Origin of the sequence: Kordia periserrulae, from assembly GCF_003054265.1 — a bacterium.
GTDB lineage: Bacteria > Bacteroidota > Bacteroidia > Flavobacteriales > Flavobacteriaceae > Kordia > Kordia periserrulae.
Window position 1 is genome coordinate 1 of record NZ_QBKT01000011.1, and the last position, 57671, is coordinate 57671.

Annotated in this window: 54 protein-coding genes (1 of these 54 running past the window's edge); 25 read left to right on the forward strand and 29 right to left on the reverse strand. The window is 36.2% G+C overall.

Going from position 1 to position 57671, the window contains the following annotated elements:
• The 9 genes from C8N46_RS17815 to C8N46_RS17855 form a co-directional block, all read left to right on the forward strand.
• A partial coding sequence (locus C8N46_RS17815; protein WP_146169872.1) for a T9SS type B sorting domain-containing protein occupies nt 1-2685 on the forward strand: 2685 nt, incomplete at its 5' end.
• 104 nt (nt 2686-2789) lie between these two features.
• The gene (locus C8N46_RS20655; RefSeq protein WP_158269197.1) at nt 2790-4886 is read left to right on the forward strand and encodes a T9SS type B sorting domain-containing protein; all 2097 of its coding nucleotides are present in this window, start codon (nt 2790-2792) and stop codon (nt 4884-4886) included.
• A 205-nt stretch (nt 4887-5091) separates the two neighbouring features.
• Entirely contained in the window at nt 5092-9921 is a 4830-nt protein-coding gene (locus tag C8N46_RS17825) for a T9SS type B sorting domain-containing protein (RefSeq protein WP_108116470.1), read from the forward strand.
• Between the two features lie 108 nt (nt 9922-10029).
• Nucleotides 10030-10548 carry a hypothetical protein gene (locus C8N46_RS17830; RefSeq protein ID WP_170110101.1) on the forward strand — a complete coding sequence of 173 codons (519 nt, stop codon included), beginning with the start codon at nt 10030-10032 and terminating at the stop codon, nt 10546-10548.
• 209 nt (nt 10549-10757) lie between these two features.
• Nucleotides 10758-12746 (forward strand): excinuclease ABC subunit UvrB, encoded by a 1989-nt coding sequence (gene uvrB, locus C8N46_RS17835; protein WP_108116471.1) that lies wholly within the window; start codon nt 10758-10760, stop codon nt 12744-12746.
• A 296-nt stretch (nt 12747-13042) separates the two neighbouring features.
• The gene (locus tag C8N46_RS17840) at nt 13043-13234 is read left to right on the forward strand and encodes a cold-shock protein (RefSeq protein WP_108116472.1); all 192 of its coding nucleotides are present in this window, start codon (nt 13043-13045) and stop codon (nt 13232-13234) included.
• 165 nt (nt 13235-13399) lie between these two features.
• On the forward strand, nt 13400-13690 hold the full coding sequence (locus C8N46_RS17845; protein ID WP_108116473.1) for a DUF1456 family protein: 291 nt from the start codon (nt 13400-13402) through the stop codon (nt 13688-13690).
• A 105-nt stretch (nt 13691-13795) separates the two neighbouring features.
• Nucleotides 13796-14662, forward strand: a complete 867-nt coding sequence (locus C8N46_RS17850) for a Wzt carbohydrate-binding domain-containing protein (protein WP_108116474.1) — start codon at nt 13796-13798, stop codon at nt 14660-14662.
• Nucleotides 14663-14728: 66 nt separating this feature from the next.
• Entirely contained in the window at nt 14729-15307 is a 579-nt protein-coding gene (locus tag C8N46_RS17855; RefSeq protein WP_108116475.1) for a PhnA domain-containing protein, read from the forward strand.
• 87 nt (nt 15308-15394) lie between these two features.
• Here the strand turns inward: C8N46_RS17855 and C8N46_RS17860 are convergent, their stop codons facing one another.
• On the reverse strand, nt 15395-15643 hold the full coding sequence (locus tag C8N46_RS17860; protein ID WP_146169873.1) for a hypothetical protein: 249 nt from the start codon (nt 15641-15643) through the stop codon (nt 15395-15397).
• Between the two features lie 320 nt (nt 15644-15963).
• Nucleotides 15964-16398, reverse strand: coding sequence for an Hsp20/alpha crystallin family protein (locus tag C8N46_RS17865; protein WP_108116477.1), 435 nt, complete (start codon nt 16396-16398; stop codon nt 15964-15966).
• A gap of 274 nt (nt 16399-16672) precedes the next feature.
• Here C8N46_RS17865 and C8N46_RS17870 point away from each other — a divergent pair, with 274 nt between their 5' ends.
• Nucleotides 16673-17455: a glycoside hydrolase family 25 protein gene (locus C8N46_RS17870; RefSeq protein WP_108116478.1), complete on the forward strand. Its 783-nt coding sequence runs from the start codon at nt 16673-16675 to the stop codon at nt 17453-17455.
• A gap of 190 nt (nt 17456-17645) precedes the next feature.
• On the opposite strand, the gene sucC is transcribed toward C8N46_RS17870, so the two are convergent.
• From sucC to C8N46_RS20210, 3 genes are all read right to left on the reverse strand, one after another.
• Nucleotides 17646-18839: an ADP-forming succinate--CoA ligase subunit beta gene (sucC, locus tag C8N46_RS17875; protein WP_108116570.1), complete on the reverse strand. Its 1194-nt coding sequence runs from the start codon at nt 18837-18839 to the stop codon at nt 17646-17648.
• Nucleotides 18840-19056: 217 nt separating this feature from the next.
• Nucleotides 19057-19281, reverse strand: a complete 225-nt coding sequence (locus C8N46_RS17880) for a hypothetical protein (protein WP_108116479.1) — start codon at nt 19279-19281, stop codon at nt 19057-19059.
• A 176-nt stretch (nt 19282-19457) separates the two neighbouring features.
• Nucleotides 19458-19655, reverse strand: a complete 198-nt coding sequence (locus tag C8N46_RS20210) for a hypothetical protein (RefSeq protein WP_146169874.1) — start codon at nt 19653-19655, stop codon at nt 19458-19460.
• Nucleotides 19656-19941: 286 nt separating this feature from the next.
• Between C8N46_RS20210 and lysA the strand changes: the two genes are divergently transcribed.
• Entirely contained in the window at nt 19942-21186 is a 1245-nt protein-coding gene (gene lysA / locus C8N46_RS17890; RefSeq protein WP_108116481.1) for a diaminopimelate decarboxylase, read from the forward strand.
• A gap of 54 nt (nt 21187-21240) precedes the next feature.
• Here lysA and C8N46_RS17895 read toward each other — a convergent pair whose 3' ends face one another.
• The gene (locus C8N46_RS17895) at nt 21241-21579 is read right to left on the reverse strand and encodes a hypothetical protein (RefSeq protein WP_108116482.1); all 339 of its coding nucleotides are present in this window, start codon (nt 21577-21579) and stop codon (nt 21241-21243) included.
• 141 nt (nt 21580-21720) lie between these two features.
• On the opposite strand from C8N46_RS17895, the gene C8N46_RS17900 reads away from it, so the two are divergent.
• Both C8N46_RS17900 and C8N46_RS17905 read left to right on the forward strand, forming a co-directional pair.
• A complete protein-coding gene (locus C8N46_RS17900; RefSeq protein ID WP_108116483.1) occupies nt 21721-22836 on the forward strand; it encodes a serine hydrolase in 1116 nt (371 codons plus the stop codon).
• Entirely contained in the window at nt 22833-23663 is an 831-nt protein-coding gene (locus tag C8N46_RS17905) for a M23 family metallopeptidase (protein ID WP_108116484.1), read from the forward strand. Before C8N46_RS17900 ends, C8N46_RS17905 begins: the two co-directional genes overlap by 4 nt.
• 127 nt (nt 23664-23790) lie before the next feature.
• Here the strand turns inward: C8N46_RS17905 and C8N46_RS17910 are convergent, their stop codons facing one another.
• Entirely contained in the window at nt 23791-24171 is a 381-nt protein-coding gene (locus C8N46_RS17910; protein WP_108116485.1) for a VOC family protein, read from the reverse strand.
• Between the two features lie 443 nt (nt 24172-24614).
• On the opposite strand from C8N46_RS17910, the gene C8N46_RS17920 reads away from it, so the two are divergent.
• The 3 genes from C8N46_RS17920 to C8N46_RS17930 all read left to right on the forward strand — a co-directional run bounded on the left by C8N46_RS17920 (nt 24615) and on the right by C8N46_RS17930 (nt 26073).
• Complete coding sequence (locus tag C8N46_RS17920; protein WP_108116487.1) at nt 24615-24917, forward strand: hypothetical protein; 303 nt, start codon at nt 24615-24617, stop codon at nt 24915-24917.
• Nucleotides 24918-24967: 50 nt separating this feature from the next.
• Nucleotides 24968-25378: a hypothetical protein gene (locus tag C8N46_RS17925; protein ID WP_108116488.1), complete on the forward strand. Its 411-nt coding sequence runs from the start codon at nt 24968-24970 to the stop codon at nt 25376-25378.
• 149 nt (nt 25379-25527) lie between these two features.
• Nucleotides 25528-26073, forward strand: coding sequence for a hypothetical protein (locus C8N46_RS17930; protein WP_108116489.1), 546 nt, complete (start codon nt 25528-25530; stop codon nt 26071-26073).
• Between the two features lie 105 nt (nt 26074-26178).
• Here the strand turns inward: C8N46_RS17930 and C8N46_RS17935 are convergent, their stop codons facing one another.
• The 4 genes from C8N46_RS17935 to C8N46_RS17950 all read right to left on the reverse strand — a co-directional run bounded on the left by C8N46_RS17935 (nt 26179) and on the right by C8N46_RS17950 (nt 31391).
• Complete coding sequence (locus tag C8N46_RS17935; protein ID WP_108116490.1) at nt 26179-27141, reverse strand: NAD(P)H-dependent flavin oxidoreductase; 963 nt, start codon at nt 27139-27141, stop codon at nt 26179-26181.
• 4 nt (nt 27142-27145) lie between these two features.
• Nucleotides 27146-28768, reverse strand: a complete 1623-nt coding sequence (locus C8N46_RS17940; RefSeq protein ID WP_108116491.1) for a S8 family serine peptidase — start codon at nt 28766-28768, stop codon at nt 27146-27148.
• A 108-nt stretch (nt 28769-28876) separates the two neighbouring features.
• Entirely contained in the window at nt 28877-30064 is a 1188-nt protein-coding gene (mnmA, locus tag C8N46_RS17945; RefSeq protein ID WP_108116492.1) for a tRNA 2-thiouridine(34) synthase MnmA, read from the reverse strand.
• 169 nt (nt 30065-30233) lie between these two features.
• On the reverse strand, nt 30234-31391 hold the full coding sequence (locus C8N46_RS17950; RefSeq protein ID WP_108116493.1) for a carboxypeptidase-like regulatory domain-containing protein: 1158 nt from the start codon (nt 31389-31391) through the stop codon (nt 30234-30236).
• Nucleotides 31392-31684: 293 nt separating this feature from the next.
• On the opposite strand from C8N46_RS17950, the gene C8N46_RS17955 reads away from it, so the two are divergent.
• Genes C8N46_RS17955 through C8N46_RS17985 form a run of 7 tightly spaced genes read left to right on the forward strand, consistent with a single transcriptional unit; the run spans nt 31685 to nt 37308 of the window.
• Entirely contained in the window at nt 31685-32026 is a 342-nt protein-coding gene (locus C8N46_RS17955) for a hypothetical protein (protein ID WP_108116494.1), read from the forward strand.
• Entirely contained in the window at nt 32023-33123 is a 1101-nt protein-coding gene (locus tag C8N46_RS17960; protein WP_108116495.1) for a glycoside hydrolase family 3 protein, read from the forward strand. The genes C8N46_RS17955 and C8N46_RS17960 overlap by 4 nt, the downstream gene beginning before the upstream one ends.
• Before the next feature lie 7 nt (nt 33124-33130).
• Nucleotides 33131-34081, forward strand: coding sequence for an SDR family NAD(P)-dependent oxidoreductase (locus tag C8N46_RS17965; protein ID WP_108116496.1), 951 nt, complete (start codon nt 33131-33133; stop codon nt 34079-34081).
• Nucleotides 34078-34767, forward strand: a complete 690-nt coding sequence (locus C8N46_RS17970; RefSeq protein WP_245896951.1) for a nucleotidyltransferase family protein — start codon at nt 34078-34080, stop codon at nt 34765-34767. Before C8N46_RS17965 ends, C8N46_RS17970 begins: the two co-directional genes overlap by 4 nt.
• A gap of 35 nt (nt 34768-34802) precedes the next feature.
• Nucleotides 34803-35045 (forward strand): acyl carrier protein, encoded by a 243-nt coding sequence (locus C8N46_RS17975; RefSeq protein ID WP_108116498.1) that lies wholly within the window; start codon nt 34803-34805, stop codon nt 35043-35045.
• Nucleotides 35046-36149, forward strand: a complete 1104-nt coding sequence (locus C8N46_RS17980) for a hypothetical protein (protein ID WP_108116499.1) — start codon at nt 35046-35048, stop codon at nt 36147-36149.
• Nucleotides 36133-37308 carry a radical SAM/SPASM domain-containing protein gene (locus C8N46_RS17985; RefSeq protein ID WP_108116500.1) on the forward strand — a complete coding sequence of 392 codons (1176 nt, stop codon included), beginning with the start codon at nt 36133-36135 and terminating at the stop codon, nt 37306-37308. The genes C8N46_RS17980 and C8N46_RS17985 overlap by 17 nt, the downstream gene beginning before the upstream one ends.
• A gap of 294 nt (nt 37309-37602) precedes the next feature.
• Here C8N46_RS17985 and C8N46_RS17990 read toward each other — a convergent pair whose 3' ends face one another.
• The 10 genes from C8N46_RS17990 to C8N46_RS18035 all read right to left on the reverse strand — a co-directional run bounded on the left by C8N46_RS17990 (nt 37603) and on the right by C8N46_RS18035 (nt 48079).
• Nucleotides 37603-39048: a T9SS type A sorting domain-containing protein gene (locus C8N46_RS17990; RefSeq protein ID WP_108116501.1), complete on the reverse strand. Its 1446-nt coding sequence runs from the start codon at nt 39046-39048 to the stop codon at nt 37603-37605.
• 102 nt (nt 39049-39150) lie between these two features.
• A complete protein-coding gene (locus C8N46_RS17995; RefSeq protein WP_108116502.1) occupies nt 39151-40758 on the reverse strand; it encodes a tetratricopeptide repeat protein in 1608 nt (535 codons plus the stop codon).
• A gap of 518 nt (nt 40759-41276) precedes the next feature.
• Nucleotides 41277-42308, reverse strand: a complete 1032-nt coding sequence (locus C8N46_RS18000) for a ligand-binding sensor domain-containing protein (protein ID WP_108116503.1) — start codon at nt 42306-42308, stop codon at nt 41277-41279.
• A gap of 420 nt (nt 42309-42728) precedes the next feature.
• Nucleotides 42729-43814, reverse strand: a complete 1086-nt coding sequence (locus C8N46_RS18005) for a hypothetical protein (protein ID WP_108116504.1) — start codon at nt 43812-43814, stop codon at nt 42729-42731.
• Between the two features lie 212 nt (nt 43815-44026).
• Nucleotides 44027-44293 (reverse strand): hypothetical protein, encoded by a 267-nt coding sequence (locus C8N46_RS18010; protein ID WP_245896953.1) that lies wholly within the window; start codon nt 44291-44293, stop codon nt 44027-44029.
• 51 nt (nt 44294-44344) lie between these two features.
• The gene (locus C8N46_RS18015) at nt 44345-44755 is read right to left on the reverse strand and encodes a hypothetical protein (RefSeq protein WP_108116505.1); all 411 of its coding nucleotides are present in this window, start codon (nt 44753-44755) and stop codon (nt 44345-44347) included.
• 186 nt (nt 44756-44941) lie between these two features.
• Nucleotides 44942-45292 carry a hypothetical protein gene (locus C8N46_RS18020; RefSeq protein WP_108116506.1) on the reverse strand — a complete coding sequence of 117 codons (351 nt, stop codon included), beginning with the start codon at nt 45290-45292 and terminating at the stop codon, nt 44942-44944.
• 139 nt (nt 45293-45431) lie between these two features.
• On the reverse strand, nt 45432-45806 hold the full coding sequence (locus C8N46_RS18025; RefSeq protein WP_146169875.1) for a hypothetical protein: 375 nt from the start codon (nt 45804-45806) through the stop codon (nt 45432-45434).
• Between the two features lie 145 nt (nt 45807-45951).
• Nucleotides 45952-46590, reverse strand: a complete 639-nt coding sequence (locus C8N46_RS18030) for a hypothetical protein (RefSeq protein WP_108116508.1) — start codon at nt 46588-46590, stop codon at nt 45952-45954.
• Between the two features lie 34 nt (nt 46591-46624).
• A complete protein-coding gene (locus tag C8N46_RS18035) occupies nt 46625-48079 on the reverse strand; it encodes an ATP-binding protein (RefSeq protein ID WP_108116509.1) in 1455 nt (484 codons plus the stop codon).
• 262 nt (nt 48080-48341) lie between these two features.
• Between C8N46_RS18035 and C8N46_RS18040 the strand changes: the two genes are divergently transcribed.
• Nucleotides 48342-49646: an AMP-binding protein gene (locus C8N46_RS18040; RefSeq protein ID WP_108116510.1), complete on the forward strand. Its 1305-nt coding sequence runs from the start codon at nt 48342-48344 to the stop codon at nt 49644-49646.
• Nucleotide 49647: 1 nt separating this feature from the next.
• The gene (locus C8N46_RS18045) at nt 49648-50646 is read left to right on the forward strand and encodes an LLM class flavin-dependent oxidoreductase (RefSeq protein ID WP_108116511.1); all 999 of its coding nucleotides are present in this window, start codon (nt 49648-49650) and stop codon (nt 50644-50646) included.
• A 131-nt stretch (nt 50647-50777) separates the two neighbouring features.
• Here C8N46_RS18045 and C8N46_RS20660 read toward each other — a convergent pair whose 3' ends face one another.
• The 8 genes from C8N46_RS20660 to C8N46_RS18080 form a co-directional block, all read right to left on the reverse strand.
• Entirely contained in the window at nt 50778-50942 is a 165-nt protein-coding gene (locus C8N46_RS20660; RefSeq protein ID WP_158269198.1) for a hypothetical protein, read from the reverse strand.
• A 611-nt stretch (nt 50943-51553) separates the two neighbouring features.
• On the reverse strand, nt 51554-53485 hold the full coding sequence (gene yidC / locus C8N46_RS18050; RefSeq protein ID WP_108116512.1) for a membrane protein insertase YidC: 1932 nt from the start codon (nt 53483-53485) through the stop codon (nt 51554-51556).
• A 102-nt stretch (nt 53486-53587) separates the two neighbouring features.
• A complete protein-coding gene (locus C8N46_RS18055; RefSeq protein WP_108116513.1) occupies nt 53588-55222 on the reverse strand; it encodes a CTP synthase in 1635 nt (544 codons plus the stop codon).
• Nucleotides 55223-55589: 367 nt separating this feature from the next.
• Nucleotides 55590-55946 carry a hypothetical protein gene (locus C8N46_RS18060; RefSeq protein ID WP_108116514.1) on the reverse strand — a complete coding sequence of 119 codons (357 nt, stop codon included), beginning with the start codon at nt 55944-55946 and terminating at the stop codon, nt 55590-55592.
• Between the two features lie 19 nt (nt 55947-55965).
• Entirely contained in the window at nt 55966-56430 is a 465-nt protein-coding gene (locus C8N46_RS18065) for a hypothetical protein (protein ID WP_108116515.1), read from the reverse strand.
• 19 nt (nt 56431-56449) lie between these two features.
• Nucleotides 56450-57046 carry an N-acetylmuramoyl-L-alanine amidase gene (locus C8N46_RS18070; protein WP_108116516.1) on the reverse strand — a complete coding sequence of 199 codons (597 nt, stop codon included), beginning with the start codon at nt 57044-57046 and terminating at the stop codon, nt 56450-56452.
• 156 nt (nt 57047-57202) lie between these two features.
• Nucleotides 57203-57448: a DUF3820 family protein gene (locus C8N46_RS18075; protein WP_108116517.1), complete on the reverse strand. Its 246-nt coding sequence runs from the start codon at nt 57446-57448 to the stop codon at nt 57203-57205.
• Nucleotides 57441-57671, reverse strand: partial view of a DUF922 domain-containing protein gene (locus C8N46_RS18080; protein ID WP_158269199.1) — the final stretch only. It continues 315 nt past the right edge of the window; the window shows 231 of its 546 coding nt (coding positions 316-546); the start codon falls outside the window, past its right edge — the gene reads right to left on this strand; the stop codon is at nt 57441-57443. Before C8N46_RS18080 ends, C8N46_RS18075 begins: the two co-directional genes overlap by 8 nt.

The window sequence follows — 57671 nt, forward strand, 5'->3', positions numbered from 1 at the left end:
CCAGCGGCGTATGCCAATGAAGAATTAGGGGTACAAACCATCTTTGTACTGGCTACCAACGATACCACAGGCTGTCAAAACACCATTACCTTTGACATCAGAGTCAATCCACTACCAAGTCCAACACTCAATGTTAATGAAATGCTTTCAGCCGATACCTGTGATGATGACAATGACGGTTTTGTAGCGACCGACTTAGACATGCTAGTGAATGACATAGTCAACAACGAGCCAGATGTAGTCTACAGCTTCCACGAGAGCGCAGAAGATGCCAACAATAACTTAAATGCACTGAGCAGTCCTTACACCAATATTGTCATGGACAGTCAAACCATCTATGTACTGGCAACCAATACAGTCACTGGCTGTTTTACAGTAACGCCATTACAAATCAATGTGATTCCAATTCCTGTGATGCCAATCAACATCGATGATGTAGAAGTCTGTGACGATGCCGCAAGTTTAGACGGCTTTGCTATGTTTGATTTAACAGTAACGCAAATGCAAATCTATGGCGGCCAAACACCAGGAAACTTTACACTAACCTATCATGAGAGTGAGCAAGATGCCATCGATGATGTATCACCAATTGTCACTCCAAGTGATTATATCAACACCACAGCCAATCAGCAAACCATCTGGGTACGTTTAGAAGACAACACTACCGACTGTTTTGCCATTGGAAGCTTTGAGATTATTGTAGTACCACCACCAGTACTAGTACAACCAACAGCTTTCTCACTTTGTGATGATTTAGAAAGTGGTGATGAGAGTGATGAAATCAGTAGTTTTGACTTAACAGATAAGTACACCGAAATCACTGGCGGTGATACCAGTTTAACTCTGACCTATTACGCCTCACTTGCAGACTTAAATGCAGATACGCCAATTACAGACCCAACAGGGTATCAAAACATCAGCAATCCGCAGACGCTTTACATAAGAGCCACAAACAGTGCAGGTTGTACGACTGATATCACCATGACACTAAGAGTACTTCCAATTCCAACACCGAACACCATGCCAACCCTTTTAGAAGCATGTGATGATGATAGTGATGGAGATGCAACCAACGGTATTTTAGTGTTTGATTTGACGCAAGCTGAGGCAGAAATTGTCAACAATGAAAGCAATGTTACAGTAAGCTATCACACCACATTAGAAGATGCAGAGATGGACAACAATCCGATTGTAGACCCAACCATGCATGCGGTAGATATGGCAACTGCCAACGAAAACGGACAAGTAATCATCTATGTGAGAGTGGAGAGTGACATTCAGATAGACAGCAATATGGAACCATGTTACAAGGTAGTAGAACTGCCTGTAATCGTTCATTCGCTACCAGAACTAACCAGTACAGCATTCACCTATGTCTTCTGCGAGTATGACAATGATAATGTAGGACAGTTTAACTGGGATGAAGTAACGGCTTCGTTAGATTTGCTTACACCTCCACAAGATATAAACAACTTTACAGTGACCTATCATCCAACGGTAGCAGAAGCTTTGGCAGGCACAGGAGCGTTAGTAAACGGTTTTGAAAATATGACCGACCCACAAACAGTGTTTATCCGCGTGGAAAACACCGCTACAGGCTGTGTGAACACCAATAACATTGCAAGTTTAGAGCTCAGTGTAGAACCGATACCAACGGCAACTGCGCCAGCAACCTATGAGGTATGTGCCACAGATGAAACAGACCCAAATACAGCGGTATTTGACCTTACCAGTTTGGATGCAGAAATCATCGCAGGACAGTTAAATATGGCAGTCTCGTATTATGAAACCGCCATGGATGCGGATAGTGATATCAATGCGATAGCCAATGCAACTAGCTATGTAAATACGTCCAATCCACAGACGCTTTATGCGAGGGTAAGACAAACCATTACAGGCTGTTTATCCGACCCAGTGCTAGTGACATTACAAGTCAACGCACTTCCGGTATTTACCCTACCAGCAGACGATATTTTGTGTGTGGATGCCGATACAGGAACCACTACTGACGGACCAATGATTGGCGTAGACTTAGGTGCAGGCTACAGTTATAGCTGGACCACACCAAACGGAACAGCCAACTCGCCAACGGTGGCAGTAACCACTGCAGGAACTTATAGTTTAACCATTACAGACAACAACTTTACCACCAGTTGTACCTATAGTGATAGTGTGACGTATCAGGCGTCTTCAGCACCATCGGTATTAGACATACAAATCACTACACCAGCTTTTGCAAGCAGTCACAATGTGATAGCGACAGCCTCAGGCGGTTCGGGCGTGTATGAATACCAACTAGATGATGGAGATTGGCAAGCAACAGGAGAGTTTTTAGACCTAGCACCAGGCGAACATACCATTACTGTGAGAGATACCAACGGATGTGGAGAGCTTATCAGAGGCTTTGAACTGATAGATTACATGAAATTCTTCACACCAAACGGCGATGAGTACCATCCGACGTGGAACATCATTGGACTGCGGAATCAGCCAGGCGCGAAGATTTACATCTTTGACCGATATGGAAAACTGCTCAAACAAATCAGTCCAGCAGGACCAGGCTGGGATGGAACTTACAACGGTTCGCCAATGCCATCACAGGATTACTGGTTTAGAGTAGAATACGTAGATCCATTCGATGGAACACCAAAAGAATTTATCAATCATTTTACTTTGAAGAGATAATTTATACCAAAAAAACATACACCATACACCAAAAACCGAAGAATCAATCTTCGGTTTTTTTATTAGACACTATTTTAGTACTTTCAAGCATAAATCAACCGAGTGTGAATAAACAAACTTACATACGTATTTTTCTGTTTTTAGCTTGTTTATTTTATGCACTTCAAGCGACTGCCCAAGATATTTCACTTTTTCAACAATTTAACGGTCGCTTTGATTATACCGCTTTAGGAAATACGCTAAATGTAGTAGAAAATGGCCCTACGGGAGCTTGTACAATCAACACGAGTTCGAGTGCTAGTTTGAATCTTGCTTCTGACCAAACGATGGTGGCGGCGTATTTGTATTGGGCTGGTTCTGATGATGGTGATTTTGAGATTGAATTGAATGGAATTCCCGTCACCGCAGAACGCACCTTTAGTGATGCCTTGACAGGAAATCGCACCTTTTTTGCGGCTTTTGCAGACGTAACGGATATTGTGCAAGCAGAAGGCAATGGATTGTACACTGTGAGTGAGTTTGACTTGACTTCTGTCATTGATCCGTATTGTCCGACAGGAACAAATTTTGGCGGTTGGGCAATTACGGTAATTTATGAAAATCTAGCGCTTCCATTGAATCAACTGAATGTGTACGACGGTTTGGAAAGTGTACCTGACGAGTTGGAAATTACGCTCGACAACCTCAACGTTTTTGACAATATGGGCGCTAAAATCGGTTTTATTGCTTGGGAAGGTGATCAAGCATTGAGCGTAAACGAATCGTTGCGTGTGAATGGTACTATTATTTCAAACTTTCCGCTGAATCCGCCTGACAATGCTTTTAACGGAACCAATAGTTTTACAGGCGCGACTGATTTATATAACATGGATATTGATTTTTATAATATTCAGAATAATATCAATATTGGCGATACAGAAGCGACGATTTCCTTGACTTCTGGACAGGATTTTGTGATGATTAACAACATAATTACTGTCTTAAACAGTCAACTTCCAGATGCTACGGTTGTAATTGACAATATTGAAGATGAATGTGATGTGCGTGATATTGACATTACATATACCGTTTTTAATACCAATAGTACCGCCGCATTACCACAAAATACACCTATTGCTTTCTATGCAGATGGAATTTTAATCGCGACAACTACTACGCAAGTGGCACTTCCTATTGGCGGAAGCACACAGCAAACGATTACTGTTAGCATTCCCGCGAATATTCCTGATACTTTTGAATTATTGATTGTTGTTGACGATGACGGAACTGGCGCAGGAACTGTTGATGAAACTAACGAAGATAACAATACGTTTGTTCAAAATGTCACCTTGCCTACTTCACCTGAAATTCCGCTGTTGCCTAATTTAGAATTGTGTGATACGGAGGCTTTTTTTGAATTTGATTTGACAACACAAGAAGCGCTATTCAACAGTGCCATTTTTACTTTTGAATATTACGAAACGCTGCAAGATGCTTCAAACAGTACGAATAGCATTACCAATGTTACTGCGTATAGTAATGCAAATTATCCCGCAGAAATTTTTATAAAAGTCATTCACAATACGTCACTTTGTAGCTCCATTGGCAATTTTGAATTGGTTATTTTAGAAAGTCCCGAAGTCACGCAGCCAGAAGATTTAGAAGCTTGCCGATTGGATGAAACTGAAAGTGTTCCTTTCGATTTGACATTTAATGAAGAAACTATAAGTCCGGCTTCAAACCTAACGTTTTCCTATTACGAAACGGCAAATGCTGACGGAACGTTTCAAGATGAAATTACAAATCCTACAGCGTATCTTAATAGTTCCAATCCACAAACCATTTTTGTGACTGTTGAAAATACTTTTGGATGCATTGTTGCCACAAGTTTTGAGTTGATTGTTGAAGATTGTGAAATTTACATTCCCAACGGTTTTTCCCCCAATGACGACGGAAAAAATGATGTTTTTAATATTCTCAATCTGGAAGCACATCCAAATCACATCCTTCACATTTATAACAGGTACGGCACACTTATTTATAAAGGCGACAGAAATACGCCGCGCTGGAATGGTTTTGCCAACAGAGGCACGCCAAAAAATAAAAAACTTCCTACAGGAACGTACTTTTATGTGCTGTATTTAAATGACGAAAATACGCTGGCAAGTCCTTTATTACTGGAACAAACCTACACAGGTTGGGTTTATTTACAGAATAATTAAGCAATCATAAAACGAATATCCTTGATTTTCTGTATTTTAGTAGAGATGAATTGCTAATTTTAAAATAAGTCGTACGTACTAAAAATAATTTTTAAGGCTTTAAATTATACATATATTTGTTGTGTATTAAAAATAGCCAAAAATACAAACAATAAAAACTGCCCATTTTTGTTGTTATATATGACGACTTAACCCCATACCACTCATGAAAAAAGTATTCCTAACGCTTTTTGCTATTTGTGCCTACCAAATAGTTTCTGCACAACAGGTAACTACCAACGAATCGTTTACGCTCCAACAACTCGTAGAACAGTTGGTGCAAGGTTGTGTTGAAATTTCTAACGTTAGCTCAACTATTAATGGAAATATTGATGGCTTTAACAGTTATGCTGCTTTTAGTCAAAGTGGTTCCAATTTTCCTTTTGCCAATGGTTTGGTGTTGACTACCGGACGCGCATCTGAAGCAGGAAATGGCTTAGATCCGATTCCTCTAAACAGCGGAACAACCAATTGGGGAACCGATCCTGATATGGAAGCAGTTTTAGGCGTAAATAATACGCTGAATGCAACGTCTATTGAATTTGACTTTATTGCTGTGACCAATCAAATTAGCTTTAATTATTTATTGGCTTCCGAAGAATATGCAGAAGATTTTCCGTGTCGATTTTCAGATAGTTTTGCTTTTTTAATCAGACCTACAGGAAGTACCGCTCCATATACCAATATTGCCGTAGTTCCAGGTACCAATATTCCTGTGAGTACGAGTGTGATTCATGATGAAATTGTAGGGTTCTGTCCAGCAGAAAATGAAGAATATTTCGAAGGTTACAACTTAGGCGACACCAATTACAACGGTCGTACAACAGTTTTAACCGCAACCGCAACTTTAATTCCGAATCAGCAATATCATATCAAATTAGTCTTGGCAGATGGTACCGATCAAAATGCGGATTCTGCGATTTTTATTGAAGGAAATAGTTTTAACGCTACGGTTGATTTAGGACTCGATATTACCACTTGCGCCAATTCGTATTTGTTAAATGCAGACATTGGGAATCCACTGGCAACTTATCAATGGTTTCGAAATGGTGTACCAATTCCTGGAAGCATCAACACAACACATGATGCTGTATTAACAGGATCGTATCGTGTAGAAATTACCATTCCTGTGGGGACGGAAACGTGTGTGATAGAAGATACGGTACAAGTAACGCTCAACACGCCACAAACTATTGAACCACTTACCGATTATGAGCTTTGTGATAACACGGGCAATGATGGTGTGGAAAGTTTCGATTTAACCATCAAAGAACCCGAAATCTTAGCCGAAGTTCCACCTGGAAATTATACCATAAGCTATTATCCAAGTCAGAACGATGCCGAAAACGAGACCAATCCGTTTGCAACAACAATTTCAAACACAACATCACCACAAGAAGTTTTTGTGAGAGTTTGGGACAACGATAATGGTTGTTTATCATTTACAAGTTTTAATTTGGTTGTGAATGAACTCCCACAAATAAACACACCTACACCAATTGATATTTGTGACGACAACAGCGATGGTATTTCGCAAATAAACTTAACGATTCGCAATGATGAAATTACAGGCATGAATCCTGTGTATGGTGTTACGTATCACAACTCTCAAAGTGATGCAGATAATAATATCAACCCAATTATAGGCGATTACACCAATAGCGCAGCAAACAACACCGTTTTTGTACGTGTGGTCAATACCGAAACTGGCTGTGTAAACCAAACCACGTTAGAGGTTAATGTCGGTGTAGCACCAATGCTTACGTTTCCTGATAGAAACTTAGTAGATGCTTGTGACCCTGAACATGATGGATTTGCATCGTTTGATTTGACCGAAATCATCAACAATACTACGGTTGGATTAACAGGAGTGACCATTACTGTACATACTTCTTTGGACGATGCTACCACAGGAGCAAATCCGATTCCAGATGTGACCGCTTTCAACAACACAAATCCCGAAGAACAATCGTTGTATATTCGTGTCGTAGATGATGCTACAGGCTGTTTTGCGATTTCTCCATTTACAGTACACACCAACGCACTCTTAACTGCAACAAACATCTTAGATATCAATCGTTGTGATGATGCAAGTAACGATGGCATATTCAATTTTGACTTTCAAACAATTACAGCCTCTATTCAAAACAGTTTATCTTTTGTTCAAATCGAATACTTTCTATCTGAAGATGACCGCGACAATAATGTAAACGCTATTGATATAACGGTTCCATTTGCAAATACTGAAAATCCGCAGGAAATATTTATTCGACTTACCGATGTAGATACGGGTTGTGAAGATATTGCTTCTTTTAATTTGGTTGTAAATCCTTTTACGCCAGCACCAAATATTGGCACATTAACGACGTGTGATACAAATTCTGATGAAATTGTCAATATAGATTTGCAAACTTTTACACCTGATATTGTAGGTACAAATACTGATTTTGATGTTATTTATTTTTTATCTGCTAGTGATGCTAATTTTGCTGTAAATGCGGTTACTGATCCAATTATAAACACTAGTAATCCACAAGAAATATTCTTCCGATTTAGAAATAGTAATACGGGTTGTTTTGATATTGGTTCTTTTATGATGGAAGTATTGCCTGCGCCAGATGTAAACACACCAAATACGATTCTTATCTGTGATGATACTGATGGAATTGCGGATGTTGATTTAACGCAAAGTCTCCCAGAAATCATTACAGATTTGACAAATATTGACATCTCATATCATTCCACATTAAGTGGCGTATTTAACGATTCTGATATCATTACGAATCCGACGGCATATAGCACAGGAACTACCTCAGCGTATGTTAGAGTAGAAAATGCTACAACAGGCTGTTTTGCTAGAGTGGAATTACCAATTATCGTAAACACCGTTCCTGTAGTGACCGCCACCGACATTTATCAATTGTGTGAAACAGATACGGATGAAACAGAGAATTTCATCATGGAAACTCGTGATGATGAAATTTTAAATGGGCAAACTGACATGACGGTTTTCTACTATCCAACCGCACAAGATGCGCTCGATAAAACCAACGAAATTGACAAAACGGCTCCGTATGCCAATCAAACGAATCCGCAAACCATTCACGTACGTATTGAAAATGATACGGATCCAGATTGTTTTGCCGTTTCTGAATTTGTCATTCAGGTAAGTCCTGCTCCTATTTACAACGATCCAACAGATGTTTTTGTGTGTGACGACATCAGCAATGACGGCGAAAGTACGTTTGATTTGTCCATAACACGCAATGAAATCGCTGCAGGAATTTCACAAAACCTCACCATTAGCTTTTATACAACCTTAGCTGATGCTGAGAATAACACGAATCCTATTCCTGATACGTTTACAAACACCGTAAATCCACAAGCCATTTATGCACGAATCTCCAACGATTCTGAATGTATCACGGTAGCAGATTTCGCTTTGAATGTTATTCAAGTCCCAGAAGCCAATCCTGCGCCAGATGTAACGGTTTGTGATGTAGATTATGACGGGCAAGTAGTGTTTGACTTGACGGAAGCTGAATTTTCTATCTTAAACATTCGACAAGACAATGTAGTCATCACCTATCACGAAACTCAAGATGATGCTGATAATGGTGCTAATGCGATTGCAAATCCGACAAATTATACCAACAGTAACAATCCGCAACCAATTTTTGTACGTTTATTCAATACCATTTCGGGTTGTTATGTCATTGTTCCGTTTACACTCAATGTAAATTTACCACCGTTAATGAACAATGTTCCAACCGCAACTTTTTGTGATGCGGAAGTACCTGGAACTGTTGATTTGAATCAAATTGAAGAAATTATTATTGACGATAGCACAGGAATTACGATATCGTATTACAATTCGGCAGCAGAAGCGGATAGCGACACCAATGCGCTTCCAGATATTTATACCTATATGTCAAATCCGGAAACTATTTTTGTGCGAGCGGAAGACGATGTTACAGGTTGCTATTTTGTACAAAGTATTGACATTACGATGATTCCGAATCCTATTGCAAATCCTGTAAGCGACATGGAAGCGTGTATTGATGACAATGCAAACACCACACAAACCTTTGACTTTTCTACGCAAACTGCAACGATTCTTGGCGCGCAAAATCCAGGATTATTTACAGTAAGTTATCACGTAAGTATTGAAGATGCGCAAAACGATGTGAATCCGTTGCCACCTTTATACAATGCATTTAACGAACAAAACATTTATGTACGTGTTGAAAACAACCAAACAGGATGCTTTGCTACAACTTCTTTTATGACCATTGTACATCCGTTGCCTGTAATTAACTTGCCAGAAGACATCACATTGTGTTTGAACGACCTTCCGTTAACAGTTTCCGCAGGAAATACAATTGGAAATAGTTATTTGTGGTCTACAGGAGAAATAACACCATCAATTGATATTATCACGACTGGAACCTATTCGGTAACGGTAACAAGTCCGTTTGGCTGTGTGGCAACCGATAGTTTTGATGTGAACGAATCCGAGTTGGCAACCATTGTGGAAGTAGATGTTGTGAATTTTTCTGAAAACAATGTCATCACGGTAACGGCAAGCGGAAATGGTGACTATGTCTATTCTTTAGATGGTGGAACACCGCAAACTTCCAACGTTTTTGAATATGTTGGTCCTGGATATCATGTGGTAACGGTTGCTGACATCAATGGTTGTGGGGAAGTCAGTGAAGAAGTCGTAGTGATTGATTATATCAAATTCGTCACACCGAACAACGATGGTTATAACGACACATGGCACATTATCGGTATAGAAACCTTGCCGAATTCTGTCGTGTATATTTTTGACCGTTATGGAAAATTGTTAAAAACGCTTCGTGCCACCGATCCAGGTTGGGATGGAACGTACAGAGGCCGCAGAATGCCATCGAGTGATTATTGGTTTTTAGCCGAAATCAAAGATGGGCCTGACTCTTTTGATGTGAAAGGACATTTTACGTTGAAGCGATAATGTATTTTATGCGAAGCTTTCTGTTAAATCTATCTCAAAAATAGCATATGAAGAACTAGGAACCCTGACTTTTAGTATTTTAGAGCAATTCACTTTAAAATTACTTCAATGAAGCAGTTAATAATTATCCTTTTTTTAGGTTTCTCAATTAATAGCTTTGCGCAAAACCAAAAAATACCACATGCAGAAGCCGTAAAAACCATTGATGGAGTTTTAACACGAATGCTACAATTACTTTCTGTTGAAAAAGGCGAAACGATTGACACGGAATCACTAAGAAAACTATTTCTAACAAACGCTACTTTTAGTGTTCGCGCACCCGACAAAAGTTATCCAAATCCATTTGAAACGGTAAGTTTAGACGATTTTATAGCATCTTTGAAAGACAGCTATTATGAACAAGGTTTTGAAGAAAAAGAAATTGGCAAAGTGGTAAACGAGTTCAATGGAATTGCCAATGTATTTCAAAGTTTCAAAGGCTCCGATTCTGAAGAAAACACACAGAAAGGCATCAATAGTTATCAATTGGTTTATCTTGAAAATCGTTGGTGGATTGCCAACATGATTTGGACGTTTGAAACAGATACGGTGAAGATTCCGAAGAAATACTTGCAAAAAGGGAAGTAATATTTTTTAAATGTTCAAAGTTGAAAAAGCATAGACTACAAAACCGTATAAGATACGATTACCTCACTCCTTTTCCGTATTTTTGTATGATATGCGTTAGCGATAGCAGCAAGTTACCATGTAACGCGAATAGCGCGACCGTAACTGTACATTGAGGCAATCGAAATGAACAGTTGTGGGAACGCCCAAAACAAAGCACACAACATTCTATGAAATTTAAAATTGTATCTGATTTTGCACCTACAGGCGACCAACCACAAGCCATTGAACAACTTACTTCGGGAATTGAAGCTGACGAAAAATACCAAACACTCTTAGGAGTTACAGGCTCGGGAAAAACCTTTACCATTGCCAATGTGATTGAACGTGTGGAAAAACCAACCCTGATTTTGGCTCACAACAAAACGTTGGCAGCACAATTATACTCAGAATTCAAGCAGTTTTTTCCGAATAATGCCGTAGAATATTTTGTGTCCTACTATGATTATTACCAACCAGAAGCCTACATTCCGACTTCGGGAACGTATATAGAAAAAGACTTGTCCATCAACGAAGAAATTGAAAAATTGCGTTTGAGTACAACATCTTCCCTACTTTCAGGTCGCCGCGACGTGATTGTGATTGCGTCGGTTTCGTGTTTGTACGGTATTGGAAATCCTGTGGAGTTTCAGAAAAATGTCATCAAATTGGAGCGTGACCAAGTGATTTCTAGAACGAAATTATTACATCGCTTGGTGCAAAGTCTCTATTCGCGAACTACGGCAGATTTTTTACATGGTTCATTTCGTGTAAAAGGTGATGTGGTGGATGTGTTTCCTGGCTATGCCGATTTTGCCTTTAGAATTCACTTTTTTGGGGATGAAATTGAAGAAATAGAATCGTTTGATCCAGGTACCAATACCGTCCTCGAAAAATACAATACACTCAATATTTATCCTGCAAATATGTTTGTAACTTCGCCAGAAGTGTTGCAAAATGCCATTCATCAAATTCAAGAAGATATGGTGAAGCAAGTCGATTATTTTAAAGAAATTGGCAAACATTTAGAAGCAAAACGCTTGGAAGAACGCACGAATTTTGACTTGGAAATGATTCGTGAATTGGGCTATTGTTCGGGAATTGAAAACTATTCAAGATATTTGGATGGTCGTGCGCCAGGAACGCGTCCGTTCTGTTTGTTGGATTATTTTCCAGATGACTATTTAATGGTTGTTGATGAAAGTCACGTAACGGTTTCGCAAGTACATGCGATGTATGGTGGTGATAGAAGTAGAAAAGAAAATTTGGTAGAATACGGTTTCCGTTTGCCTGCTGCGATGGACAACCGACCGTTAAAATTTGAAGAATTTGAAGCCATTCAAAATCAAGTGATTTATGTAAGTGCCACGCCTGCCGATTACGAATTACACAAAACGGATGGTGTGTATGTGGAACAAGTCATTCGTCCAACAGGATTATTGGATCCGGTCATTGAAGTGCGTCCAAGTTTGAATCAAATTGACGATTTGGTGGAAGAAATTCACCAGCGAACTGAAAAAGACGAACGTGTGTTGGTCACAACCTTGACGAAGCGTATGGCGGAAGAGTTGACAAAATATTTGTCGCGAATTCAAATTCGTTGTCGTTATATTCACAGTGATGTAGATACGCTAGAACGTGTACAAATTATGCAGGGTTTACGAAAAGGATTGTTTGATGTGTTGATTGGTGTGAATTTATTACGTGAAGGATTGGATTTACCAGAAGTATCACTCGTCGCGATTTTGGATGCGGATAAAGAAGGATTCTTGCGAAGCAATCGCTCGTTGACACAAACCGTAGGTAGAGCCGCAAGAAATGTAAATGGAAAAGCGATTATGTATGCGGATAAAATCACGAATAGCATGCAAAAAACCATTGATGAAACTACGTATCGAAGAGAAAAACAAATTGCGTATAATGCGGAACACAACATCGTTCCAACTGGTTTGAACAAATCGTTGAACAATGCGTTGAGCAAAGATGAAAGTCTCGCATGGGAAGATACGATTGAAACGAAAGCTGCCGCAGAACCTGATATGGAATATTTGACCAAAGCGCAAATAGAAAAGCTCATTCGCGAAAAACGAAAAGCTATGGAAGTGGCTGCCAAAGAATTGAACTTTATGGATGCTGCAAAATTCCGTGATGAGATTAAGGTGTTGCAGGAGAAATTGTAACAATTTTGATACTATTCTATTAAATTATGAAGGTTTCAGACATTAAATATTACTAAAAAAACACAGTGCAAACACTATTTATTTCTCAAATCGCAAAAAAATTAATCAAATTTAAAAAAATCTACTTGTAATTTTTTTTTCAAAAAACGCACTAAACATGCGGACTTGCATACAAAAGTTAATTCCTTCAATATTAAATAATTGTAACTATTTAAAAAAAGTCGCACAAATTGACGCATTGCGTAGAATTAGATAGTATATTTGTTTCATTAAAACAATTATTTAAATTTATTACAATGAGTAAAGGAACAGTAAAATTCTTCAACGACACAAAAGGTTTTGGATTTATCGTTGAGGAAGGTTCAAACAAAGAACATTTTGTACACATTTCTGGATTAATCGACGAAGTTCGCCAAGGAGATGAAGTTGAATTCGAATTAACAGAAGGTCGCAAAGGATTAAACGCAGTGAACGTGAAAGTAATTTAATATCTATATATTTAATTCCTTAATGAAGTAAAAAGTCTATCTAACGATAGACTTTTTTTTATGTTGAATGTTAAATACGTTTTTAAAATTAACGAACAACAAAAAACTAAAAGCAAAGCAACCTAAAACCTAACACCCAAAACCAAAAAAACCTATCTTTGCGATATGGCATTAACAAACAACGACATTTTTAAGAAACTTCGCGTGGCTTTGAAGCTGCGTGACGACGATATTGTAAAAATATTAGAATTGGTAGATTTCCGAATCTCCAAAAGTGAACTTGGTGCATTTTTCCGTAACGAAGACCATCCAAAATATAAAAACTGCGGCGATCAAATATTGCGTAATTTCCTTAATGGTTTGGTCATACACATGCGCGGACCAATGCCGAAAAAAGGTGAAAAACCCAAGCCAAAATCGACACCAACGACTTCCAAACGAAAAGAACGAAACTAACTAGTTTCCTTAATATTTTCAATCGCAACTACAAATTGATAGAAATTGAACTATTTTTAGGAAACATACAGTCAAAAATCAACTTATTTACCATTACCAACAACCATGAAACCAACCAAATTACTGTTTGTAGTACTATCCTGCTACTTCCTTTGTTCATGCTTTAAGAAAAAAGAATACCTACAAAATGTAACTGTAGACAATAAAGGACTTTCCTGCGATGGCATTGAAATGTCTAATTACGCTGGAACACTCACAGAAACCACTTTCAATTATGGCGAAAAAGTCACATTTACTTACGATAATTTTAAAGGATTAACATTTGAAGATAATCGAGCATATCCAAAAATGGACATCCATGTGATGTCCAAAAGTGGCGATACGGTATTTTCCATCCCTGAATTTTTTGATAAAGAAGGTATTACGAAAGAAGAGCTGTCTTTATTTTCAGAAGTGACCTTTGCCAGACCTATGCTTCCAGAAAATGATTATCTTGTTTCCGTAAACATTTCAGACACCAAAAATGATAACTATTACCATTGGAAAAAGTCGTTTAAAATCATTAATAATCCTGAACTAAAGACAAAAGCTGACGGGTTTACCTATGATATTCAGTATTTGTATTCGTTGCCGCGTGATATCGCTATTACCAACAATGTCATAAAAACAAATGAAAAAGTATACCTAATCCTAGAAAACTTAGAAGGATATAATGTGGATGAAGACGGCAATGCGAGTATCATCGCTTCTATGAATTTGGTAGACGCAAATGACAGACTTATTGTGGAAAACGACAATCTACTTCCCAATTCTGTCAGCGCAAAAGATTTAAAACAACAATTGTACGTTTTAATCGAAATCACCGATAAAGACATCCCAAATCCTGTAACGTGTAATTTTCAACTAAAAGACGCACTAAGCGGAAAAACACTCAGCTCAACTTTTGAACTCACCGTAGAAGAGCAGAAATAAAAACGGCTATCTACTTTTATTTTTGAATGAAAAAGCTACTTTTGCTTCAAATTCCAAACAATCATCATGAGTATTGAACGAGCGATTCAAAAACGAAGTGGCAATGCCTGCGAATTGTGTACTGCTACTGAAAAACTGGCCATGTATCACGTACCGCCAAATCACAACGAAGCTTTAGAAAAATCTATCTACGCATGTGAAACCTGTATTTCACAAATAGAAAATCCTGAAACGATGGATGCCAATCACTGGCGCTGTTTGAATGATAGTATGTGGAGCGAAGTGAAAGCAGTACAAATTGTGGCTTGGCGTATGTTGCATCGTTTAAAACACGAAGGCTGGCCGCAAGATTTGCTCGATATGATGTATTTCGACGAAGACGATATGGCATGGGCAGCTGCTACGGGAGAAGCGGAAGACAAAGAAAATGCTATCAAACATTTGGACGCAAATGGCGCGCAATTGCAAGCGGGCGATAATGTTGTGTTAATCAAAGATTTGAATGTAAAAGGTGCCAATTTTGTCGCAAAACGCGGTACGGCAGTCCGAAATATTTCATTGGTTCACGACAATGCCGAACATATAGAAGGTCGTGTAAACGGTCAGCACATTGTGATTTTGACCAAATATGTAAAGAAAAACTAAGCTTTTTCATCATACAGAAAAACAACAAACAAGCTGCCTAACTTCTTAGGCAGCTTTTGTTTTATAAATACGTATCCAATTTTTTAATCAAGGATAACAGAAGCAATCTGAAGCGTCAGATGGATCTACAGGAATAGGTTTTAATGTATGCTCTTTAATAGGCTCAACAGGACAAATTTGATTGGAATAACATCCTTGCGTGTGTATTGGCTCCGGATTCGTACAGGTATTATCCGTATTCACAGGCAATGCGCCTCCTTGTTGACTATTTCCACCTTTTAGATTGGCAATAGTTACTTTTTTGATTGAAAACTGATGTAATTGCTTTTTTTTCATCGTAAATAGCGTTTTATGTTTACAATTCAAATCTATCATAGTCAACAACATAAAAAAAGAAACATCTGTGACACTTTATGAAATCTCACCTATAACTAAAAACATAAGCTGTTAAAATTCAACACATTAACCTTTATATATCATATTTACTCTTCACATAATGAAAATCCTTTGAAAAACTATTGTTCTTTAGTATTCTTAAAATAGTTGCATTAAAAAAGGCTCGCCAATTGCTTGACGAACCCTTTTTCCATTAACTAACCAATCCTAAATAATTATTATGAAAATCTTTAGTAGCTTTAGGTAACTACTATATATTGTTATGAAATCTCAATCAAACGCTTTGGTTTTACTTTATCTTCCTCACGTTTTGGCAAGGTAACATGTAAAATTCCGTTGGTATAGGTAGCGTTGATTTCCTCTTTATTTACTGCCTGTGGCAATTTAAAAGAACGTTGAAACGCTGCGTAACTAAACTCTCTACGCGTATAATTATCTTCTTTAGTTGTTTCTTCTTTCTTATCTTCTGTACTAATGGTTAACACATCATGATCGAGTGAAAGTTGAAAATCTTCTTTTGTTTTTCCTGGTGCCGCAACTTCTAATGAAAAATCATCTTCCGTTTCTTTAATATTCACCGCAGGAATGTTTCCACGATTTGCAATTGGATTCATCGTTCCGCCAAACCAATCTGTTTGAAATAATTCGTCAAAAATTGATGGTAAATCTGTGTTTCTTCTTTTTACTAAGTTCATTGTATTTGTTTTTTTTAAGTTTAATTTTCAGTTTTTATATGTATGCTGTTTTGAATACGCTTTGTATAAGGCAAACAGTATTCCAACTGTATTTTACTGTCATTTTGACATTTTTATCTATTTTTTAATGTCAAAATGGCATTTTTACTAATTTTAAAAGTGACGCTATGGCGGAAAACACTCAATTTCTCATTCACATTAACACAAATGATATTTTGATTGGAAAAGAAATTGCGCTAATTTGTGGCAAAATCCAGTACCTAAATTTCAAATCATGAAGAAGCATTTTCATAAAGTAATAGCAATTGCTTGTTTTTCACTTGTTTTCGCTTGCGCGAATGATAAAAAAGAAGATAAAACACAAAAATCTGACGAAAAAACGGTCACAAAAGAAACACCCGTAAACAAAAGAAATACCTATAAATTTCCAGCGTATGGAATTGATATTTCAAAGTATCAAGGTGATGAAGCAGATGTGCTAAACATGAAAAAAGAAGCTTTGCAATTCATCATTTGTAAAGCTACCGAAGGAATTACCTATACGGATCCTAATTTTTCTCAAAACTGGAACACTATTAAAGAAAAAGGATTTATTAGAGGTGCCTATCATTTCTATATCAGTTCGGACAGCCCAAAAGATCAAGCCGAACATTTTTTAAATACACTAAAAGGCTTAGAACCTACTGACATTCCGCCTATTATTGACATCGAACAAAGCGGCATTGATAAAAGCTACGCTGTTGAAGATGTGCAAGAAAGTATTTTAAGTCTGTTACAAGAAATTGATAAAACCATCAATACTACTCCAATTATTTACTCCAATACAAGTTTTGCCAATAAATACCTGAATAATGAAATGTTTGCCAACTATCCGCTTTGGATTGCTGATTACGATGCTAAAGCCAATCCGGACATTCCAAGTGCATGGAAAACAAAAGGATTCACCTTCTGGCAAAAAACAGATAATTACGACTTAGATGGTTTTCAAGACGACGCCGATGTTTTTAATGGTGACACGGAACAATTAAAAGCATTTATCAAAAAAAGCTATCGATAAGAAGCTTTTTTTATTCAATAAAAAAACTGTCTTTAAAAGTTCTTGCGTCATTCTGGGCTTGACCCAGAACCTCATCACATGATTTCTCACTGTTATGGGAAACCGAATCGAGTTCGGTTTGACGAATTATAAACTTTTAAAGACAGTTTTATATATAAATTGAATATATACTAAATATATAACTGAATTTTTACGCTAACACAGCTTGTACTTTATCCGCAGCTTCTTGGAATTCTACTGCTGATTCTACTGCCAATCCTGAATTGTCAATCAATTCTTTGGCGATATCTGCATTGGTTCCTTGCAAACGTACAATAATTGGCACTTGAATAGCATCGCCCATATTTTTATACGCATCTACCACACCTTGTGCAACACGGTCGCAACGTACAATTCCACCAAAAATATTGATTAAAATTGCTTTTACATTTGGATCTTTTAAGATAATTCTAAACGCTTCTTCTACACGTTTTGCATCTGCAGTTCCACCAACATCTAAGAAGTTTGCAGGTTCTCCTCCAGCCATTTTAATTAAGTCCATCGTAGCCATTGCCAATCCAGCACCATTTACCATACAACCTACATTTCCGTCAAGATCTACATAGTTTAAACCTACTTCCTTTGCTTCTACTTCAATTGGGTTTTCTTCGCGTAAATCGCGCATAGCTGCATAGTCTTTGTGACGGAACAATGCGTTGTCATCCAACGTAACTTTAGCATCTACTGCCATGATTTTATCGTCAGAAGTTTTCAATACTGGATTGATTTCAAACAATGAAGAATCAGAAGATACATACGCTTTGTATAATGACGTTACGAATTTGGTCATTTCTTTAAACGCTGTTCCGCTCAATCCTAAATTGAAGGCTACTCTTCTCGCTTGAAAAGGCAACAATCCTTGTGCGGCGTCAATTTCTTCTGTAAAAATTAAGTGTGGTGTTTCTTCAGCAACCGTTTCAATATCCATTCCTCCTTCGGTAGAATACATAATCATATTGCGGCCTGTTGCTCTGTTTAACAACACAGACATATAAAATTCGTTTGGCTCACTATCGCCAGGATAATACACATCTTCAGCAACCAATACTTGATGAACACGCTTTCCTTCTGCAGAAGTTTGCGGTGTTACCAAATCCATTCCGATAATTTGTCCTGCGATTTCTTCTACTTCCTGAAGATTTTTTGCAAGTTTTACTCCGCCGCCTTTTCCGCGTCCACCTGCATGAACTTGTGCTTTAATCACATGCCATCCTGTGCCAGTTTCTTCGGTTAATTGCTTTGCAGCTGCTACAGCTTCTGCTGGAGTGGTTGCTACTTTTCCTCTTTGAACGCGTACGCCAAAACTTGCTAATATTTCTTTTCCTTGGTATTCGTGTAGATTCATTTTACGAAATTTTTTATAGTGCCACAAATGTAAAAAATCGAACGCACTAAACCCAATTAATTTTGGTTTTTGATGGATTGTATAAAAAGAACAAAAGAGCCAATTGTATAATTGACTCTTTTGCATAATTTATTCTACATAAAATATGTGTATCGCACGTATTTTTAGAATGCTACTTTATATTTTCCAGATAAGAAAATAATACGCAACATGGCTATTAACAGTTCACAAACGTACAATCTTGTGTTTGACATTCTACCGTACAAAATTCAGTTTCTGGTGGTGGACACACAAAAATAGAAACATATTTACAAAAATCTGAAAAACAAGCGTCATCATAAGTTGGTACAACACTAACTGGGGTTTCACCACCTTTGAGCTCGTGTAATTGGCTAATTTTTTGCTTATTAAGCGTTAACGAAGTAAGTTTCTTTTTTTTCATAATTGTATAATTTTTTAGTGATACTGAAAAGATACACATATTCAAAATCAACTCATTACGGTTTTTCCATAGATTTTCAGTTAAAAAAACACCATCTCAATAGTCATTGAAATGGTGCTGTACTTTGTTTGTGATACATGATTTAGATAATTTCGTATCACTAAAAATTGATTGTTTTATTTCACCGTATTATACGTTACTGTCCCGCAATGTACTACACAGGTCACTGTTGGTACTGCTGTTACACATTGCGGTCCTCCACACCAAGTAAAACATGTAAATGATGGCGGACTAGGAATGTTTCCTCCTTTAATTTCTAAACTTGATACGGTAGATTTCGATAATGATAAGTTTTTTAAATTCTTTTTTTTCATGATTTTAATAGTTTTGATTATGATGTAAAGGAATACAGCTTTCCTATGAAAATCAAGTGTTACAGCCTTAAATTGGATGATATACGCTTTTATATACAAGCATAAAACGCATACTTTCAAACACTTATTTAATTGCGATTTAAAAAGATTTCAAAAAGCGATTTTGTAGTATTACAATTATACAAATGTTATATATTTAACTTTTTGTGTTATTTTTATATTTTTTACTTAGTTTTCTTTATCGTAATTTCATTTTATTATAGTTTTGAACCTGTAAAATAATGCCATGAAAGAATCTGATTTATTAGCAATCGTAGAAGAATTTGGTAGTCCAACCTACGTATATGATGCCGAAAAAATTACTTCTCAGTACGAACGATTAACAAACGCATTTCAAACCGTACCTAAATTAAAATTACATTATGCCGTAAAAGCACTATCTAACTTGAGCATTTTAAAGTTGATGAAATCGCTTGGCGCGGGATTGGACACGGTTTCCATTCAAGAAGTACAGTTGGGCTTGGCAGCTGGTTTTGATGCCGAAGACATTATGTATACGCCCAATGGAGTATCGTTGCAAGAAATTGAACGTGCAGCCCAATTAGGCGTTAAAATTAATATTGACAATCTTTCTATTTTGGAACAGTTTGGCAGCAAACATCCTACGATTCCTGTGTGTATCCGTATCAATCCACATGTCATGGCTGGTGGAAATCACAACATTTCTGTGGGACATATTGACTCCAAGTTTGGAATTTCCATTCATCAAATTCCGCACGTATTGCGCATTGTAGAATTGACTGGCATGCACATCAACGGAATTCACATGCATACAGGAAGTGATATTTTAGATATTGATGTGTTTTTATACGCTTCAGAAATCTTATTTAAAACCGCCAAAAACTTCAAAAAGCTAGATTTTATCGACTTCGGGAGCGGATTTAAAGTGCCGTACAAAAAAGACGATATTCAGACCAATATTGAAGAATTGGGCGAAAAACTCAGCGTGCGTTTCAACGACTTCTGCCAAGAATACGGAAAAGAATTATCACTCAACTTTGAACCCGGAAAATTTCTCGTCAGCGAAGCAGGATATTTTTTAGCCGAAGTAAATGTGGTAAAACAAACCACTTCAACCGTTTTTGCGGGCATCGACAGTGGTTTCAATCACCTTATCCGTCCGATGTTGTACAATTCATATCATCATATCGAAAATATTTCCAATCCAAACGGTCGCGAGCGTTATTATTCAGTAGTGGGTTATATTTGCGAGACCGATACTTTTGGCAACAACCGACGCATTTCTGAAATCCGCGAAGGCGATATTTTAAAGTTTAACAATGCGGGTGCGTACTGTTTCTCGATGGCGAGCAATTACAATTCGCGTTATCGTCCTGCGGAAGTATTATGGTATAACAATGAAGCACATTTAATTAGAAAGCGAGAAACTTTTGACGATATTTTAAAAAATCAGGTTGAAATTGACCTTTCCACCAAGAAAAAGAAAAAAACCATTTCGAAAGCAGTGTAATTTTTAGAATCATCTAAGTATTGACAAAGTGTCTGTGTAATGCAGGCACTTTTTTTATTCTAAATCTTTTGTTATGGAAATTATTTTGTTCGCAATGGAATCGTATTTTATCACAAATTGAATAGTTTCAGCAAATCCTAGATTTTCATAAATTACAGCGGTCATTAAATTTTTCTCTACAGTTGTATCAATATTCTCTTTTAAAAAAGAAACACTTAATTTAGCCTCAATACCTTCTTCTTTAAGAGAATCTAATCGTTTTGAAAGCGCATGAAATTCAGGAGTTTCTTCAAGTTGCTTGAAAAGTATTTGTCTTGTATTGTATTCTTTTTCTTCGCAAGAAATCAATCCAAAAACACAAACGAATGCTACAAAAAAAATTTTTTTACACATTATAAAAATGCTAATTTGTACATCCTTAAATGTACAAAATTTAAATCTTGAAATACATTTTGAATCAAAAAATGTAACATTTTTTGAAATTACTACTCTTTAGATAAAATAGTATCTTGTAGCAACTTTTAATTTTTTTTGATGAACAAAGTACTTTTTTTAGTATTAATAGCCTGTGTGAGCTGTACCGAACGTAAAACCTACAACGACCCAATTCAGTTTGCGTTGAACGCTGATTCGCCTAAAATTCAACGTGTGATGCAAAATTTGGAAGCGTACGAAGTGCAAATTATGGTGACAGATGCTGAAGGCAATGATTTTCGTTTTCAAGTGAATGATTCGGTGTATTTTTATCCTGCGAGCAGTGTAAAGTTTCCTGTGGCATTGTTAGCGTTGGAAAAAGTGAATCGAATTCCGCAAATTACGAGTCGAACAGGGTTTTCTATTGAAAGTGATTCTATCATCACAACCATTCGCAATGAAGTTCAGGATATTTTTGCGATTAGCAGTAACGAATCCTATAATCGACTATTTGAATTTTTAGGTCAAGACGAAATCAATTCGCAATTGCAACAAAAAGGATTACAACCTGCACGCATTTCACATCGCTTAAGCACAGACAATGCGGATAGACTCGTTGCGGAAGAAGTGTTATTTTTAAGTGAAATGAAAATTTCACATCGTGAACCGAGCAAACAGAATGACACAATTCAAGCGTTGCAACTTCAAAAAATACAAAAAGGCAAGGGTTTTTATCGAAATGATTCGCTCATACAACAGCCAATGGATTTTTCTAAGAAGAATTATTTGCCAATTTCTACGCTGCATGAACTTATGAAACGCATACACTATCCTGAAAAATATGACGAAAAAGCACAATTTCAGCTAACGGAAAGTGACCGCGAATTTTTACTAGACGTGATGCACAAAACTCCAAAAGCACAAGATTATGACGAGCCTGAATATTATGACAGTTATGTAAAATTCTTCCTGTTTGGCGATTCAAAAGAAGCGATTCCTGCGCATATTAAAATGTACAATAAAGTTGGCTATGCGTACGGCTATTTAACCGATTGCGCACATATTGTAGACACTAAGAATGCTATTTCATTTACCATTACCGCAACCATTCACGTCAATAAAAACCAAATTTTCAATGATGACACCTACGAATATGACGAAATTGGCATTCCGTTTTTAGCGGAATTGGGCAGACAAGTGCATCAATTTTATCTTCATCAAAAACATAAATCATGAAACGATTAACGATTCTTTTTTTAGTAGTATTGAGTGTTTCTGTCGTAGAAGCACAGCATATTTCCATCAAAAAAGACACGATTCAAACCACCAAAGACACGTTGGTTTTGAGTATTAAAAACAATATGCTATCACCTATGTTTTTTAGGTTGAAAGTAAAAAACGAGGAAGCAAATAGCTTTAAATATTTTGAAAAAATAGTACTCCAACCTTTAGAAAAAAAGGAAAACTACATGAAAATTCCGCGTAGAAAGATTGACACAACGCAAGGTTTGAAACTTAGCGGATATTTCGATTTTATAGTCGGTTATGGCGATCCTAGTGTAGCTTCACATGACGATTCGTATGTGTATTTATTGCCGTATAAAAAGAAGCGAAAGTTGGTTCAAGGGAATTTTGGACGTTTTTCGCATGACCATATTCGTTCCTATCATGCGTATGATTTTGGTACGAAAATCGGCGACACCATTTATGCCGCTCGCGAAGGAAAAGTTGTTTTAATCAAAGAAGATTCTAACAAACACGGTCGTACACGCAAGTTTGCCAACGATGGAAATTTTATTATCATTCAGCACAATGATGGTACGACAGCTTCCTATTATCACTTAGATTTTAAGGGTGCGTTGGTTGAAAATGGAGACATCGTTACGCGCGGACAAAAGATTGGAATTTCGGGTATGACAGGCTTTACCACTACACCACATTTGCATTTTGTTGTTCATAAAGCTACCGAAGAAGACGGTAACATTTCTGTGCCTATTCAGTTTGAAGGCTATGAAGGAAAAAAATTAAAAAAAGGAAAGAAATACGCTCGTAGAAAAAAATAACCAAATCTATGAATGAACTAAATATTGTAATTATCATCGCTGTACTTTTGTGTGTACGCTTAGGCATTCGATTGATTCAAAAGTATCCCAAGTCTGAAGACTGAAGACCAAAAACTGAAAGCTGAAATTACAAATCCTCATAAAACGTTAAGCCGTTCCTATCCAAATCGTAAAACGCAAATTCTTTGGTTTGCCACGCAGTTTCTCGTAGTTGTGTCCGCTCGTGAAAAACGCCTTTGGTTTTGTATTCGTTAAAAAGTGCTTCGGTATCAGCAATGACAAAACGCAAAATTGGTCTGTCAATTCCGTATTGCCACTCGGAAGCATCGTGCCATTGCAGGTGAATTTCCACATTATCACGTCGTACACCAGCATATCGAGGTGCTTTCGTGTCATCGGCAAAAGCCAACGAAAATCCTAAGTTGTGGACGTAAAATCCGATAGCTGCCGTCACATCTTTGACTGCCAATACAGGATGCACTTGCATGAATTGTTCAGCTGTTTTCATACGTAATTTTTAAACTACTTAAAGATAGGTTTTTTCAATAAGATTTCTTTGTATGTCGTAAAAAGGTATCTTCACTACATAATATTCTAATGAATTACAGCGAATTCAACTGCGTTTGAATCTATTCGGAATTACTGACGGTAATTCATAGTTGCAAACCAACACAAGCGAACTTGTTACTTAAATGCTACTCTACTTAGAAGAAAGCAACATACTTATTAAAGCCACTAAGGGCAAAAAGGAAATCAATGTACATTCAAGTATTCAAAAATATAAAACTCGTTGGATAACTTTGACTTTGAATAAGAATAGTGTAATTTTAAAAATAACTAAATTTTTAATGAAAATAAAGGTTTGGTTATAGTAGAAATAACAGGAATTCCTGTTATGCATACGTTGGCATTCATTGCACAACTCACTCAAAATTAGAAAACTGAAATAATATGACAAAAAAAATAGTTACCGAAAAAGAAATCTTAGACGCGAATAAAAATATTATTGAAAAGTTTAAGAATATGCCATTTTATGAATTGGACTGCTTGCTTTCGATAATGGAAGAAAAGGATAATGAATTTAGAGAAGAAATTGACTTTAAATTATATTCAAACTCAATAGACGAATTAGACATTATAACTCTTAACGATTATAAAGAACAAAAGTTTCAAAAAAGGTCATTCATAAACGGAATTAAAAATCTTAAATATTCAGAGTCATTTAAAGATTTCACTACCATTAAAAATAGTTAATCAAATTTTCCGAATTACTCACTTAATCGGAATTGAAAATATCCATAATAATGACAAAAGAAGACTTAAATAAATTATCGCAAGAGATTGATGAAATTTCGAACAACTTTGAAGATAAACCTTGGACAGATAATGTGAAATTATTGAAAGAAGATTTTGATATTAATTCAATCAACACACCAAGTCAATATTTGAAAACACTTGACGAATTGGAAGAAGTTCTTCGTGAAACTCGACTTTTATTTTTATACTCTGTTTTGAATATAGTATGTAAAGAATCTGGGAAAAATTATAATTTTGATAATCCATTTCAAGCAAGTATGAAATATACAGCTGTTATGAAAAAAGAAGGAAGCTTTTACCTTTTGGATGAAGATGGAGATTACGGAGAAATATTTACGAGCGAAAAATTTATGCGTTTTATAGATGACCAATATTGGGAACTCTATGAACAAAAATAAACAACGAAATGCCAACAACGTGTATAATTAATTGCTTTGGCAAGTGCTTATTTGGAAAATTCCTTCGGAATTTTATCGCGTTCGTTTTTGTTTACTAAATTAGTTGCTTAACCACGCAACTAACCATACACAAAACCGTTGTACGCAATTTGAGAAAAGCAATCTACATATTAATCGGAGTAATAATTTTCGTGTCTTGTCAAGACAAACAAAAAGCGGAAAAAGAAAAACCTGTGTCTGAATTTGACTTGATTGCTGATTTGTCCAACTTCCGACAAAAAATGACTGAATTGGACACTCTGACAATTTCGTTTGACCATTCTGTTTGTACTTATCAAGGTTATGAACAAATCGAAATAACAAAACAATCAGACTCAATTCATATTGTTAGTAATTTTATAGAACTGACTTTTGAGGAAAACCCAAAATGGGAAAGGATTTACGATGTGAAAATATCCAAGAACGATACAATCTGGAAATTTGAGCAGTTTCTAAAACGAAATGAAAAGCGGAAAAATGCTGACCAAAACAAACGTGGAATTTTAATGCTAACGGATAAAAAAGATACCATAAGATATTCGACAGATGGACTTGTGGACCTGAACCGATTTTTAGCCGACTATTACGAGACAATGAAAAAGATATATCCAGAAAACAAAAATGGAATTTATGGAGTTGAGATTGTGGAAGAATAAAAAACTGCGTACAACAATGGTAACCGTTGCACAACCCAATAATTCTACAAAAAACAAGGCATTCTTAGCACTTTTAAGAATGCCTTTATTCTAAAATATCAAAACCTACGTTGAACGAAGCGATTCCACAAACGCTACACGTTCTTGAAATTCCGAAATCATATCCGCTACAACTGTTGCTGCGGGTTTGATATCGTGAATCAAGGCAGAAACTTGTCCAATTTCCAATTCGCCTTCTACCAAATCGCCTTCAAACATGCCGCGTTTCGCACGCGCTCTTCCCAATAAGGTTTTGAGTTCTTCTACGGTTGGTCCTGTTTGGTACAAGTCCTCAATATCTTGGTAAAATTTATTTTTTAACAATCGTACAGGCGCCAATTCTTTCAGCATCAATTTGGTACTTCCTTCTTTGGCTTCCACGACTTGTTTTTTGAATTCGATATGTGAAGAAGCTTCCTCTGTAGCCACAAAACGACTTCCGACTTGTACACCATCCGCTCCTAACACCATTGCTGCCAACATGGCTTTTCCACTGCCAATTCCTCCCGCAGCAATCAATGGAATTTCCAATTGTTCTTTCACACTCGGAATTAAAGTGAGCGTGGTTGTTTCTTCACGTCCGTTATGTCCGCCCGCTTCAAAACCTTCGGCAACCACCGCATGTACGCCAGCTTCTTGCGATTTTAACGCGAATTTAGAACTGCTCACCACATGTGTCACCGTAATACCGTTTTCTTTTAAAAATGGCGTCCACGTTTTCGGATTTCCCGCAGAGGTAAACACAATTTTCACACCTTCTTCCACAATAATATCCATAATCTCCTCAATATTCGGATACAACATCGGAACATTTACACCAAACGGTTTATCAGTCGCTTTTTTACACTTTTGAATATGTTCGCGCAACACATCTGGATACATAGAACCCGCGCCTAGCAAGCCCAATCCGCCAGCATTACTGACCGCAGAAGCCAATCGCCAGCCACTTGCCCAAATCATGCCACCTTGAATTATTGGGTATTGTATGTTGTATAATTGTGTGATTTTATTGTGTTCGAATAGTGCCATTCGCTTAGTGTTTTATGATTTTTTTAGTGATGATTTCTCCGTCTGCTTCAATACGCAACACATACATTCCAGCCGAAAACTGACTTACATCTACACGTTGAAAAGAGCTATTTGTTGTGTAGTTTGCCATCGTTTTTCCAAGCATATTCGCTATTGTAATTTTTGTATTTTGAATCGTTTCTGGAAGTGTCACTGTTAAGATCGCTTTCGCGGGATTTGGATAAATTTGAATTTTTTCTGTGGCAAGAGATGTATCGTTTGACAAGGTCTGAAATGCGGCTTCAAAGTCAGGAATTCCATGTCCCAATTGAATGGTAGGATTACTGTAGATGGAGCCAGTTTCACGAACAATTTGCATCAACTCCAAATTTGTTTTATTAGGAAACGCTTGCACCATGCACGCCATAGCACCTGCCATAATTGGCGATGAAAACGAAGTTCCGTTAGACGTTGCAATACCGCCACCTGAAGTAATGACATACACGCCTGCTCCTTGCGCTACTACATCAGGTTTTACAGGCACATTCGGCGTTCTTCCACGAGAACTAAACGACGCATAGTTTCCACTAGCATTTACAGCTCCAATCGTAAACACGTTGCCGTCGGCTGGTGCAGTCAAAATTCCCCAAGTACCATCATTGCCTTCGTTTCCAGCTGAATTTACTACTAGTATTCCTTTTTCCACAGCTATGTTTGCGCCTTTAGTAATAAACGTTGTATTTCCGTCCATATCTGCTGTGGTGTAATCGTAACGACTTTCGTCAAAACGACTGTAACCTAATGAGGTATTTACCACATCTACGCCCAAACTATCGGCGCGTTCGGCAGCTTCTACCCAATACGATTCTTCCAAAGGTGTTTCACTAGCTACATCTTCGGTTCTGAATAGATAATAGCTAGCATCTGGTGCTGTTCCTACAAATTGTCCATCCACATATCCTGCCATGTCTGACAGCACATTGGTTCCGTGACTATTTCCTGTATAGGCATAAATGTTTGCCGTTCTATCCACAAAATCATATCCATCGAGCAAATCGCCATTATCGCGTAATCGCTGAAAAGCAGTCATGGTGTTGACGTTTGGAAAACCGCTGTCCATCACGGCTATCGTAACGCCTTCGCCTGTATAATCTAGTTCGTGGAGTTTGTGTACATTAATCATTTGGTTTTGATTGCCGCTATTTCCGTAATTAAACATCACAAGCGTTTCAAATTTTTCTTCCGTACGTGTGTTGTTTGCTTCCGCAGAAGACCTACTTGAGGTGTTTAAGGAGCGATCAGCATAGAAAATTTCACTCACAAACGATAGATTTAACAGATTGTCAATATCCGTTTGCGTTCCCAGCACATGCACACAATTGAACCATTTCGATTTTGCTTTTACCGTAATTCCTGTTTGCATTTTTACTTGCGCAATGTACGATTCGTTTACAGGTACATCACGTTCATCAATTGCAACGCCATGATTGTTTTTACGAGTAACCGCTTTTTGCGTCAAAATCGTAGTTGGATTTGCCAACGCCGTTGCCACATTCGGCTTGTCCGTAAAATATACCCAAGCGTGTTGTGTTTGTGCAGTTGCGAATTGGAAAATACATAAAGCAGCTATAATGATTATATTTTTCATTTAAAATTCAAAATTCAGCATTTAACATTTTAGTTTTGTTGTTCGTTTTTTGTTGTTCGTTGTTTGAAGTTTCAAAGTTGTTCGAGTTCAACTTCAACTTCAAGTTCATCAAGAAATCACTCCCGAACCAATCAATTCATCACCTATATACCATGCTACAAATTGCCCTTCGGTGATGGCGCTTTGCGGTTGTTCGAAATCTACATACGCGCCACCTTCAATTTTGTACACTATCGCTTTTTGTAACGGTTGACGGTAGCGAATACGCGCCATGACTTCCATGGACTCGTCGGGTTGTAAGGCTAAATCTTCGCGAACCCAGTGCAATTCGTCATCCGACACAAATAAGGTGCGACGATACAATCCTGGATGCGATTTTCCTTGTCCGGTGTAAATGATATTTTCTTCTACATCTGTTTCAATAACAAATAAAGGTTCTGCCGTTCCGCCGACTGCTAAACCTTTTCGTTGTCCTTTGGTGAAATAATGCGCTCCTTGATGCTTTCCTACTACTTTTCCATCTGCTTTGGAATAGGTATATTTTTGCGCTCTAAACGCCAATTCTTCTTCTTTACTAGCAAATGTAGGTACTTCTTTTTGGTATTTTTCTTCGCTATTTGGCACTTCTACAATGACACCTTCTTTGGGTTGTAGTTGTTGTTGTAAGAAATCGGGCAATTTTACTTTTCCGATAAAACACAATCCTTGCGAATCTTTCTTTTCTGCGGTGATTAAGTCTGCTTTCGCTGCAATTTCGCGCACTTCAGGCTTGGTCAATTCGCCAATTGGAAATAATGCTTTAGAGAGTTGTTCTTGCGAAAGCTGACATAAAAAGTACGATTGGTCTTTGTTGCCATCGACACCTGCTAGTAATTTGTGAATGGTTTTTCCGTCTTTTTCAATGGTTTCTTTACGGCAGTAATGCCCTGTTGCTACATAATCTGCTCCTAAATCGAGAGCGATTTTTAGAAATACATCAAATTTAATTTCTCTATTGCACAACACATCCGGATTTGGCGTACGTCCTTTTTCGTATTCGTTGAACATATAATCAACGATACGTTCTTTGTATTGTTCGCTTAAATCGACCGTTTGAAATGGGATTCCCAGTTTATCTGCCACAATCATAGCGTCGTTACTGTCTTCTAGCCACGGACATTCGTTGGAAATGGTGACAGAATCATCGTGCCAATTCTTCATAAACAATCCAATAACTTCGTAACCTTGCTCTTTTAACAGATAGGCTGTTACGCTTGAATCAACTCCACCAGAAAGTCCTACTATTACTCGTTTCATGTTTATCCTTTCACTTTATATTGCATAAGACGTACTTAATGCATTTTGCTGACAAAGATACTATCTTTTTCGTGTTTTTCTGAGTGCCTTCGCGCCAAGCAATTTTTCATGTAAAAAAAGCCTGAATGGAAAGAACATTCAGGCTTTTTGGTATATTACATTTCTAAAATTACAATGCAGACAATTCAAATACTAAATATTCCAACAATCTGTCTACTGTACTAAAGTCGTCGTCGTGATTTTCCGTATGAAATGAAGAATAAAATACACCGCCGTCGCCTACTAGAAATGTAAACGCTAAGTCTTTATTTTCTGTAACTTCTGCTCCCGAAGCATCTCGGTATGTTACAGGTCCGTTAAACCAACTGATAACGTTGGCATCATTGGCACTCTCAACTACTTGCCAACTATTGAGAAATTCGTCTAACAGAATGGTATCGTCATTACTTACTGTAATTCCGAAATTAACCTGCAACCAAGCGATAAGGTCTGGATCAAAAATAGTCGCTTCTGTTTCTGTAGAAATACCGCTTCTAATTGGATTTAAAAAATCAATATATTGCTGTCCGTCGCCTGTAATTCCCTGTAAGTAAACAGAAGCCCAATCGGTTGCGTATAAGATTCCACCGTTGCTAACATATTGTGTTAGATTATCATTGAATTGTGTAAAGTTTTCACGCAATCCGCAGTTTAAAAAAATGATATCATATTCAGCTAACATTGTTGGAGACGCGATTAAATCAGAGAAACTAAAATCTACATTTGGCTGCAAATTTGTGTTGTTTTTTGATATGCTAGTGTTTTTTCCATGTCCGCGTGCATGCGTATGTCCTTTTTCAAATATTCCTTGTCCCGAAGCTCTTCCTAAAGTAGTTCCATTAATGATATCAAACAATGGTTCTTGCGTAAACGGATTTACCAAACCAATATCATACAACACCGATTCAATATGATCAAAACTTCCAGTAACGACTGCGATTCTAGGAAAGCTTTCAATAGGTATATCGGGAATATCAAGGTTTTCATCTTCGGTAATGGCAACTGTTCTTTCAGCGCTAAATAACCCTTTTTGAAGTGAAATTGTGTATTCACCTGCTGTTAAATTTGACAACGTAAAAGTTCCGTCCGTTGCGGATACAGTTTCAGAAATTACCGTGCCTTGCCTACTTGCGGTAATCAATCCGTTGACGATTGGATCTGTATTATTGGGCGCGAGGAATTTTCCTGAAATACTGCTTTGCGCGAATGGTGCTGGATCGTTGCCTTCATCACAAGAAAAGAAAAGCGTGACTGTAAGTGCAATGGCGATTATTTTTTGAATTTTCATGTCGTTTTTGGTTAGATGGTTTCTATTATAGATGCACGTTTTGTGATTTGGTTGCGTGAGAATGCCTTTTTAATCCTCTCATTTAAAGATTTTTACAAAAAGACTTCATTTATTAAACAACCAAAATTGTAAATTTCCCCTATTCCGACACACATTTGTACGACAATTCGTTTTATTTACTTTATTGAATCCCCAAGCTATTATTCTTTTTATTTCATCAATTTTACCGTATATTCGATTCAAAACAAGAATACATCCTTCGTAGATTACAACGTATATATTCCATCACATTCATGAAAACCATTATCCCGATTGATGCTGTAGAAGAAACACTGAGAGCTAAATTTGAAAAAGTTTTCCGCATGCGTGTTCCCTTTAAAGACGCGGTGTACCAGAGCAATGAAGAGGTGGAACGTGAATATTTTAAAACAGGTGGCATATTTTATGTGAAGTATCGAATATATTATACCGTTAATGACGAAGAATGCTTGACGGATCGAATTATTTTATTTTTCCATAAGAATGGAGAGTTGGCATACTGCTTTTTCTATGACAATTTTGTGGTGGAACAATATCACAAATTCGACCAAGATGGCGACAAAACAATTGAAGCAATTAAAAAAAGTAATACATGAAAATATATACAGGAATTATTGCAATCGCGTTCCTTTTGATGGGAAACCTTGCCTTTTCTCAAGTTCAACAAGTAGATAGTTTGGAGATTAAGATTGGGCAAATGATTATGTTAGGCATTGGAAAAGACACTGAAATCCTTCCTGACAATAAAATTTTAGCTGATATTCAAGCGCAAAAATTGGGTGGTATTTTACTCTATGAGAAGAATATTGCCAAAGAAAATTCTGTTGAAAAACTGAAAAAACTCATTGCTATACTGAAAAAAGATGCCGAATTGCCACTCTTAGTAAGTATTGATGAAGAAGGCGGACTTGTAAATCGCTTAAAGCAAAAATACGGTTTCCCAAAAACTGTTTCTGCTAAATACCTTGGCGATACCAACGATATTGATTCTACCAAATATTACAGTGATATCATTGCGCACAACTTATTATCGCTTGGAATTAATGTAAATTATGCGCCAGTGTTGGACGTGCATAATGCTGATAATCCTCCAATTGGAAAAAATGAACGTGCTTTTTCTGAAAATCCGCAAGAGATTATTGAACATGCGCGACAAGTGATTTCGAGTCATCGATATTTTAATGTAAAAACGGTGGTAAAGCATTTTCCTGGACATGGAAATTCGCGTCAAGATTCGCATTATAATGTTACCGATGTAAGCAACTATTGGAAACCGCAAGAAGTATTTCCGTATGTAAAATTGATGTATGAAGGCAATGTGGATGCAATTATGACGGCACATATTGTAAATGATAAATTGGACGATTCTAAACTTCCTGCGACACTTTCCAAAAAGATCATGACCGATTATTTACGCGGCGATTTGGGTTACACAGGCGTTATTTTCTCAGATGACATGCAGATGAAAGCGATTGCGGATCAATTTGGTTTTGAAAAATCCATTCAAATGGCGATTCACGCAGGTGTGGATGTCTTGATGTTTTCCAATCACATTCCGATGAAAGGTCGCGATATGATTTTACCACAAGACATTATTGACATTGTAAAAAAGATGGTGAAAGACGGTGAAATTTCAGAAAAACGCATCGACGAATCGTATCAAAGAATCCTAAAATTCAAGGCAAGCTTGTAATTCATTCATGAAAAAAATACTCATCACTGGCGGAACAGGTTTTTTAGGTCGTGCATTAGCACGGAAGTTTCAAGCAGATTATCATGTGATTGCTTGCGGACGGAATAATTACCTCAACGAACGTGTTCGAAAAGTCGTGGGTTGCGAAGTCGTTCCGTTAGATATTACCAATATGGACGCGGTACGAGAAACCTTCTCGCTTGTAAAACCAGATATTATTATTCACGCAGCAGCGACAAAATATGTACATCTTGCCGAACAATTTCCGAATGAGTGTTTAGATATCAACATCAAAGGTTCGCAAAACATTGCACGCGCAGCTATTGAACATAAGGTAGCAACCGTTATTGGAATTTCAACCGACAAAGCCAGTGTCAAAAACAATTCGTTTTACGGACTTTCCAAACGCGTGATGGAAAAGTTATTTGTGTTGATGAATAACGAAGCTTCGACAAAATTTGCCTGCGTTCGGTTTGGAAACATCGCGTGGTCCACAGGTTCAGTTTTTCCGATTTGGCAAAAAATGCTCAAAGAAAACAACAACCTGATTGAAACCACAGGCGCGCACATGCGTCGATTTATCTTTAGTTTGGATGATGCGGTGCGATTGGTGGAAAATTGCTTGATTCATATTGATAAAACACAAGGAAACATTCTCTGTCCGCAAATGAAAACGGTATTGATGCAAGATGCGCTCGATTGTTTTATAGAACGCTTCGGCGGAAGCTATCAAAAGATTCCTGCCAGAGCAGGCGAAAGTGTAGATGAAGTCATGATTGATCCGTATGAAGTTCCGTTTACGTCAAGTATCAAACTGAACGACGAATCATTTTATCTAATTCACAAACAACGTGTAGAGAATGCTATTAAAGAATCGGTCTCTACCGACAATCAACCGTCTTTGGAAAAAGAAGCATTGCTGCGATTATTAACCTTTGAAAGCGACGCGATATTTTGATTAAACATGCCTTAATACTAGCCGCAGGACGAGGTTTGCGCATGATGCCGCTTACAAGTACGACTTCAAAAGCCATGATTCAATTCAACAATGCGATGCTGATTGGAAATTCGCTCAAACAACTCGTGCAAAGCGACTTGAAAACCATCAGCATTACGGTTGGCTATAAAGGAGCCGAACTTGCCGAATACGCCATCAAAGAAGGTGTACACAACATTTTTAATACCAACGGAAAAGGCAATGCGTGGTGGTTGTATCACACCTTACTCAAACAATTGGACGAACCGCTTTTAGTCTTGACCTGCGATAATATTGTAGAAATTGATTTCGACTGGATTTTTCAACAATACCAACAACTGAATTCACCTGCATGTATGTTAGTGCCTGTGCAGCCTGTGGAAGGAATTGAAGGTGATTTTATTCAACATCACAATGGAAAAATTACAAAACTCAGCAGAACGGAAATTACGCCAATTTACGGTTCTGGTATTCAAATTCTCAATCCGAAAAAAATAAACAAAACAACCAACGCTGTAGAAAATTTTTATGAAGTCTGGCAGCAACTCATCGCTAAAGAGCTGCTATATGCTTCGGAAACCTACACAAAACCTTGGTTTTCTATCAATACAGAAGTGCAATTGCGTAGTGCAGAAAAACTCTATAAAGCGCTTAAAAACGAATCGTAACGCAATTCATTTCAGCCAACGAAAATAGTAACCTCATGAAAGAAAAAATAGCAACTATTCTTACCGAAATTCTCGACGAAACCATTACGCCAGCAGACATTCAAGACGATACCAATTTGACCAGCGACTTAGGAATGACGTCTTTAAACATGATGTATTTTATTCTGGAAATAGAAAATGTATTTGGCGTGGAAGTAGATTTGGAAGAAGTAGATTTGGAAACATTTTTTGTGTACAAAACCGTCAAAGCCTATATTGAACGAGAGCAAGCAGACTAAATGAACGCACCCAAAGCGCATAGCATCAACATCCTTACATCCATCATTGGTTATGGCATTTATTTTCCTGCGCTGATGGTGTATGAGCGACTCAAAGCGCTACAGTACAACGTGCATATTTACAGTATAGAATGCTATTTTAACGAACAAGCAACTGCGGAATTTGAGCAAACTAAAAAAGCATTTCAAAAAGATGTGCGTTTGGCGCAAATTGCCTCACGAATTCCTGTTAAATACACCAAAAAACTAAGTGACGAGAAAACGAAAGCGTTGTTTACGGAGTGGGAATCGCATGAAACAACACATTTTTTATGCTTTTCAGGATTGTGGTTGGATACTTTGCAATCGTACAAACAACAGCATCCAACCTGTGTTATTGATATGTGTCGTGTAGATTCCGCCGTTTCTGCGACTTGGGAAGCCTTGAAACGACATGACAACCTGATTGCAAACGATGTGTCTTTTTTTAATGCAGACACAAACGACATCAAGTATGTATTGAACATTCCTGAAATACAACCACTTCCCTATTCGGAACGCGAGAACGAAGTTGCCATGCACGGCGGCGGTTGGGATTTGGGCGATTTTACTCAAATGACCAATCATTTTACAAACGACTATCATGTGAATTTGATTGTGAATGCCTCGCAAGAACTTTCTAAAGAAAATATAACGTTGTATGCCAATCAGCCCAATTGGAATCCGTTGTATGATGAGGGTTTTCCGCCTTTCGGGAAGATTCAAAACGATTCTGAAATCATCACGAAAAACTACGAGAAACATCCAGGGATTTTAACCGTATTACTCAAAAGCAAAGCGATTGTCAGCAAACCTGGCGGCATGACGTTGATGGATTCGCTGATGACAGAAACACCACTGCTCTTTTTACAATCTATCGGGAAAAACGAACAATACAATCAGCAACTTTGGGAAACCTTGCAGTTAGGAATTTCGCTTGAAAAGTGGTTAGAAAGCACTCAAAAAGACCTACTTTTACAAGAAATGCAGTCGAATCTTTTGGAAATCAAGGCAAAAACACCTTGTTTTATCACAACGTACACAAACATCATCGCAAATTTACACACGGATGCAACCAAAAAGTAACAAACCATATACTAAAAAAGCACTGCAACGCTTTAAGGAAAAAATCGATTTCACGCGTAAAACGTATGCTGAGCGCATGAAAAATCCGAGTTATGCGACTGAAGTGCCGAACGAAATTGGTTTGAAACTGACCAATCGTTGCGACTTGCGTTGTACACATTGTTTTCAGTGGAATGATATTGGTTTTCATCGTGAGTTGGACAAAAAAGAAGTGAAAGTGCAAGGCGATTTGGATATTGACATCGTGAAGAAACTTCTTGAAGAAACGCACAAACAACAATCGCACATCTATTTGTGGGGCGGCGAACCGATGATTTATGCGTATTGGAATGAATTGGTAGAATTACTTGCCAATGATCCGCGCGATACCGTGGTGTGTACCAATGGATTGTCCATCAAACGGAAAATAGATTCCTTAGTAAAGATTTCTGAAAAACTGACGACGTTGGTGAGTGTAGAAGGTTTGGAAGCGCAGCACGACAAACTTCGCGGAAAAGGAACCTTTCAAAAAATCATGAATAATGTCGATTATTTGATTGATTTGCAGCAACAAGGCGTGTACAAAGGTCATATTTCGATTGCTGCCGTGTTTAGCAACGAGTTGATTCCGCATGTATACGAATGTTGCGAATATTTTGAAGCCAAAGGCATTGATACCTTGTATTTTAACTTCCCGTGGTATATTCCTGAAGAGGAAGCGAAGAAAATGACCGATTATTACAACGAACAGTTTGCTTGGTTGGAACGACCGCGCATTCGCAAGCGCACGTGGGAATCGTTTGATTTTCACATAGATATTAATTTGTTGGATGATTTACTCGCGCAAATTCATCGTATTTTAGATAAAACATGGAACATTCGCATTCGTTTTCAACCCGATTTGGAGTTGCATGAAATTGAAGCGTATCTTCGGGGAAAATCAAAAGCACCTTCGTGTAAATCCACATGTTTAGGAATTTCCAATCGTATGGACGTGATGCCTTCGGGCAATGTCGTTTCCTGCAAAAAGTTTACCGAGTTTAAGATGGGGAATTTATACGAAAACGACTTAAAAGATGTTTGGCATGGCGACACCTTTACCAAATTCCGCGAAACGCATAACAACGAATTGATGCCCATTTGTTCGAAGTGCGAGATTTTGTTTTCGAATGGGATGTGATGGTTTTAATTGGAATTATTGAATTGTACAAATTGCTGGTATTGTGGCAACTATTGTCCAATCAGTGATTTTTGAATAGGTTCATTTTATTTTAGTTTTGTCTCTCAAAATTGTAATTCATACAGCATCTTTAGTTAATCTTAATTATAGAAACTATTAGCTTTTAGCTGTTTTTATACAATCGGAAATCTTTTATATGGCCTATTATTTTCAATCAATACTAATCGTATTTTGCAATGCTCAATTTTTATCCATATTTACTACAATGATTTGCGAAAATGAAAAATAGTAAATCTATTTTTTTATGAGCTTAATGCTTTTCGTTTTAGTGTCCGAAACAAGTTTTAGTATATACATACCATCGCTTATATTCCTTAAATCAATTGTAAAATTCTTTTGATTGGTAATTATTTGATGTTTCACAAGTTTACCATTAATTGACACTATGTTATACCATTGAATGTTTTGTTTGCTTTCAACATATACAAAACTGCTTGAAGGGTTTGGAAAAACGTTTAATTTGAGTTCTTGATCAACATCACCAATACTTAATGAGTTGTTTTCAAAAACTGTTGCTCTACCGGCTCCATTGAGTCCACCAACTAAATTTGAAAAGTCTCCTATGATTGTTCGACTTCCTGAATTATTCATACCTACTGCAGTTCCAAATTGACCTGCTCCTGCAACGCTAATTCTATCCAGTTCTACCCAGTCTGTTCCTTGAAATTCGTGAATTTTAGCAAAGTTACCCAATACAGATCCTGAAATAATAATATCTCCAGTATTATTGATATCATTCACATCTCCGAAAAAGTCACCTCCCTGCTCACCAATTAGGTTGCTTCCTTTTTGCATCCAATTAGAACCATTCCACTCAAAAATTTTCACATAACCCCGCGACATATTAAAAACATTATCTCGAGCTCCTACTACTATTGTAGTGCCGTTATCGTTTATGGCAACACCAGCTCCAAAAAAATCATCTTCCTCATCTCCAATTAAATCTGTTCCTTTTTGCACCCAGTTTGTGCCATTCCATTCAAAAACTATAGCCCTACCTATATCTGTTGATGGGCTATCGTGATTGACAGCTCCTGCAATTAGAGTCATTCCGTCAGCACTCAGGCTAATTGATCTTCCAAACGCATCACCAGCTATGCCAGTACTAATATCAATACCTAGTTGACTCCAAGCAATTCCGTTCCATTGGAATACACGAATGTAACTAGCAGTTATGAATGGCTCTGCTGCAACAGCGACAATGCTTCCATCTGCACTCAAGCTTATCTCAGTTCCGTACGAATCATTTGGAGTGTCACCTAGCAAATCTGAACCACGTTGCACCCAATCAGTACCATTAAATTCATAAACCCTCATGTATCCCGAAGTAGCAGGGTTGGTTAAAAAACCAGGAGCGCCAATGGCAACGACAGTACCATTATCACTAAGCTCCTGCGTTAATCCAAATTTGTCACCAGAATTAATACCATTTATAGGGTTGCCTTTCGGCGTCCAATTAGCACCTTGCAATTCATACACTTGTACTTGCCCTGTATTATTCCCAGTTGAATTAGTCTTATTTGGTACTCCGACTGAAATGATTTGCCCAGTACCATTTATACTTACCGATTGTCCTAAGTTACCTGATGATTGTGTGCCTTCAATATGGTTGCCTAACTGCGTCCACTGTGCAAAACATAAAACAGGGAATAAAAATAAAATTGAAATAGTTTTTTTCATAACGGTATATACATTTAGATTCTTTTGATATCAAAAATCTAAATTTATATTGCAAATTGCTTCACGCGTAGTTGTGAAAAAGTGTATTTTTTTGCTTTTTTTCTAGGGATTTCTAGAAATTTTAATGGCTTCTCTAATCAACTCTGTTTTTTTGTATTTCGAGTCTTTTATATCAAAGTAAAGGTACATTCGTCTTAATGCAGAACCAATTCCATGAACACTCATAAAGGCTTTTTCTGCAATTTCTTTATTTGTAACGACTGGATTATTTAATAGAATATTTAAAATGTTCCAATCGGTTTCGTTAAGCTTTTGCGCAATGGCATTTTCAATTTTTGTTTTATTCAATTCGAATCGTTTTGAATTTCCAATCACTGTTGAGCTTTCGATATTTTTTAATCTATTTATTTCTTGAAGTAACTCTTCTCTTTTTTCTTTATTCTTTCGCTGAGTTCTATTAAAATAAAATAAGATACCTGCTATTAAAAGAATAGCGCAGAAAATGATGTAAAAAGTATTTTTCAATTGTCTTAGCTTTAGATTGGCTTGCGCTTTTTCACTCTCTAATTTATTTTCATACAATTTTAAATCAAATTCATTTTTAACGGCTTCTCTTATAACGGCGAAATTATTTTTTTCTAATTGAATGCTATCTTTGTATAGAATAAATTGCTCGAACATTTCTAACGATTTTTTTGTATTGTTTTCATCCTTGTAACAATTGTACAATAGTTCGAACACTTGCGCTCTTAACTCAATGCTAGAATTTGAATCTAATTTAGCTAATACCGCTTCTGCTTTTTGAATTGCTTCTTTCACTCGATTTTTTTTAAAAGCCAATCGTGCAAAAATTAATTCACCATGAAGAATATCTGTATGTAGTTCTTCACTCAGCATCATGTTCTTTTTTGCATAGCTAGTAGCTTTTTCATAGTTACCCAAATTGATATGGATATTTGCCAATGCTCTATTACCGTTAAGTGCAAAAAATTTATCTTTGGTTTGTTCTACTATTTTTAATGCTTTTTCATAATTTTTTCGAGCTTCTTCAAATTGATTTTTTTTAAAGTTTGCCCAACCGATGTTTAAATAAATGACTGCTATTCTTCGATCTTCAATAGCGGTATTTTCAGAAATGGAAAGAGCTTTTTGGTAATATTCTAATGCAGCCTCATAATTTTGAATGATAAGAAAAACACTTCCTAAACTGGTTAACATGTGTGATTCTCCTTTCTTGTTATGAGTTTCTTGATAAATCTTCAAAGAGTTTGAAAAATGTTGAGTTGCTTGTTTATAGTCTTTATTTTGAATATGTACATTCCCTATATTGCCCAAAATGATTGCTTTCAATTCTAAATCAGATAGCTGATTTGCAATACTTTCAGCTGCTTTGTAATAGCTCATCGCTATATCCGATTCCCCTTTTAACCTGTAAATATTTCCTCTGTTATTTGCCACATGAAATAATTCTTCGGTTGCATTTTTTTCTTTTGCTAAATCGTAATAATAGTCTAATACAATAAGGGTGGAGTCGGGTTGCGCTTGATTATTTAGTTTGAAGTATTTAGCTAAGGCTTTGAATCGGATAGAATCAGCATTTTTAGTATTTTCCCAAATTGTTTTTAATTCTTTTGTACTGGTTTGACCAACAAGAATAGTTGATGAAATTAAAAAAAGAAATACTATTGTAATAACACTTTTTTGAGACATCTTTTTTTCTTAAATACCTTATATAATTACTTGGTGAGATTTGCAATAATACAGCTTTAATACTTCCTTGTAAAATTTCGGTAGATTTTACTTGTCATATTTACCACAACGTGTTTATATATGACTTGTTGCGTATTTGAAGCACCCTAATTTAGCAAATAAAAACAGAATAGAAAATCCGCGCGGATTTTTGTAAGTAAGCTAGAACTAGCAATAAATTTTATTCGGTGTGCCTCTTGCACAAGTCTAAGATATTGAACACTTATTTCTTAGTGTTTGTAAATTAAAATTCATCGCGAAAACTGCAAAAAGTGGTGCTAAATTGCTAGGTTTTATCTTTTTCAAAATAAAGTCACTATATGGCAACTGTAGCAGAATTTTAAGCGATGTAAATTATAGAATAATAGGAAAACTCAAAAGAAAGGCACTCTTAAAAGTGCTAAGAGTGCCTTATTTTTTTTTGTAGAATTATTGGGCTGTGCAACGGTTACCATTGTTGGTGGTAGTTACTTTATTCTTTAAGTTCCTGTGTAATATTTAACAGTTTTACCATTGTATAACCAAATTCCATCTCCACCACCTATCCATATATTTCCTTTTTTATCCTCCATGATTCCAAAAAACATTTTTTCCGATTTAAAAATATCTATCACATCAAAATCCTTATTATTTATTGTGTTTCCTTCAATATGCTTGAGTATCGAAGCTCCTCCATTAAGCATTCCTGTATACCAAAAATCACGCTTCGAATCCTCATAAATTTTCCAAACATCTTGTTTTTTATAAATAAAGGTCTCATTACTATATTTCCAAAGACCACTACTATCAACTAACCATACATTATTTGATTTATCCTCAATGATTGACCAAACATTGAAAAATGATTTACCCTCATTATTCTTTAATTCAGAAAATGTATGTCCGTTGTAAAGTCCTGCATTTCCTCTTGTCCCAAACCAAATATTTCCTTTATTGTCCTCAAGAATTGTGTTAATGTCATTGTGAGGTAATCCGTCTTTGATTGTAAAATTCCTAAACTTGATTCCGTCATATTTGCTCAAACCTCCTTGCCCTCCTACCCAAATATTTCCGTCTTTGTCTTCATAAATGCACATATTTCTTAAATTGCCGAGTCCATCTTCTGTTGTAAAATTTTTAACAGTACCAGTTCTGGAATCAATCCGAAATACGCCTGATTGGTCGCTTGCTATCCAAATATTCTCTTTACTATCTTCTAAAACATCAAATGCATACCAACTTTTTAAACCTTGGGGTTTACTTAATAGACTAAATGAATCTCCATTGTATCGAATTATATCATCATAAGCTGCAATTAGCAAGTTTCCTTCATGATCCAATTTGATATTCCTTGTTATTCTTTTAGGTGCATTGGCGTCAAAAATAGTGTCAACTTTTGAAATTAGAGATAGCGATTTATCCGTATCAATTTCTAAATTAATCTTACTTTCCTTTCTATTCGTAGTATCCTTGTCTGTTTTGCAGGAAAGTGTAAAAATTAAGAGTAAGAATATGTATTTATATCGTGTCATTTTCAGTTTTTAATTACCGCCAACGTGTGTGTCTGATTTCGTTGCGTGTTTCAACAACTAATTTAGCAAATAAAAACAGAATAGAAAATCCGCGCGGATTTTTGTAAGTAGGCTATAACTAGCAATAAATATATTCGATGTGCCTCTTGCACAAGTCTAAGATATTGAATACTTATTTCTTAGGGTTTGTAAATTCAAATTCATCACAAAAACTGCAAAAAGTGGTGCTAAATCGCTTGCTTTTATCTTTTTCAAAATAAAGTCACTATATGGCAACTGTAGCAGAATTTTAAGCGGTGCAAATTTAGGATTCAATAGGAAAGTTCAAAAAAAGGCACTCTTAAAAGTGCTAAGAATGCCTTGTTTTTTTTTAGAATTTATTGGGTTGCGCGACGGTTACCATTGTTGACAGTAGTATTTTTATTCCATTCGTCTAAATTCAGTCGCTCCTTGTAAGGCTCCAATTGATTCAAATACTTCATCTTGGTCTTGTGTTTTGTTCCAACCCATCTTTGCCAATTCTGCCCTTACTTGGTCTTCTGTTTTTTCTTTTACGAAATGATAATAAGCGAAATCAACAACTTCCATTGGCACTCTTTTAAGTGAATAGGATATTAGGCTTGAAGACAGTCTTAAAACTCCAACAAAATAGGTAATTACTAATTGTAAAGTCCAACTTACTAATAAGCCAATCCAACCTGTGTTTAGTGACTTTATAGTTAATCCAGCTTCGAACCTTACTTGCATAAATTCCCAAAAACTAAAAGGTCTAAAGTTATTTTCGTTTAAGATTATTTGATATTGGAAATATTGATTTGATAGATATGTTATCAAAATCATTCCAATTAGTAGATAATGTAAGTGGTCATAAAAAGTGTAATTACTAACTTTTATAAGCTGTTTTAAAACAAATCCCATAACAATAGCCACTCCAACTTCAAAAAGACCAATTATATAAATCCCTTTCACTGATAGAAAAGCGACAACAAATCCAAGAATGAGTGCTGTTATTATTCCACCAACAATAGGAATCCACAATTTAGGCTCTTTTTGCTTTTTTGGTTGTGGTAAATTTTCGGGAATCTCATAATCATCCCAATTATTTGCTTTTTCCACTTCATTTTCTAATGCTGCTAAAGATTCTCTGTCAAATTCTTTCTCAGTTTGTTGAAATGCGTATTTAAAAAGTCGAACTCTCTTTGAATTACGTCCATTATCCCACATTTCATTTCCAAGTGATACACTCTTTACTTTAACTATACCAAAATCGTAGGTCACAGAGATTTTTTCAGTCCATCTGTTAAAGTCTCCTTGTCTTTTAGCTTCTGCCGAAACTTCGTCTTGAAAAACTAAATCCCATTCTAACTTTTCAAAAGTTTTTATTACGATTGGCACAAATACAGTTTTACTTAAATCAGTCCTAAATTCTTCTTCAAATTTTGGTGTCCAATTGAAGCTATGCTTTTTCTTAATTGTCGATTCGTATTTTTTTAGCTCTTCGGTCATTTTATATTACTGGTAACGGACTTGTGTTTGAAACATAGGGTGAAAAGGCGCTAACTTTTCGGTTTAACACAGAGCCGAATTTTTATACTTTGTTTTAAATTTTTCTCTTTTTAAAAGCCAAATTAAAAATTTGGCGAACTTTCTAAATATTCAATAACCTTTCGGTTTAGTAATTATTAGCAATGTTTTATACACCGTGTTGTAGTGCGTTTTTATTCAGATAACATTCTTTTATTCCCACAAGCTACACATAATTCAGCTTTTGGAGTTCTATATGGCTTTCCACAATTTTCACAATCAGGTCCAATTTGCCCAAGTGAATGATGCATTATAGCATTAGGTTCCGTTTCTCTAAATCCTGTCAAGTCACTATAATAATCTAATAATTCTTTAAATTGTTCTTGCCTGTCCTTCTTCAAAACTTTAAATCCCTTTGAGTAAAGTTTAGATGTAATAGTGTATTCTTCTTTATCAAGCATAGGAACATCCATTTTACATCTCCAGCAATATTTAATTTCCATTTTTTCCAATTATTTCATTATTCCATTCTCAAATATTGTTGATTTGTACCAATATTCAAATCCTTTTTGTTTTTCTTTGATTTCACTTAAATTTCGTTTTGATTTTAAAATTCCGACAAATTCTGAGTAATCATAGTCAGAAAAAACAAGAAATCCACCTTTTTCTGTAATTATAGATGAAACATTAATAAATTCCAATTTAGATTCTTCTATGTTTGGTAACAAGTCTTTATATCCAATTACAAAATGATTGTCAGGTCTTAAGCTTTTCTCCATTCCATATCTCATTTTATATGTGTTGTAAATTTGTTCTTTGTCGACTTTTCGATTACTATCTAAGCAATTAAAAGTAAGTTCAGTATTTTTCAAAGAAATACATTCAGAAACAAGTTCAAGTTGAAGTTTAGTTAAACTTAACATCTTAAAAAGTTTATCGAAATTTAATTGTTTATTCTTCATTTCTCAAATCCACTACAATGGTTTTGTGTATGATTAATGGCGTGTTTAATCACTAAAGTAGCAAATAAATTACAGATAGAAAGTCCGTGAGGACTTCCGTAAGTAGGCTATAACTAGCAATGGATTATACACATTGTTGTCTGTAGTTTACTCATCTTCATATACTATTTCACTTTGTTGATTATCTTCTCTCCAAAATACTTTTACAGTTCCATTAAAGTTGAATTGTATTTGTAAAAAACCAGCTGTTTCCATTCTCATATAATCCCAACCCCATAAATGACTGTCTCCATCATAATCGTGACTCCATAAATCGTGTCCAATATTTTTTAAACTTGTTATTATTATGTCCACTTGTTGCCAATATTTATCCCGATTAGTAAATGATTCCAACCTTTCAGTCAAATCAGCTTCAAGTAAAGTCAGTGTTAAATTGAGTTCCTCCTTCTCAAGATTTTCTAAAATTACTCTTTTGTATTTCTTATAATAACCACTCATTATGATTTTTGATTACACACAACAGTTCGTATAACCCTCAGTTACGGGTTTAAAATTACTGTTTTTTAAATTCTGAGTGGATTCAGACGTAGTCGAATCCGCCGTAATTGCGATTATACATTGTTGCAACTATACTTTTTTAATCATTTGCTAAAGTCATCCAACCAAGTATATGAAACTTGTCCAATTTTTTGTCATATTTTAGTCTGATTCCAATGTCTTTGTAATCAGTTGTGATTGTCAAAATTCCATCCGCTTTTCTATTACCGAATGGTTCTTCAAAGTCACCATTATTAATTCCATATTCAAATGCAGTTGCGTTTTTCTTTAATTCAATGATTTTCTTTTTCATTCCATTTCCGATTTTTACAATGTCCGAAACTTCAAATTCAGATTGCGAAAATTCCGTATGAGTGAGTTGTTTCCCGATTCCGATAATTCTCTTTTCGTCCAATTCAGCCTTTTGACAAGAAATCAGTAATAATAGTATCAGAATTTTAATTAAGCTATTCATTTTTCGGTATTGTTGCCAACGGTTTTAGCTATGGTTTCGTTGCGTAAAAATCCTCGCGGATTTTCCGCCGTAAACCGAAGATAGCAAATTTGCGAGGACTTTTCGAGAGGAAAGTCAGAAGCAATGAACTTATAGCCGGTGTTAACTAACGTTTTTTATTTAATTCATAAATTTCAATTCCGATGTTGTGGGTTTTTGATTTGTTGTCAACTGCTAATTCAGTTGTTATAACATTTAACATATCCTTTCCGTTTTCATCAAAAAATTGAATAAATCTTAATTCCGACATTATTCCGACTAATTGGTCACTTTCGTAATTCACAAGTTCAAATTCAATTTCGTTACTTTCTCTTGATTCGAACGTTTGGTAATAAGAACTGTCTCTTGATTTTTGAAAGATTGAAAGGTTCAAAGTTTTCTCTTTATTTACATTCTTTGGATTCGAGTCATAATCAGAATAGTATTTGAAAATTCCGCTGTAGGTATCTGGTTTTTCAGATTTAACAAGATTTAATTCGTAGAATCGGCTTTTGGTTGAGTCAATTTGTCCGTCAATCAAAGTTTTTATCTGATTGAACATTGTGTCTTTTTCTTTCGAAACATAAACTTCTACCTTTTCTTGAATATCATCTGGGTGTTCATTAGTAATCCAAAATCGGTCATATTTTTCGTTTTCAACTTTCTTTTCGGATTCAACTTCTTTTAATTCCGCTTTATCTTTTCTGTCTGCACAAGAACTAAGTCCAATTGCAAGAATTAATATTAGTATTTTGAAGTTTGTCATCAAATATTAGCTAACGTTCCGGCTATGACACGTTTTAATGCGTTATAGCCATTGTTAGGTTTAGTTTTTTTTCAATTGCATTTCTTCCAACGGTATAACAATAAAGACTAGAAGGAGTAAAATCATAAGTTAAACCATCATCGTCTTTTATTTCTTCAATGTCCAATGTAGTAACTAATGTTCTGTCAAGCTTATTTTTTTTACAAAATGATTTCAAATTTGATAATTTACTAAGACTCTTTACATACCTATTACTCCATTTTATTTCAACAGCCCACAAAGGTTTTTGTTTTTCAGCTGATAAACTTACTATATCAACTTCTCCGTTTTTCCAACGAGCATAATATGGTGTAAATCCTGTATTATGACCCCACTGAGAAAAAATAGCCGTTTCTACCATATTCCCTATAAAATCATCTGCCTTATCTATTGGAGCGAATAAAGCACTTCTTAATGATGGATTTGTAAGATATATTTTAAAGGACGTTGCTCTTTTAAATTTTTTTGAGTTTTGGTCAATTTTATTTATAACACGTATTAAAAAAGCTGCTTCTAAATATTCAATATATCTCTTAATAGTGTTTTTAGCCACTCCAGAACTGATTGATAATTGTTCATATGTAAATTCATTTCCAGAATTGTAGGCAATTGTCGTAAATAATGAATTTAATTCTTGAACATCTTTTATACCATATAAACTAGGTAAATCTCTCAATAAAACTTTATCAACAATATCATTTCTAATATACCTTCCTGGATTAGATTGAATTTCTTTTGAAAGTGAAACCTCTGGATAACCTCCATAGTTAATATAATCAATAAAATGACTATTGAACTCTTCAATATTATCTGTGTGGAAGTAATTTCCTATTAGTCCTTTCCATTCTTTTTCTTTTAATGAGACTAAGTGAGACAAACCTTTTAAGTCAATATATTCGTGGAATGTAAGAGGAGGAAGCATAAAATCTGTAAATCTCCCAGCGCCTGATTCATTACTTTTTAGCTTTAGAGCAGCGGCAGCGGATCCAGAAACAATAAACTTAATTTTGTGATACGAGTCAACAAGAGTTTTTAAATGAATTTCCCAATCTTTTAAATATTGTATTTCATCAAATATTATATAATGTTCTTCGGAAGGGTTTTGGTTAGTTACTTCTAAAAAACGATGAAGTAATTCTTCTAAAGATAGACCATTATAAATTGGGTTTTCAATAGAAAGGTAACATATTCTTTTTGGAGGGACTCTATTATTAATTAAATCCTGCACTAAATGAAAAAGCATTACCGTTTTACCTACTCGTCTAGGCCCCATTAAAACCACAGCTCTTTTAACACTTTTTTCATAAACAAGTGGAGAGAATAAATCAAAGTATAAACGTTTCTTCATTGATGAATAATAATCATCAATTTCTAATTTTTCCCACCAAGGATTTTCAAATTTTATTTTACTTATGATTTGTTCTTTAGAAAAAGAATGCAGGTTTTTCATTTAGATCAATTTAATAACTCTATTAGCAAAAATAAAAAAATAGAATCAATTAACTAATCTTATTTGTTATTGTTTTTTAAAATTAAACCTAACGTATGCATAACAGGAACTTTTTAGTACAACTTCCTATTATTTTCCATAAATGTAAAACAAAACTCATACATACGCAATGTGGGTTTCCGTAAAACCATGCTGCTCAAACTGAATTTGAGTTTGTGAAACCAATCCTTTTCCCTACTTTTAAATCAAAAGAAAACCATTCGTGCAACTTGAAACGCTTTTACAGAATAGAAATCCAAACACTGTCTACATACAAACAGAAAAAGCCGCGTATACATACTCAGAATTATCAGTGTTTGCGACTGCTTTTCAACACGCGTTTTTAAAAGATTCGAAGGAAATTATTGCTCTAAAAATACAAGATCAAGCATTGTTGGCGTTTTGTATTTGGGCATGTATTCAGCAGGAGCAGTCGTTTGTGTTGTTGCCGTTTCAAACAACTCCGACATTAGAGAAAACATTGCTTTCAAAGGCTTCGTGCGATTTGGTGATTACTTCCAACGAAAATCATACTGAGGAGTTGAGCGTTGCCCATTTGACTTCTTATCGTATCAAAGTACAGTCTGAAAAAACAACAAACGAACACATTCCTAAGGTTGGTTTTATGTCTAGCGGCACGACAGGAACACCGAAACTAATTTGGAATACCTTTGCACAACTAGAAACGAGTTTGGCGTGTATTTATAAAGAAAATTTGATGCCGTATTGCCAACAGCAACAGGTATTAATTTCTCCATTTTTGACACATTCCTACGGATTTAGTGCTTTTCTAGAATATACGATGGGAAATAGTACCATTTTTCTCCCAAGTGAAGCGTCGTTTGCAGGCTTGTTTCGATTGTTAGCCAAAAAAGAAATACAATCACAAATTACCGCCATAGAAGGTGTTCCGTATTTTTATAAACAGTTGTTGGTATTGCAAAAAAAGATACATTTTTCAAGTTTGCAACACATCGGTTTTGGAGGCGACTTTGTACACGATGTGCTTTTGCAATCGCTTCATAAAATATATCCAAACGCTTCGTTTTCTGTACGCTACGGAATTTCTGAAATTCCTTCGGTGATTGCGTTGAATACGTTTACAACACCTACTGAAAACAGTAATTCCTATCAAATATTACCGTGTTATTCTGTAATGATTGACGAGGAGATTGTAGTGCATTCTCAAGACAGTCAAGCATCAATTTATACTGGCGATATTGGGCGTATCAACCACAACCGATTGTTTATTGAAGGTCGGAAAGCCTCTTTTTTGAAAGTAAAAGGCTATAAAGTATCACCCAATTTTGTGGAAAACGCGCTTATTTCTTCCGAAATGGTAACCGAAGTGAACGTTTTTATAAAGAATGATGCGTTGGTAGCGGAAGTAATTCCGTTGCCGAACTTTGATAAAATGCGCTTGAAAATCTATCTTACCAACAAACTTCCATCGTATGCGATTCCTGATGTGATTAAAGAAGTAGAAACGATGGAACGAACCCACACAGGAAAAATAAGGAGACAATAACATGAGTGTACTAATTTTTAATCTTTTGGGCATTTCGCGCGATGCTATTTTTGAAGAAAAGGTGTCGTTTGCAAGCTATTTGACCGATTTTATTGAACAAACCAATGCTTCTAATTTTGCAGGAACCTTGTTGCCCGAATCGATTGAAGGACCTATCAATCCGTGGTTTTTTGCACAAGAAATGTTGTCAAAATCGACCAAACTTCCTTTTATTGCTATCAATCCATGCTTTGTGCATCCGTTGTATGTGGTGCGAAACTTGTACAATCTTTCCACGCTGTATCAACGACCGATGTACCTCAACTTTATCACGGGCGGTTCTGCGGTAGATTCGGCAAAGATTGCTGATCATTTGTCAAAAGCAGCAAAGTATCAACGTTTGGAAGAATTCATCACGATTGTGCAAGAGTTGTTGACCGCTAATGAAAACGAAACCTATTCTTTTAAAGGAGATTTTTACACTTTAGACCAAATCGTTTTTAAAGGTTCGTTGCCCACAGCATTACAACCGATACTACACATTGCAGGAAGTTCTGAATTCGCCCAACGATTGATTCAAAAAAAGCAACTCACACAATTAAAAATGGGCGAACCGTTGTCTAAGCTTTCTTTAAACAACACTCAAAAAATCAGTTATCATTTTGGCATTATTGCAAGAAAAACTACTTCGGAAGCAACGGAAGTGTTGCAGTCTTTTAGTAAAGCCGATAGAAAACGAAGTATTTTGCAACAAATATCTATAAAGCAATCGCAATCGGTTTGGAAGCAAAACATTTACGAACGTTATAAAAATTCTTCGAGCGATTTTGTATATAATTTACAACCGTTTATCAATGGCTACACCGATGTTCCGTATTTGGTAGGCAGTTATGACGAAGTTGCCAACTATATTCAAACGTATATTGATAAAGGTATAGAAAGCGTGATTGTGGAAATTCCATCTACGGGACATGCTGAAATCCCAGAAATTCAGAAAGTATTGCAACAACTGATTTTATAGAACATTACAGAGAAAATTGAGCGCATAAAAAATGTTTGTACAAAATACTGAACGTATTCCATACAAACATTTTTCAGTTCAATTCTACAATAAAAATTGACTACTATTTATACATTCTAATGGTAAGAATATTATGCTCTTGTAGGAGAGATTGGAACCTTATGATCGCAACAGCTACACGTTGGATCGTCACAATCAGCTACTTTATGGTTTAAGTTTAAGTCACCTTTAAATCCACCTAAAAGTGTTTCTTTTTCGTGAACTTTTAAAACTTTTATTTTCTTATTTTTTTTCATATCTGCTAGTTTTAAAGTAATTATGATACAATATAATCATTATTTTGACACTATACGAGTTTTGAAGAATTTTTTATGATTTTGATGTAGAAATTGCTTCACTACTTTGTTGGGTGTTGGGTTTATTATAATTCCTTTGAAACGTCTTTGCGAGGAAGCATGACGAATCATAGTTTTTTTTTATAAAAATTTCTTGTTTTTGCTATAGAAATTGAAGTGAAGGTTTGGGTTTTCCGATTGTTTAATTCACGTTTTTTCGATATTTTCTAAACATTAAACCGAGTGAATTTGTATCGAGATTTGCTCAATTTCGGTAGATTTCAATTTTCTCCGCTAGTTTTATTTTTTCCTGCGGTGCTTTCATCTGTTTTCTGCTTTGCTTTTACTCAGTTCCTCCGCTACTTTTGGTCATTTCCTAAGGAGGTTTTGCTTGTTTCCTGCGGTGCTTTTTTTTGAAATCTTCATAAGAAAAATGCACCAAAGAAAAAGCTCCTCAATCTGAGAAGCTTTTTGTATGATTAAAAATATTTTTCTTAATTTTTGCTTTAGCCAGAAAAAGTCTAAAAGTGCAACGCGCGGTCTAACCTCTATGAGCGAAGCAGTCTAAAGAATTATTTCTTTTTCGCGTTTGCCTTTTTCTGCGCTTCGGCTTGCTCCATCATTTCCTGCATTTTCTTTTGGAAACGATTCTGCTTTTTCGGCTTCTTTTTGTTTTCTTCTATTTGTGCGTGAATTTTGTCTTCATCAATGATGTATTTCTTGATCACTAACATGATTCCAATCGTAATTAAGTTGGAAATGAAATAGTATAAACTCAATCCACTCGCGTAGTTGTTGAAGAATAATAACATTAGTAATGGAGAGAAATACATCATGTATTTCATCATTTTACTCATGTCTGGCATGCCTTCTTGCGGTTGCTGCATCGAACTCATTTGCTGACCTGTGGTCATTCTCATGTAGAAGAAAATAGCAATGGATGCTAAAATCGGGAATAAACTTACGTGATCTCCGTATAGCGGAATGCTAAAGCCTTCTGGAAATTTATAGATGGTATCGTACGATGATAAATCGTCTGCCCACAAGAAACTTTTTTGACGCAATTCAAACGCCGATGGGAAGAACATGAATAAGGCATAGAACACCGGAATTTGTAACAACGCTGGAATACAACCTGCCATTGGACTTACGCCTGCTTTGCTGTATAACTTCATCGTTTCTTGCTGCTTCTTCATAGCATCGTCCTTGTACTTTTGGTTGATTTCGTTGATTTCTGGACGAATTACTTTCATCTTCGCTTGCGATAAGTACGATTTGTACGTGATTGGCGATAGTAACAATCGAACCATAATCGTCATCACAATAATCGCGATTCCCGCAGGTAAGAACATACTTAGCAATCCAAATAACGGAATTAAGAAGTAACGGTTAATCCAACCAAAAATTCCCCAACCTAATGGTACAATTTCATCTAAGTTTCTATCGTATGCTGACAAGGTTTCATAGTCCGTTGGACCGTGATACATGTTCATTGCGTAGTTTAACTCGCCTCCATTTAATTCTAAAGGAATGGTAGAACTAAAGTTTTTTAAGAATTCAACATCCTTTTCAGGCATTTCACTATCTACAATGTTTTCAGAAGTCAAATTGGCTCTTCTAAAAGGTGTGTCTGTCAGTAAAATAGATGAAAAGAAGTGTTGTTTGTAACCAATCCACGTAACACCTTTTGGATTTTCTTCATCTTCCATTTGCCCCAAATAGCTATCTTTTCCGTCTTCATATTCGTAATGCACATCGGTATAACGATTTTCATAGGTAACACTTTTCGCATGGCGGAAACTTTTTAACTTCCACTCCATGTTGATTGGTTGACTTGCATTGATTGCACCATTTAATCCTTGCGAACGCACGGTGAAATCCATCATATAATCATCTTTCAACTCGTACACGTACTCCAAAAATTTATTTGGCGCTATTTTGAGCTTCATGGAAAGCGTTTTGGTATCTCCATTTTCAGAATAGGTTGGCTCAAACGGTAATTCTTTGGTGTTGATAACACGATTGTCTGCCGTGGTCAAGTTTAATCCGAACGAAGCATTTCCATCTTTGATTAAATATACTGGAAGTGAATCGTAGGTTTTTAGCTCTTTAAACTCACCTTTTACCAATTGCCCTTTGACGCGTGCTTCTATAATTTGTCCACCTTTGTTGCTTATTTTTAAGGATAGCAATTGGTTTTCAATGGTTGTGGTGCCGTTCATGTCTACTTTTCCAGCATTGAAACCAAATGCGCCCGTAGCGTTTTTGTATTTTGCCACTTGTGTGGAATCGGTCAAATCTAAGGTTGTAGTTTCGAGAACCGTATTTGTTTTTGTTGCCGTACTATCTGCAACTTGTGTAGTTTTGTTTTTTTCTGCGGCAGCTTTTTTCGCAGCTTCTTCTTCTTCAGGTGTAGGTTTCATGGTATTTAACCAAAAAACTCCAATCAACGCTATTATAGCAATTCCTATTAGTTGTTTGTAATCAAACTTGTTTTCTTCCATTAAGTATGTAATTTATATGAATCTTTTGCAAGATTCCAATCTATTTGTAATAGACTGCTTTTTTGAAGGTATGTTACTCAAAAAAGCATCCGTTTTTCATTTTTATGCCATACTGACATTTTGTTTTTTTTCTGAATAATCAAACGCCGCTTTTACAAACGCTACAAATAACGGATGCGGATTGGCAACCGTACTTTTGTATTCAGGATGGTATTGTACACCTACAAACCAAGGATGCGATGGCAATTCTACAATTTCTACCAAGCCTGTTTTTGGGTTGAGTCCCGTAGCAACTAAACCAGCGTTTTCTATACGTTCTTTATAATCGTTGTTAAATTCATAGCGATGGCGATGACGTTCTAAAATCATTGATTTTTCGTAAATGTCATGCACCTTGCTTCCTTCTTTCAGTTCGCATTCCCACGCGCCTAAACGCATCGTTCCACCTTTGTTTTGAACATTTTTTTGTTCTTCCATCAAACTGATGACAGGACTTGCCGTATTTGGATTCATTTCTGTAGAATTGGCACTGTTTAGGCCTAAGACATTTCGTGAAAACTCGATGACTGCCATTTGCATTCCTAAGCAAATTCCCAGAAATGGTACGTTGTGTTCGCGTGCGTATTGTACCGCTCTGATTTTTCCTTCAATGCCACGATCACCAAAGCCTGGTGCTACCAAAATACCGTCTAAGTTTTTAAACTTTTCTACAATGGTTTTTTCGGCAATATGCTCGGAGTGAATGGACTCCACATTGACTTTAATTTCGTTTTCCGCTCCAGCGTGAATAAAAGCTTCTAGAATAGATTTGTACGAATCTTGCAATTCCACATATTTACCAACCAATCCAATCGTGACTTCACTTTTCGGATTTTTAAGTTTGGTTAAGAATTTATTCCAACGTGTTAAATCGGGCAATTCTTCGTCCACAAGGTTGAGCTTGTTCAATACTACTTTGTCCAATCCTTCTTGCAACATCAAGTTTGGTACATCGTAAATCGTTTCGGCATCAATGGATTGAATAACCGCTTCACGCTTCACGTTACAGAATAATGCCAATTTGTGACGCAATTCTTCCGAAAGTTCATGTTCCGTTCTGCAAACCAATACATCCGCTTTGATTCCGCTTTCCATCAAGGTTTTTACAGAATGCTGTGTTGGTTTTGTCTTTAATTCGCCTGCGGCAGATAAGTACGGCACTAAGGTTAAGTGAATGACCATTCCGTTGCCTTCTCCCAATTCCCACAGTAATTGACGAACCGATTCAATGTATGGCAATGATTCTATATCTCCGACTGTTCCGCCGATTTCCGTGATGACGATGTCATAATCGCCCGAATTTCCTAGAATCTGAATGCGTTCTTTGATTTCGTTGGTGATGTGTGGAATGACTTGAACTGTTTTTCCTAAAAATTCACCTCTACGTTCTTTTTCAATTACACTTTGGTAGATGCGACCTGTAGTGACATTATTTGCTTGCGAGGTTGGCACATTTAGGAAACGTTCGTAGTGTCCTAAATCCAAATCTGTTTCTGCGCCGTCGTCCGTTACATAACATTCGCCATGTTCGTACGGATTGAGCGTTCCAGGATCGACATTGATATACGGATCCAGTTTTTGAATCGTAGTTCGGTAACCTCTTGCTTGGAGTAGTTTTGCGAGTGAAGCCGCAATGATTCCTTTTCCCAAAGAAGACGTCACACCGCCTGTAACAAATATGTATTTGGTGTTTGCCATTAGTGTGATGATGTTGTTGTGTTGTTGTTGTATTCGGCGGCAAAAGTACAAAGAAGAATTTATAATTACTAAAGGTTGAATACCTATTTTTCAAGTGTATTCAACCTTTGCGTTTTTTCTGATAAAACTGATTATCAGTGTAGTATGTTTGTTGTAATCAGATACGTTTCTGTTCAATAGAATCTCGACTACGCTCGATTTGACAAATTGGTAGCTTTAGACAGCTATGAATTAGAGTCAAGATTCTAGAATCAGGAGTCAGGATTCAAGAGTCAGGAGTCAAGAGTCAAGAGCTAAGAGCTAAGAGCTAAGAGCTAAGATAAAACTAATTCCTAAAACCTAAAACCCAACACCTAACACCCAAAACCTAAACCGTAGCTTCATTATCATCGTCCTTATTTGGCTTTACAAAACCAATTGCTGTTTCGATTACTGTATCGAGAATGCTGTTTTTCAAATGTCCGAGTTTGATTTTGGAAACGCCTGCTGCGTATAATCCTTTCAGTACAACTAAATCTTTTTGACTTTCTACCAACCATTTGTAATCACTCACAGTGATGTTTCCTTCGGCGAGTAAGGTAGTCCAGCGTTCGAGTTTTTCTTTGGATGCGTTTAGAAAAGCTTGCACATCTTTTTTTGATTCGTCTTTTAATTCGTCAAATTTAGAACCCATTAAGCTTAATAGGTTTCCTTTGAGTTCTTTTAATAATTCTTTGAAGTCCATTTCGTGTGTTGTTAAGTCGTTATTGAATTCCTAGCATCGCTTTGAGTCGCTTCTCGGCAGCTGGATCTTTTTTTCCTTCGTATTGTAAAATCATGTCCAACGCTTCTACTACTTGCCCTTTGGCTTCTGTAATGAAGAAGCTTGAAAGTGTTCCTTGGTCTTTCCAGCGTTTTAAAAATCCTGCAATGAAGTTTTTTTCAGGATTTGCCATCATTTTCCACATCGCATAACTGATTTGATTGTCGGGTTTGTTTTTTTCGTATTCTACCATTTTGTCAAGTTCTGATTGAAAGTTTTCAATGGCTTCCGATTGCGATGCATACGACATGGTTGCTTTGTCCATAATACGTTGAGCATCTACTTTAATTTCTGTGCCTTTTTGATACGAATATTGATCAAAAGCCGCCGTACGGAGCGACGCACATGAGGTAAGTAAGAGAAACGCTAGTGCGCTAACATACGTTGCATAAAAACGTGTTTTCATAATGTAAGTTGGTATAAAATTAGAATAATTCGTGTTGTACTCTTTTGATAGCATCTACGTGATAGCGAATGATTTTTTCGCGTCCTTCTCGCGTCATTAAGAGGGTTTTACATTCTTCTTCATTGTCCATAAAGAAGTTTTCCGTCAAAATGGCTGGCATTTTTGTGTTTTTTAACACATAAAAGTTTTTTTCTTTGTCTAAATCGCCATCCGAGAAATCGGTTCGCAGTCTTCTGTCGGGAAAAACACGTTTGTATTCTTCTCCAAAAACCGTCGCAATTTTGTCACTTTTGGTATTGTTGACTGATGTAAATATTTCACTTCCATGTCCACCACCCGCATTGGAATGCACACTGATGTAGAAACAGTTTCTAGAACCATATCTGTTGGCTCTGCGAACACGTGTTTCTAAAGTAACATCTCTATATTCAGGTGCGATATTGTCATACGGAATACGTAACGCGGTTAATTCTTCAATGATTCCATTCACAATGGCGCGATTAAATTCACCTTCAAATAGTTGCGAACCATCGTTCCAAATTGGGGAGCGTTTTCCGGGTGTTTGATAGGTTCCGTTGATGAGTCCACCGTGTCCGTTGTCTAGTAATACGATCATTTTTAACGTCTTGAATTGTGCATTAAATTAGTAATTCAGCAAAATTTCAATTGGGTATTTAGGAGATTTTTAAAGATACGTATTGCTTTTTTTATGGAAAGGGTTTTTTTCCCCTTTTTTTGTAGTTGCAGTTGTAAGATAGGCTTTTTTTAATAATCACTTTTCAAACTGCCGCTGAATATTCCGAATCATCGGTTCTAAACCATTAATTTTGATATCAAACATCTGTTGCAATTGTTGCCCGAGTTTGCCTTTGGGAAAGCCTTTTTGCTGAAACCAAACATAGTATGCCTCAGGAATATCTACCAAGTATCGATCTTTGTATTTCCCAAACGGCATTTTGGCGTGTGCCAATTCAATGAGGAGTTTTTGTTGGGTTGCTTTATCAGGAAAGTCAGTCATTTTCGTTCGGCAATCGTTGGTAGTTTTCGTATTTTTTGAGTTCTCTAGCAATGAGTTTTTGCCATTTGACTTGTCCCGCATAATCTCGAGAATAGTCCGAACCTTCATCATACGCTTCTTGCATTTCGCGCAGTTCTTTGTTGACTTGGTCGTAAATTTTTGAGATTTTTTGACGAATGTTGTTTTTAGTAAAGTTCGCTTGTTTTAGTCGCTTGCGTAGTTT

Coding starts and splice junctions, on each gene's coding strand:
- C8N46_RS17825 (WP_108116470.1), top strand. CDS start 5,092: ATGAAAAAAGTATTCCTAACGCTTTTTGCTATTTGTGCCTACCAAATA.
- C8N46_RS17830 (WP_170110101.1), top strand. CDS start 10,030: ATGAAGCAGTTAATAATTATCCTTTTTTTAGGTTTCTCAATTAATAGC.
- uvrB (WP_108116471.1), top strand. CDS start 10,758: ATGAAATTTAAAATTGTATCTGATTTTGCACCTACAGGCGACCAACCA.
- C8N46_RS17840 (WP_108116472.1), top strand. CDS start 13,043: ATGAGTAAAGGAACAGTAAAATTCTTCAACGACACAAAAGGTTTTGGA.
- C8N46_RS17845 (WP_108116473.1), top strand. CDS start 13,400: ATGGCATTAACAAACAACGACATTTTTAAGAAACTTCGCGTGGCTTTG.
- C8N46_RS17850 (WP_108116474.1), top strand. CDS start 13,796: ATGAAACCAACCAAATTACTGTTTGTAGTACTATCCTGCTACTTCCTT.
- C8N46_RS17855 (WP_108116475.1), top strand. CDS start 14,729: ATGAGTATTGAACGAGCGATTCAAAAACGAAGTGGCAATGCCTGCGAA.
- C8N46_RS17860 (WP_146169873.1), bottom strand. CDS start 15,643: ATGAAAAAAAAGCAATTACATCAGTTTTCAATCAAAAAAGTAACTATT.
- C8N46_RS17865 (WP_108116477.1), bottom strand. CDS start 16,398: ATGAACTTAGTAAAAAGAAGAAACACAGATTTACCATCAATTTTTGAC.
- C8N46_RS17870 (WP_108116478.1), top strand. CDS start 16,673: ATGAAGAAGCATTTTCATAAAGTAATAGCAATTGCTTGTTTTTCACTT.
- sucC (WP_108116570.1), bottom strand. CDS start 18,839: ATGAATCTACACGAATACCAAGGAAAAGAAATATTAGCAAGTTTTGGC.
- C8N46_RS17880 (WP_108116479.1), bottom strand. CDS start 19,281: ATGAAAAAAAAGAAACTTACTTCGTTAACGCTTAATAAGCAAAAAATT.
- C8N46_RS20210 (WP_146169874.1), bottom strand. CDS start 19,655: ATGAAAAAAAAGAATTTAAAAAACTTATCATTATCGAAATCTACCGTA.
- lysA (WP_108116481.1), top strand. CDS start 19,942: ATGAAAGAATCTGATTTATTAGCAATCGTAGAAGAATTTGGTAGTCCA.
- C8N46_RS17895 (WP_108116482.1), bottom strand. CDS start 21,579: ATGTGTAAAAAAATTTTTTTTGTAGCATTCGTTTGTGTTTTTGGATTG.
- C8N46_RS17900 (WP_108116483.1), top strand. CDS start 21,721: ATGAACAAAGTACTTTTTTTAGTATTAATAGCCTGTGTGAGCTGTACC.
- C8N46_RS17905 (WP_108116484.1), top strand. CDS start 22,833: ATGAAACGATTAACGATTCTTTTTTTAGTAGTATTGAGTGTTTCTGTC.
- C8N46_RS17910 (WP_108116485.1), bottom strand. CDS start 24,171: ATGAAAACAGCTGAACAATTCATGCAAGTGCATCCTGTATTGGCAGTC.
- C8N46_RS17920 (WP_108116487.1), top strand. CDS start 24,615: ATGACAAAAAAAATAGTTACCGAAAAAGAAATCTTAGACGCGAATAAA.
- C8N46_RS17925 (WP_108116488.1), top strand. CDS start 24,968: ATGACAAAAGAAGACTTAAATAAATTATCGCAAGAGATTGATGAAATT.
- C8N46_RS17935 (WP_108116490.1), bottom strand. CDS start 27,141: ATGGCACTATTCGAACACAATAAAATCACACAATTATACAACATACAA.
- C8N46_RS17940 (WP_108116491.1), bottom strand. CDS start 28,768: ATGAAAAATATAATCATTATAGCTGCTTTATGTATTTTCCAATTCGCA.
- mnmA (WP_108116492.1), bottom strand. CDS start 30,064: ATGAAACGAGTAATAGTAGGACTTTCTGGTGGAGTTGATTCAAGCGTA.
- C8N46_RS17950 (WP_108116493.1), bottom strand. CDS start 31,391: ATGAAAATTCAAAAAATAATCGCCATTGCACTTACAGTCACGCTTTTC.
- C8N46_RS17955 (WP_108116494.1), top strand. CDS start 31,685: ATGAAAACCATTATCCCGATTGATGCTGTAGAAGAAACACTGAGAGCT.
- C8N46_RS17960 (WP_108116495.1), top strand. CDS start 32,023: ATGAAAATATATACAGGAATTATTGCAATCGCGTTCCTTTTGATGGGA.
- C8N46_RS17965 (WP_108116496.1), top strand. CDS start 33,131: ATGAAAAAAATACTCATCACTGGCGGAACAGGTTTTTTAGGTCGTGCA.
- C8N46_RS17975 (WP_108116498.1), top strand. CDS start 34,803: ATGAAAGAAAAAATAGCAACTATTCTTACCGAAATTCTCGACGAAACC.
- C8N46_RS17980 (WP_108116499.1), top strand. CDS start 35,046: ATGAACGCACCCAAAGCGCATAGCATCAACATCCTTACATCCATCATT.
- C8N46_RS17985 (WP_108116500.1), top strand. CDS start 36,133: ATGCAACCAAAAAGTAACAAACCATATACTAAAAAAGCACTGCAACGC.
- C8N46_RS17990 (WP_108116501.1), bottom strand. CDS start 39,048: ATGAAAAAAACTATTTCAATTTTATTTTTATTCCCTGTTTTATGTTTT.
- C8N46_RS17995 (WP_108116502.1), bottom strand. CDS start 40,758: ATGTCTCAAAAAAGTGTTATTACAATAGTATTTCTTTTTTTAATTTCA.
- C8N46_RS18000 (WP_108116503.1), bottom strand. CDS start 42,308: ATGACACGATATAAATACATATTCTTACTCTTAATTTTTACACTTTCC.
- C8N46_RS18005 (WP_108116504.1), bottom strand. CDS start 43,814: ATGACCGAAGAGCTAAAAAAATACGAATCGACAATTAAGAAAAAGCAT.
- C8N46_RS18010 (WP_245896953.1), bottom strand. CDS start 44,293: ATGCTTGATAAAGAAGAATACACTATTACATCTAAACTTTACTCAAAG.
- C8N46_RS18015 (WP_108116505.1), bottom strand. CDS start 44,755: ATGTTAAGTTTAACTAAACTTCAACTTGAACTTGTTTCTGAATGTATT.
- C8N46_RS18020 (WP_108116506.1), bottom strand. CDS start 45,292: ATGAGTGGTTATTATAAGAAATACAAAAGAGTAATTTTAGAAAATCTT.
- C8N46_RS18025 (WP_146169875.1), bottom strand. CDS start 45,806: ATGAATAGCTTAATTAAAATTCTGATACTATTATTACTGATTTCTTGT.
- C8N46_RS18030 (WP_108116508.1), bottom strand. CDS start 46,590: ATGACAAACTTCAAAATACTAATATTAATTCTTGCAATTGGACTTAGT.
- C8N46_RS18035 (WP_108116509.1), bottom strand. CDS start 48,079: ATGAAAAACCTGCATTCTTTTTCTAAAGAACAAATCATAAGTAAAATA.
- C8N46_RS18045 (WP_108116511.1), top strand. CDS start 49,648: ATGAGTGTACTAATTTTTAATCTTTTGGGCATTTCGCGCGATGCTATT.
- C8N46_RS20660 (WP_158269198.1), bottom strand. CDS start 50,942: ATGAAAAAAAATAAGAAAATAAAAGTTTTAAAAGTTCACGAAAAAGAA.
- yidC (WP_108116512.1), bottom strand. CDS start 53,485: ATGGAAGAAAACAAGTTTGATTACAAACAACTAATAGGAATTGCTATA.
- C8N46_RS18055 (WP_108116513.1), bottom strand. CDS start 55,222: ATGGCAAACACCAAATACATATTTGTTACAGGCGGTGTGACGTCTTCT.
- C8N46_RS18060 (WP_108116514.1), bottom strand. CDS start 55,946: ATGGACTTCAAAGAATTATTAAAAGAACTCAAAGGAAACCTATTAAGC.
- C8N46_RS18065 (WP_108116515.1), bottom strand. CDS start 56,430: ATGAAAACACGTTTTTATGCAACGTATGTTAGCGCACTAGCGTTTCTC.
- C8N46_RS18070 (WP_108116516.1), bottom strand. CDS start 57,046: ATGATCGTATTACTAGACAACGGACACGGTGGACTCATCAACGGAACC.
- C8N46_RS18075 (WP_108116517.1), bottom strand. CDS start 57,448: ATGACTGACTTTCCTGATAAAGCAACCCAACAAAAACTCCTCATTGAA.